We start from the raw sequence: 57,671 nt of genomic DNA, 5'->3' as shown, positions 1-57,671 counted from the left end.
GCCTTAGCAATTGGTGTAACGTTTACATCTTGTAGTAATGACGACGACAATTCTGCTCCAATTATAGATCCAGAACCGCCTGCTGCTTATGAAGATGGTATTTTAATTTCAAATGAAGGTCAGTTTAGTGGAGGTGTTGGAACTGTATCTTATATCTCTAATGATTTTTTAACAATTGAAAATAATATCTTTTCAAATGTTAATGGTAGGAGTTTAGGAACTGTAGCTCAGAGTATGGCTTTTAATGGAGACTTAGCTTATATAATCATAAATGTATCTAATCAAATAGAAGTCGTTAATAGATATACTTTTGAAGCTATAACAACAATAGACACAGGAGTTATTAATCCAAGATATATGACTATTTCTAATGGTAAAGGCTATGTGACAGCTTGGGGCGATTATACAGATACAACAGATGATTCATTGTTAGTTATTGATTTAGAAACAAATACTGTAGTAGAAACTATAGCTACAAGTTATTTGCCAGAGGAAATTACATCAATAGATAATAAAGTCTTTGTTGCGACAGGTATTTATGGAAGTGGTGATAAAGTAGATGTTATTAATACACTTACAGATGAATTGCAAGAAAGTATTACCGTTGGAAGTTCCCCTAATTCTTTGCAATTAGATTCAAATGGTGATTTATGGGTTTTATCTTCAGAAAATCTAGTAGAAATTGATGTTAATTCAAATGAAATTATTAAAACGCTAAATTTCGATAGCACTTTAATGTCTCCGTCAAAATTAAATTACGCTGATGGTGATTTCTATTTTTATGATGCAGGAGCAGTTTATAAGGTTAACGAGTCAGCAACTTCATTTCCTACAATTTCAGAATTTTCTGGAGTGAATTTTTATGATATGTCTGTGAAAAACGGTCTATTGTATGGTCTTGATGCAGGAGATTTTACTACTGATGGTACTTTGAAGATATATGATTTAGATACCAAAGTGGAAACCAGATCTATCTTTGTGGGAGTTAATCCTGGGGAGGTTTATTTTAACTAAAAAAAATTAAGAGGGTTTTAAAACAAATAAATTTCTAGAACTTTAAATAATATCGAGCGTAGTTTAGAATTTGATCATTATAATGACATTTCTATAACGCTCGATTTTATTTTATATATGTTATGTTTAGGCTTTAAATCAATTCGCAAAACCAAAATCCAGTTTTAGATACTTCTGCATTGGGAGTGTCGTATTCTCTGTAAATTTTTTCACCTATTTTAAAGGCTACAGGCTGTTTAAAAATAGGCCCATCATAACAAAAGGTGTGAAATTCTCCGTTTTCACCACAAGGGTCAACACCTGTAGGCAAACTAGCAATAAGCGCTTTGGTAAGTGTTTTTCCAACAAAATCTCTATCAAAGTATTTTGCACTTGCACAGACCACAACGGCTTTAAATCCTAAATTTAAAAAGGTCTCTATAAGAGTGGCCGTATTTTTTTTCCAAAGTGGAAAAAGTGTTTCTATGTTTAACTTTGCTAGATTTTGTTCTCTATAGGTTTTTAAATCTTCTAAAAAAATGTCTCCAAACACAGTGTGTGTAAAACCATCTTGTTTTAATGTGTTTAAAGCGTTATGCATTATTTGCTCATAGGTTTCCATACTCGGTTGTTCAGGAAGTGCTATAGAATGGGAAGGAATTCCTATCGCTTCTGTTTGTTTTAACAGCAGTTTAGTATGTAAGCCATGCATAGAAACACGATTGTAATGTGCATTTATCGTTGTTATTAGAGCGTCGATTGAATAATTAGGATCTTGTAATATATAATATAGCGCTAATGCCGAATCTTTACCTGTACTCCAGTTAAAGTAAGTTTTATGTTTTTTTTCCAAAGTAAATCTTATTTAATTGTGGTCAATATACATTTCTTTGGCAAATGGAGTTAAATCTTTAGTCTCTCCAACCTCTTCGGTGTATTTATAGGTATTAAGAGTTTGTACTTTACTAATGTTACCTGTTATATGCATTAATGCAGTAGCTAGCAAAGGTTCATTTACATCTCCTAAAATGCCTAAATTACCTATCGTTTCTGTAAGCGGTGGGAACTCAGGAGATGGAGCTATGCCATTAGGAGGTACTTGATCATTATTTTTATTTACAGAAATAGCGACTAAAGGCTGTAAAGCATAAGTATGGCTAGGGTTAGCACCAGATCTGCTAAAATTAGGAGAATCATATAAGGTTATAGAGGCTTGAGACTTACCGGTTGTATTCGTCCCTATTTGAATAACATTAATGTAGGCGCCAAGGCTATTTATAATCATTTCACTTGCAGAAGCTGTACTATTGGTGGTTAAGACATATACCGTACTTAAATTTAAACTATTAACATCTGTTTCAAAATTAAAAGTTGCATTATTGGATTGTTGCAAGTCATTATAGACTAATTTTGAAAAAACTTGTCCGCTAAACTGACCTGTAACCATGCTTCCAAGAAGTGTTGCGGTATTAACAGAACCGCCAGGGTTGTATCGTAAGTCTAAGACTAAATGTTGTACAGCATTAGATTGAAAGTTTGCGAAGGCAGCATTTAGTTGGTCGTTAAAGTTGGGGGTAAATCCATTGTACATTAAATAACCAACCTTTTCATTTTCTACGGTTAGTACCTCTGTTTTAAATACAGGGTTTTCAGTATAAGGGGCTTTGGTGAGTTCTTTAACGTCTTCTGTTGTGTCTATACTGTCATCGGCTGTGTTTGTTGTACCATTATCATTATAAGCAGCCATATTTAAGGTCAAGTTATCTTCTTCAAGTAGGCCTCTCCAGTTGTCTACTGTTAAAGGCGTGCCGTTTACAGCATAAAATAAATCTCCGCGTTTTAAGCCTTGATTCTCCGCGCTTGTATTAGGGAGTATGTAGCGTATATATCCAAATATAGCATTACTTCCTTCAGTGTACCGTCTTAACCCAAATTCCATTCCATTAGTTGTGCTAACACCTGCAAATTGCTGTTCGAGCGCTAAGTAATCATTAGTAATCCAACTAAACCTGTCTACACTCTGTCTGTCGTATATTAAACTTTCAAATAAGTTTTCAGGAGTAGAAAATCCATTTAAAAAATTGTCGTAATCAGCATTTAAACTTTTGTTTTCTACTAAATTAGGAACATTATCACGGTATAAGTAGAAGGAATGCATTGCCTTATATACAAAATCATTAACAGAGGTATTTGTAGTCGGGGTATCATCAAGGTCTTCAAAACAACCTGTAAAAAATAAGGATGTCATAAAGAATAAAGCAATTCTAGGAGCGTTTTTCATTTATAAGTTTTTTCTTTTTCAGTTTAAAAATAAGTACTTTAATTGAAATTAAAAATTATTTGTAACAAAATTAAAAGGGAGTCGTCGTAATAACATAAAGCGACAAAAAAGTTTTTATAAGCACAATCAAAGAATGACACAGTCTGAGTTTTTAAATATTGTAACCCCTTTTAAAGATAAGGTCTTTCGTTTGGCAAAACGGCTTCTTGTTTCGACAGAAGAAGCAGAAGATGCAACACAAGAGGTCTTGATAAAATTATGGAAAAACAAGAAAAAAATAAAAGAATATAAGAATATTGAAGCCTTTTCAATGACTATGACCAAAAACTTTTGTTTCGATAAGTTAAAATCCAAGCAATCGCAGAATTTAAAAATAGTACATAGTAATTATCAAGATCATAACGTTACTTTGCAGAAACAAGTAGAACTGAATGATAGTATTGATTGGGTAGATAAGATAATGAAAGATTTACCGGAACAGCAAAAATTGGTAATTCAATTAAGAGATATCGAACAATATGATTTTAAAGAGATCTCTAAAATGCTAGATATGAAGGAAACAGCAATACGCGTAACCTTATCTAGGGCAAGAAAAACAATACGAGAAAGATTAACTAAAACACATAATTATGGTGTTAAATAATATAGAAAATTTACTAGAGCAATACGAGAAAGGTGAGACATCACTAAAAGAAGAGCAGCAGTTAAAAGACTATTTTTCGCAAGAGACTGTAGCGCCACACTTAGAAATGTATAAGCCTATGTTTCGTTATTTTTTGGTAACCCAACAGGAACAGTTTACTAAAACCATACCATTAAAAACTAAAAAAGGCTTTGACTATAAATGGTTATCGGTAGCAGCGGTGGTTGTTCTTATGTTTGGATTTTACTTTAATAAGCAGTCGGAGGTCTTTTCGGAAACAGAATTGCAGTTAGCACAACAACAGGTAAGAGCTTCTTTAGAACTAGTCTCAAAACAATTAAATAAAGGGACTTCTCAAGTAAATTATCTGGGTAATATTGATAAAGCAACAAAGCAAGTGACTTACCTTGACGAAATGAAAAACCCAATGGAACGAATTTTTAAAAAGAATTAAAAGAAATTTTAAAATAAGAGATTATGAAAGCAATAAATATAAAAATGAATACTATGAAAAAAAATGTTATCCTACTAGTCTTTGCACTATTGTTAATGCCATTAACAGCGTTGGCTCAAAATAATATTTTTGAAAAATATAATGACAATGATGATGTAACATATGTTTCTATTAAACCTAAAATGTTTCAAATGTTGGCGAAAATAGATATAGATACAGATGATAAAGACGCCAAGGAGTTTTTAGAGATGGTAAATAGCATCACCAGCTTTAAAACGATGGCTACAGATAATAAAACGATAGCTGCAGATATTGCCCAATGGGTGAAATCTCGCTCCAATAGCCTAGAAGAGTTAATGGAAATTAAAGATGATGGTACAGTAGTGAAATTTTATGTAAAGGAAGGAAAAGATTCAGATCACGTTTCAGAACTTCTAATGTTTGTTAACGGATTGGATGAAAAAATGAAAGGCGCAAAGATTAATATTCAAGGGAAGGATAGGAGTATAGAAACGGTTGTTATTTCTTTTACAGGCGATATTGATTTAAATCAAATTTCGAAATTAACCAGTAAGATGAACTTACCTGGCGGTAAAGAATTGGATAAGAAAAGTAATAAATAGAACCCAATAACTTAGTAAAGATGCAACAATTAATCAAAATTATAATTTTAACCTGTTTACTTGCAATAACACTGTTAAGTTGTAAGAATGAAGGATCAATACAAACCTACATTGTAGAACACCAAGATTTACCAGACTTTAAGGCTTTTGACTTATCTGCTAAGGTTGTAGATTTTTCTAAAGTAGACCTAACAGAAGCGCAAAAAGAAACATTAAATTCTTTAGAGAAATTAAATATTTTACTTTACAAAGCAGAACAAGATAATTTAGATGCTTATAAGAAAGAACTTAGTGAGGTTAAAACCATTTTTAAAAATGAAAAGCAGAATGAATTAATGGAGTTTAGCTTTGATGGCATGAAATTTAGAGTGAATGCAATAGGTGATGATAAAACCGTAGATGAAATATTGGTACTAGCTAGTTCTAGTAAAATGGGGTTCGGTGTTGTTCGCGTTTTGGGAGATAAAATGGACCCAGAAAAGATGGTTGCATTGATTAGTAAGTTACAAAATGCAGAAGTTGATAATAATCAATTAGAAGGTATTATGAATTTCTTTAATTAAAGAATTTATAGTTTATATGTTTATAAAAAAAGGATTGTTGGCGCAATCCTTTTTTGTTTATGTAAAAAACGGTTCGTATAAATTACACGAACCGTTTTATATTATATCCCAGTGTAGTTACTAGGAGAAATAGCTTTTAGTTCTGCTTTTATACTATCACTTACAGTTAAAGTCTCTATAAAATTAGAAATAGATGTTTTTGTAATTGTTTCATTAGTTCGTGTTAAGCCTTTTAAAGCTTCATAAGGATTAGGATAGGCTTCACGACGTAAAATGGTTTGTATAGCTTCAGCTACAACGGCCCAATTGTTTTCTAAATCGGCAGCAAATTTAGCTTCGTTTAGCAATAGTTTATTTAAGCCTTTCATGGTCGATTTAAATCCAATTAAAGTATGACCAAACGGGACGCCAATATTACGTAAAACAGTGCTGTCTGTAAGGTCACGTTGTAATCGAGAGATCGGAAGTTTGGCAGATAAGTGTTCAAAAATCGCATTGGCAATTCCTAAATTACCTTCACTGTTTTCAAAATCTATAGGATTTACTTTGTGTGGCATAGCACTACTTCCAATTTCTCCGGCTTTAATTTTTTGTTTAAAATAATCCATAGAGACATAAGTCCATATATCGCGATCTAAATCAATAATTATGGTATTGATGCGTTTTAGGCAATCAAATAGTGCTGCCATATGGTCGTAATGCTCTATTTGTGTAGTAGGGAAGGAGTGGTGTAAATCTAGTCTTTCTTGTACAAATTTAGCACCAAATAATTTCCAGTCAATAGTAGGGTATGCAACTTTATGAGCATTGTAATTACCTGTAGCTCCTCCAAATTTAGCAGCATTTGGAATGCTTTTTAATAGGTTAAATTGTTCTTCCAAACGTACAACAAAAACCTCTATTTCTTTTCCTAAGCGTGTAGGGGAAGCTGGTTGTCCGTGAGTTCTTGCTAGCATAGGGACATTAGCCCAATCTTTAGCTAGCGCTTTTAAGCGTTCTAAAACCGTAAAGTATTCAGGGATATAAACGGCATTTAAAGCATCTTTAATACTTAAAGGAACAGCAGTGTTATTTATATCTTGAGAAGTTAAACCAAAATGAATAAACTCCTTGTAATCTTGTAGGTTTAAAGCATCAAATTTATCTTTAATGAAATATTCTACGGCCTTTACATCATGATTTGTTACTTTTTCAATATCTTTTATGGCTTGCGCATCTTCAGCGGTAAAGTTTTTGTAGATTGCTCTTAGTGCATTAAAAGTAGAGGTAGGAACAGTAGAAAGTTGAGGAAGCGGATGTTCACAAAGTGCAATAAAATATTCTATTTCTACCAATACGCGGTATTTTATAAGGGCTTCTTCAGAAAAATACTTGGTTAGGACATCGACCTTGTTCCTGTAACGCCCATCTATAGGTGAAATGGCATTTAATGTTGATACTGACATAGTGTTGTGTTGTGTTGTTGTTTTTTTTAAAAGCCGTAAAGATAGCTAAGTTTGTTAGAAGTTCTATTCTAGATTTTAACAAATTTTAATTTTGAGTTTTTGCTTTTATTTGTTTTAAAATTTTTCTTGCTCTGGCTTTAAAACCAGGGCTTTGAACCGGGTAGTCGCGTTCTAAAATTAATACCAATTCTGGATGAATCCATTGGTGATCTTTACCTAATAAAAACAGAGTGTTCATAGCATAAGCTTTCGGGGCTATTTTTTCATCATTGATCATCCAATCAAAACAAGTTTCAATAATACATTCACAATGCTGAGGCCGTAATTTCGATTGTATTTCGTTTTTTGTTTTCGAATAGAAGGCGGTTACTAAGTACTCGCAGATTTTGGCGACAGGTCTAACGGCAGAATCAAGATGAACCTTTGCAATGTTTTTAGTAAATTGGTCTAAGTAGGGAATAATCATTTCTAAATTTTCTCCACACATAAATTCGAAGACCCATGCGGCACGTGCAGATATTTTGTCATCTACCATGAATAAGATATCCAATACCTTAGGAATTAAACAGGGATTGTTTATAATTAAATGCGCATAGTATAGTCTTTTCTCGCGAGAATGATTAACATAATTTAATTCTTGGTATAAAGCTTCTGTAGTCAACGGAATTTGTTATTTTTAAATTCTAAAATTAAGAAAATGCGAATATTAAAAAAAATACTTTTGTTTTTACTTTTTACTTTTATAGTCGCTCAATTTTTTGGCCCAGAAAAGAATGAAGGGGATTTGGCATCTGTAGATGCATTCTTTGAAGACACCAACCCCTCAAAAGCAGTAAAAGCTATATTAGTAGAAAGTTGTTTCGATTGTCATAGCGATAACACACGTTATCCTTGGTATAATAATATTACTCCTGTTAATTATTGGATTTCAGATCATATAACACATGGAAAAAGCCACTTTAATGTTTCTAAATGGCAAGGTAATTCTGTGAAACGAAAAGATCATAAATTCGAAGAACTTATAGAAATGGTTAAAGAAAAAGAAATGCCTTTACCGTCTTATACTTGGACGCATAATGAAGCTCGTTTAACCGATGAACAAATACAAGCGGTTTTAAATTGGGCAGAACTGGTACGATTTAAGTATGCGTTAGCTCCAAAACCAGAATAAAAGTAGAGTTGTATTTCATTCAATTTGGAATGAATAAAGGTATTGCTTTTTAGAATTTATAGTTTGTTACTTGAAAAAAAACAAGTATTATTGATAAAATAACCGACCCTCATTTGAAAAAAGAATTGCTAATTATTGGTTTCGTATGGCCAGAGCCTAAGAGTTCTGCTGCAGGGAGTAGAATGATGCACCTTATCGAAATTTTTCAATCCAAGGATTACGACATTACATTTGCGACTTCTTGTGCAAAAAGCAACAATGCTTTCGATTTAAAAGCAATAGACGTAAAAACGAAACAAATAGTTTTAAATGACTCTACTTTCGATGATTTTATAAAAGACTTAAAGCCTAGTATTGTCCTTTTCGATCGCTTTATGGTAGAAGAACAGTTTGGTTGGCGTGTTGCTGAAAATTGCCCCAATGCCTTGCGATTACTTGATACAGAAGATTTGCATTGTTTACGTAAAGGGAGGAAGCAGGCCTTAAAAGACGGGAAGGTTTTTGATATTAACTACCTATATAATGATGTTGCCAAACGTGAAATTGCAAGTATTTATAGATGCGATATAAGCCTCATGATTTCACATATAGAAATAGAAATATTGAAAAAGCAATTTAAAGTAGATGAGCATTTATTGCATTATTTACCTTTTTTATTAGATTCTATTTCGTTGAAGTCACAAAAGAAATTACCAGACTTTAAAGTACGAGAACATTTTGTAACCATTGGTAATTTTTTACACGCTCCTAATGTGGATGGTTTGCTGCACTTAAAAGAAAAAATTTGGCCTGCGATACGAAAAGCACTACCTAAAGCCGAAATGCATGTTTATGGCGCTTACGAATCACAAAAAATAAGACAGCTTCATAATGCTAAAACAGGTTTTTTTATAAAAGGTTTTATTGAGAATGTAAACGATGTTATGCCCCAATATAAGGTTTGTTTGGTGCCATTGCGTTATGGAGCAGGATTAAAGGGAAAGGTGATAGATGCTATGTTAAATGGAACTCCTTGCGTAACGACTAGTATTGGGGCGGAAGGGATGTATGGTGATCTTGAACCCAACGGTTTTGTAGAAGATGAGCCAACAGAATTTATAAAAAAAGCAATAGAGCTTTATACGAATAAAATTTTCTGGAAAGGAAAACAAAAAAATGGGATAAAAATTATTAATATTCGTTTCGATAAATTACTCTTTACTGCCGATTTTCTCCATAAAATTGAACAAATACAAAACAATTTAGAAAGGCATCGTAGAAATAATTTTATGGGAAGTATGTTAATGCATCATACATTAAAAAGTACCAAGTATATGAGTAAATGGATCGAAGAAAAAAACAAGAATTGATTTAAGAGAATTTATTCTTTTAACCTAACATAAAACCTTTAGTAATTATTATGAAGACTTTTTTTACACTTTTATGTGTACTACTATTATCAAATGGTATAAGTGCGCAAATGAATTCAAAACAAATAGATTCATTGGTAAATTATGCTATGGATGCATTTAACGTAGCTGGTACTGCTGTAGCAGTGGTTAAAGACGGAAAAATAATACATAGTAAAGGTTATGGAGTGAAATCTATAAAAACACAAGCTCCTGTTAATGCGCATACACAATTTGCTATTGCGTCCAATAGTAAGGCGTTTACAACTGCAGCTTTAGCTTTATTGGTAGAAGAAGGGAAAATCAAATGGTTAGATAAAGTAAAAGACCATATTCCAGAATTTACAATGTATAATGATTATGTAGAGGAACATTTTAATATCCAAGATTTAGTAACGCACCGTAGTGGTTTAGGTTTAGGAATGGGGGATTTAATGTTTTTTCCTGACGGAGCAGATTTTACAATGCACGATTTACTAAGTAGTTTTCAGTATTTTAAGCCCGAATCGGCCTTTAGAACGAAATGGGATTATGATAACCTCTTGTATTTAGTTGCAGGGGAGCTTATAGCAAGAAAAAGCGGGATGACGTGGGAAGCGTTTATTACAACGCGAATTCTTGAACCTTTGAATATGGATCAGACATTTGCTTCTTATTCAGAAATAAAAGACAAGAGTAATTTATCTGCATCACATACGACTAAAGCAGGTGTAATACAAGTGATACCAACATTTGAAGACATGATAAATGGTGCTGCAGGAGGTATTTTTTCTAATGTCGATGATTTAGCTCAATGGATGCTTTTACAGTTGAATAAAGGAAAATATGGAGCGCAATTGGAGCAACAACTGTTTACCGAATCTAATCATAACGAAATGTGGAAAATTCATACCGTTATGGATGTAAACCGGAATCCAAGATATAATTCTCATTTTTCAGGATATGGTTTGGGATGGTTTTTATCGGACGTAAACGGAAATATGAAAGTAGAGCATACAGGCGGATTACCAGGAATGTTATCTAATACGGTTATGATTCCAGACCTTAATTTGGGCGTTGTTATACTTACCAATACTGCTAACGACGGTGCGGGGCTATTTCTATCGGTAGCAAATGCTATTGTAGATGATTATTTAGGATTAGACAATTTTGAATGGGTAGATAAGTATGCCGCTTTTTTTAAAGAAAGAGCCAAAGATAACGATACTTTTTCTAAGGCTATATGGGAAGAGGTAAAAGCCGCAGATACATCAAAAATAACGCAAGGGAATTATGTTGGAATGTATAAGGATAAATGGTTTGGAAACGTTGAGGTTTTTAAAAACAAAGGAAAACTTTATATTAAATCACATCGCTCTCCTAAGTTAAATGGGGAATTACAGTTTCATAAGGATCAAACGTTTGCTGTTAAGTGGGAATATCAAGATATGAATGCAGATGCATTTGTGACCTTTGTTTTCGAGGATAATGAAAAAGCACAAAAGATTAAAATAAAAGGGATTTCACCAAATATAGATTTTAGTTTTGATTTTCAAGATTTAGATTTACAACGCATAAAAAAATAAGGCATAATGAGCTGGATAAAAGTAATCCCTTATAGCGAAGCAGAGCCTCGCTTAAAGAAAATTTACGATAAAGTAAAAGGCCCTAATAATAATGTAGATAATGTATTGGCTATACATAGTTTAAGGCCTCATAGTTTAACAGGGCATATGGCGCTGTATAAAAATGTATTGCACAATTCTAATAATACTTTACCGAAATGGTATTTAGAAACTGCAGGCGTGTATGTAAGCTATCTTAATAAATGTAGCTATTGTGTTGAACATCATTTTTCGGGATTGAAACGTTTGTTGAATGATGAAGCGCGCGCACAGCAATTATTTGAAAATATAGAAACGGATAGTTTAAAAAATTGTTTAAATGCTAAATTGAGTGCAGGGTTAGCATATGCAAAGCAATTAACAATAGATCATACAAGTATAACAAAAGCGGCTATTGAAGCTTTAAGCTCTAATGGTTTTTCTGATGGAGAAATTTTGGAGTTAAACCAAGTCGTAAGTTACTTTAATTATGTTAATAGAACGGTATTAGGCTTAGGCGTAACGATAGATGGAGATATTTTAGGGCTTTCTCCTAATGATAGTGATGATGAAAATAATTGGACGCATTCATAAATTATAAGTAGGTAATAAAAAAAAAGCCTTGATTTTTAATGAAGAAAATCAAGGCTTTTTTTATTAATTGCAACAAGAGAACGCTAAGCTTCTTGGAGGTTCTTTTTTATTTTTCTATAAGTAAACGTATTGAAAATATTGCGTTTAGCAAAACGGGTTTGCTTGTCCGATTGAGCAAATTTTATATATAAAGCCTTGTTTACACCAAAAAACTCATAGGTGTTACCATCTAAAAAAGAGACCTCTAGTAAAAGCCCTTTATGATTCCAGTCCATAATGGGGCTGTTTATTGTTGTATTGTACTCTTCCAAATTGGCAGCAATAGTTTCTGGAGCTATACTAACCAAAAAATGATAGCCATCTATAATTTGGCGGCTTTTTAGTTCTGCTTCCTTAGCTTTTTGGTCACCTTCTTGAAATTTATCAGGATGCCATTCCTTAACTAAACCCCTGTAAGACGTTTTAAGAGTCTTAAGTGTAGAGTCTTTATCTGCATTAAATAACTTTCTGTATTCATTAATACGCTTCATATAAGGATGCCTTTTTTTTAATAAGGTGCAAAGGTACTCTTTCTTTTTACATTGTGAATGCGAATAGAGAAAAAAGAATAAGGACTACTAGCGGTTGGTGTAAATATCTCTTTTTTAATTAATGTTATTCCCAAATGTCTTCGTAAATGTTTGTATAGTTTTTTAATTCAATAATTTCGAAACCTACAGATTTAAGGAAAAATATTTTACCTTCAGCAGTACTTGAAGTTTCGTCTTTTTTTAGAACGTACCATCCTTTTTGTTGTCTTTCTGGAAATTTCCTAAAATATTTAGCTCTTTCTATGAATAACCATCTCATAAACACTTCTGTTTCATCAAGTCCAAATCCAAAGATAAAAATAGATTTATGAAATAGAATATGTAACCAAGTATTGTAACCTTTCTGTTGTTCTGGTGTTTTATTTTTAGTGCTACTATTTTTTATATACTGATGAATTAATTTTCTAGCTCTTTGAACATTTCCCATATATTGAGAAAGGCCAAGTTTAATACTTCTATGATATTTTAGCATTCCATTAGGATACCATACTCCAAACCCATCAGTTGGTGTTATGAGTACTTTGTCGCTATAATAACAAGACCAAGGGTAATAGTCTGTAAATTTAGAGTGTGTCATTTTTCTAAACTTTAAGCCTAGTGATTTAGGAATTAGCTCATCAAAATTGGTGGTTAGTACAGGGGCATTCATAGATTTAATTTTATCTAAGATTAGATTCTGTGACCTGTCCGGTTTCCATGTTATCATTTTGTTTTGTACTTCCTTTTGAAGTTTAGAGCTGAAGTTCTTTTGGTTACTATTTTGAATTTCTAAGGCATCATAGAATTCTGTAAAAGAAATCCCATCTGGAATGATGGTTTGGGTGTTAAAGGCGTGCGTATTCCATAGTTCTAGTAGTAAATCCCGCCAAGAAACATTATCGTTATTATAATGTAAGTTAATACCATTACCAATTATAAAAGCTATATTATCAGAATGTTTTGAAAATATGTGCTTTACAGCTTTTACATTCATAATATATTTGTTTTATGAGTTATATATAGGTTTAAAAATGTGTAATCTAAGTAAAATAGTATTTTTATAATTAAATTCTAATATTTTATAGCTTAGCTACCTTATAAATTGTTGAAAGGGTGTTAGGGGATTGATTTGTTCAAAAAAAAAATCTGTAATTTCAAATTACAGATTTTAAATTTAATACGTTATTTCTTTAAAGTAGTTATTTTGTATTGGATTTATGCTTATTAATTTCATCCTGTAATTGACGCCTTACTTTTTGCTCGCGTTCTAATGCCACTCTTCTGTGTTCTTCGAATTGTTCATCAATTTCAATGAGGTTTTCTTTGGCTTGCTTGGTAATGGAATTACTATTTTTAAACTTATAAATAAAAAGTAAAAGGAAAGCTAGTAGCCCGCCAATTATAGACCATAGTAATCCATTGTAATTGCTTTTGCTCATTTGTATGCCAAGTAAGGACATACTGTCTTTTTCAGTATTGGTTTTATCTAAAGTATTTTGAGTGTTTGATAAGCTCGACTTTAATTGAGTTATTTCTTCTAGTTGTTTACTTACGGTATTTCTGGTATCGCCTAAACTTTTATGAACTGCTTTAAGAGAATCTAAAACATGTGCTTTTAAACTTAATATCCAAGCTCTTTTTATAACTTCATAGTTTTGACCACGTTGATCACTCCAGTTACTGGATTTGGTGATAACATATTCAAATTGACTATCAATTGTGCCACTATCTAATGAAAGTTGCTTCCCTTCAGGTGGTGTTACTGTATTTTGAGCTTCAAGACTAAATAGAGAGAAAGCGACTAACAGTAGTGTTATATTAGATTTTATAGTATTCATATTGGGAGTTAGTTTAATTGTACTCAATATTACGAAAAAAGATTAATTTTTGAAATTTTTATAATAGAAAGCCCCACAGATGGTGAGGCTTTTATATATACGTGACGCATATAGATTTAGATGTTTTTGAAAACGTTTTTCATATGTTAAAGTGTACGAAGCTACTAGTAGTAAGTAAAACGTCTTACTTTTGCAATGTATTTTGCCAAACGAATAACTTGATGGCTATAACCGTATTCATTATCATACCAAATATATAATACGGTGTTTTTACCGTCTTTGCGAACAATTGTTGCTTTACTATCATAGATAGAAGGCGCAGAGCTGCCAACAATATCACTAGATACTAATTCATCGCTCATTTCATATTTAATTTGCTCTACTAGATCTCCTTCTAATGCATATTTTTTCATAGTTGCATTCATACTATCTACACTAGCATTAGATTCTAATTCTAAATTTAAAATAGCTAAAGATCCATTAGGAACAGGGACACGTATAGCGCTAGATGTTAATTTGCCTTCAAAACTAGGTAAGGCTTTGGAGACAGCAGCTCCTGCTCCTGTTTCTGTAATGACCATATTTAAGGCAGCAGCACGACCACGACGATATTTCTTATGGAAGTTGTCTACTAGATTTTGATCGTTTGTATAAGCATGTATTGTTTCTAAGTGTCCACTAGTTACTCCGTAAGTGTCTTCAATAGCTTTTAGAATAGGCGTTATGGCATTAGTTGTACATGATGCAGCAGAAAAGATATCTATTTCATCAGGGTTATTTTCTAAATGGTTTACACCATAAACAATGTTTGGCACTCCTTTTCCAGGAGCTGTTAATAATACTTTATCTGCTCCTTTTGAGGCTTTTAACCTTGTTAAAGCTTCTTTGTCTCTAAAAACACCTGTATTGTCAATAATTAATGCGTTATCAATACCATACAAAGTGTAGTCTATGTCTTCAGGTTGATTTGCTGAAATAACCTTAACAGTCGTACCATTAATTATTAATGCTTCTTTTTCAACATCTATAGCTACAGTTCCAGAAAACTCACCGTGTACAGAATCGTTACGTAATAAAGCAGCTCGCTTTTCTAAAACTACAGCGTCAATTTTTCCACGAGTTACAATTGCTCGCAAACGTAATTGACTTCCTTTTCCTGTTCGTGTCATTAATTCTCTTGCAACTAAACGCCCAATACGGCCAAAACCATAAAGCACAACATCTTTAGGTGTAATTGCATCGTTATCGTTGGCAGCTTTAAGCTTATTAGCAACAAAAGCCATAGCGTTGCTATATTTTTTTTCCTCTAGGTGATATTCGTAAGTTAGTTTTCCTATATCTAATTTCGCAGGAGGAACATCCAATGTTTTAATAGCTTGAGCAATCTCTACAGAATCAAACACCGAAATAGGTTTTTGCACGAATTCCCCAGCATATTCGTGTAAGTTTAAAATTTGGCTTACGTTTCTATCTATTAACTGATTTCTAAAAATGACCAGTTCAATAGATTTGTCGTACCAAAGATCGCTTACTATTTTAATAAATTCTACGGTGGCTCTACGTCTATCCGCTTGAAATGCTAATTCGCTTTCGTAAGTTTCTTTAACAGGCATTGGTTATAGTGTTTTGTGTGTTGTTTTGTTTTTTGCAAAAGTATCGATTTCAAACGTTTTCATAAAACTTTTAGACCTAAAAAAAGCACTTCGTTCGTAAACTAAAGTGCTTTTTGTGTTTATCCTTTTTTTATTACCTTAAGCCATATCTGTTTTTTTGACCGTATGAGTTTATAAGTTCAATACTGAGTGGTTGGTATGGATCTCTGTTTTTTATAATGTTTTGTACTTCTTCTACAGAGTTTACTTTAATGCCGTTAACCGAAACAATAATGTTGCCTGCTTCGACTCCTTCTTTAGCAAAATAATTAGCATAATTACCACTAATTCTAGAGATCTTAACCCCATTTTTAACCTTATATTTTTTAAGATCATTTGGTTTTGCATTTTTAATAACGCCAATTTCAGGAAGTGTGTAAGTATTGTTTTTTAATAAGGTTACCTTTATAAGTTTCTGTTCGCCGTCACGTAATAAACTTACATTTACAACATCGTTTGGCCTTTTGGTATCTAGAAAACCTCTAAGGTCAGAGAATTTTTTTATTTCAATATTGTCTATCATTTTAATAATATCTCCACTTCGTATTCCTGCTGAGTAAGCACCAGTATCTTCTTCTACGCTGTCTATATAGAATCCTTCAGTTTCGGTTACGCCCAATTTTTCAGCATAATTACTATTTAAAGATCCCCCAGTTACCCCTAAAATGCCATTCTGTACATTTCCAAATTCCATAATGTCATGAATTACTTTTTTAGCAATGTTGCTTGGTACAGCAAAGGAGTAGCCAACATAAGATCCTGTTTGTGATGATATAGCAGTATTAATACCTACGAGTTCTCCATTGGTGTTTACTAATGCGCCTCCAGAATTACCAGGATTTACAGCAGCATCGGTTTGAATAAATGATTGGCTTCTTTGTCCAGACAAATCTCTGGATTTAGCGCTAATAATACCTGCGGTAACGGTAGATGTTAAATTAAAAGGGTTTCCAACAGCTAATACCCATTCGCCAATTTTAGCAGAATCACTATCCCCGAAGGTGATATATGGTAAATCGTCATTAGATTCTATTTTTAATAAAGCAATATCGGTTTTGGGATCTGTACCAATTATCTTAGCTTCTACTGTTCTGTTATCATTTAAAGTAACACTCAATGCTTCAGAACCATCAATAACATGATTGTTTGTTACAATATAGCCATCGGGAGAAATAATAACACCACTACCTGTTCCAAGTTGCTTACGCTGTGGAATACGTCCTGTAAATAAATCCTGTAGTGTGGGTTGCCTATTATTTGTTGTTACATTTTTAACATGCACTACCGCATGTACCGTTTTTTCTGCGGCATTTGTAAAACTAATAGCTTCGATTGTCTTTAAATTTGTATTCTTAGAAGAGCTCGTAGGGACAAATACGGGCTGTGTTTGTTGTTGCCCTATAACAACTTTTTGTTCTTTTTCAATAAAGGTTTTGTATGCTCCTAGAGTAATTGCTCCTCCTAACACCGAAACTAAAACCAGCGATAAAATCTTTTTCATTTGTTAAGTGTTTATATGTTTAGGTTTATATTTTTTCAAACGGCTAATTATTAGTCGTTCTAATTTGATAACAATAAAATTAAAATATTATTGAATGTCGTTTTCAACTTTAACGCGTATTTAACAGCACAATTAAATTTCTAAAACAGTATATTTGTCGTAATTACTTTTAGTTAGATGACACATACTTTTTATAAATACCAAGGTACAGGAAACGACTTTGTGTTTATTGATAATAGACATAATATATTCAACAAAAAAGATGCCAAATACATCGCTTTCTTATGCGATAGACGTTATGGTATTGGAGCTGATGGATTAATCCTGTTGGAAGACGATGAAGAAACCGATTTTAGAATGCTGTATTTTAATGCTGATGGTAACGAGAGTAGTATGTGTGGTAACGGTGGACGTTGTATTGTCGCTTTTGCAAAGTTCTTGAAAATTATAACTAAAGACACAACATTTACAGCAATAGACGGAATACATCATGCTTATATTGAAAATGATTTTGTAGAACTTCAAATGCAAGCTGTTGAGTCTATAGAGCATTTTGAAACGCATATGTTTTTAAATACGGGATCTCCACACCATATAACAATGGTGGAAAATTTAAAAGCGATGGATGTAGCGGCAGAAGGTGCTAAAATTCGCTATGGGAATTTATACAATGCAGTAGGAGGAACTAATGTGAATTTTGTAGAAAAAATGAATCCAAAGACGTTTAAAGTACGTACCTATGAAAGAGGTGTTGAAGGCGAAACACTGTCTTGTGGTACAGGTGTAACAGCTGTAGCCCTTGCAATGCATCATAATAAGGAAACTACAGAAAATGAAATTACGTTAAATACAGAAGGAGGTGTTTTAAAAGTGTCTTTTGAAAACAATGAAAAAGGATATAAAAATATATGGCTTAAGGGATTGGCAATACAAGTTTTTAAAGGAGAAATAAAATGCCAACATTAAAAGGAGAACATATTTATTTAAGGCCTTTGGAACCAGATGATCTGGATTTTATTCATCGTATCGAAAATGATGAATCCATTTGGGAGATAAGTAATACTATAACGCCATATTCTAGGTTTTTGATAAAACAATATTTGGAACATGCACACAAGGATATTTATGAGGTGAAACAATTGCGATTGGTTATTTCTAATTATAAAGGGGGTGCACTAGGGCTGATCGATATTTTTGATTTTGATGTAAAAAACAGAAGAGCAGGGATTGGTATTTTGGTAAAGGAAACTCAAAATAGAGGAAAAGGCTATGGCCGTGAAGCGCTTCAGTTATTATCTAACTATTGTTTTTTACATTTGGATCTTCATCAATTATATTGTAATATTTCTGAAGAAAATGAAGCCAGTATTAAATTATTTACAAATCAAGGTTTTAAAAATATAGGATTAAAAAAAGACTGGAACTTCCATAATGGAGTTTTTAAAAATGAATATTTATTTCAACTCATAAATACTAATGTATATTAAAAAAATACTTCTTGCCATTGTTGCTATTGGTCTAATTATCGCTGGGTACTTTGCTTATTTTGTATATGGAGCAATGTTTAAACCCAATACAGCTTTCGATGAAACGACCGTAATAATAACCATTTCCAAAAAGGCTAATTATGATGCTGTTAGAAAAACATTGGAACCTTTGCTAGATGATATAGCGTCCTTTGATGCTCTTGCTAAACAAAAAAAATATATATCAAATATTAGGTCTGGACGTTTCGAGATTAAAAAAGGTATGAGTAATAATGATATTATTAATTCCATTAGAAGTCATAACATTCCCATAAAAGTAACGTTTAACAACCAGGAAACAATTGAGAAATTGGCCGGTAGAATAGCTTTACAAATAGATGCCGATAGCTTATCGTTACTTAAAGCCATGACCGATGTGTCCTTTCTAGAAGCGAATGGGTTTAAGCCTGAAACTTCTTTGGGGATGTATATTCCTAATAGTTATGAATTATTTTGGAATACATCTGCTGAAAAATTTAGAGACAGAATGCTTAAAGAGTATAAAACATTCTGGAATAAGTCGCGATTAGAAAAAGCAAATAAAATTGGTTTAACCGAATCGGAAGTTATCGCTTTAGCCTCGATTGTATACGAGGAATCTAAACAAGTAAGCGAGCAACCTCGTATTGCGGGAGTTTATTTAAATAGACTACGAATTGGAATGCCTTTACAAGCAGATCCTACGATTCGCTATGCGGCATATCAATTACCACAATATAAAGGCCAGATTATAAAGCGGGTTTTAAATGCTCATAAAGAGATTGCTTCACCATATAATACTTATGCAAATGCAGGATTACCACCAGGCTTAATTGCTATGCCAGACGTATCAGCCATAGATGCCGTTTTAAATAGTGAAAAGCACAACTATTTATATTTTGTAGCAGATGCTAAGCGTTTAGGCTTTCATAAGTTTGCAAAAACTTTAGCGCAGCATAATGCAAATGCAAGAGCGTATCATTCCTATTTATCATCACAAGGTATATATAAATAAATTGATCACAATATATAGATATCTCATATTATTATTAGTTCCCGTTTCAATATTTTCCCAAACGCGAACCCATAGTTTTTTTCAGCCTAGTGATTCGTTAAATAAATCTAGAAGAAATGCAATTGTAATCTCTGAAGCTGCAATAGGCGGCTTAACGCTTGTTGCTTTAAATCAGTTGTGGTATAGTGATTATGAACAATCTAAATTTCATACTATAAACGATAACAACGAATGGTTGCAAATGGATAAGTTGGGACATAGCTTTACTGCATACCAATTAGGGAAATTTGGTGCTCAAACATTAAAATGGGCGGGACTAAAAGAAAGGGATCAATTACTTTATGGTGGAACTTTAGGGTTTTCCTTCTTAACAGCAGTTGAAGTTTTAGATGGTTTTTCACAAGAGTGGGGATTTTCTTGGGGTGACTTTTTGTCAAATGCATCTGGAGCAGGCTTGTATATCGGGCAAGAACTATTGTGGCAAGAACAGCGTATTGCCTTAAAATATTCTTTTCATCAAACACATTATGCTGAATTACGGCCAGATAAGCTCGGAGCAGGCTTTTTAGAAGAAGTACTTAAGGATTATAACGGCCAGACCTATTGGTTAAGCGCCAATTTACATTCCTTTTTTAAGGGTAATAGCATTCCAAAGTGGTTAAATGTTGCCGTTGGTTATGGAGGCGAAGGGATGTTAGCGGGAACTCCAGAAACACAAGCATTGTTGTTTCCTAATAAAAAAAGAAGGAGACAATATTATATGAGTTTAGATATAGATTTATCTAAAATTAAAACTAACTCTCGGATTTTTAAGGTGTTATTAGATGTTTTTAACGCCATTAAAATTCCATTTCCAACCTTGGAGTTTAACGATGAAAATGACATAAAGTTCCACGCTATATACTTTTAATCGTAGTTAAACGATTAATTTTGCCATATTAATTTTTATTTATAATTTTGCACGCTGAAATTTTAGGCATAACTTTTGATTAAACATTGTCTAAGAAATTAAACATTATGAACAAAAAGAGTATAGCAAGTTTTTTATTACTAGCGGTTACAATTTGTGTTTTAGTTGTTGTATCGCTATCAACAGATGAAAAAGTGGATGTTAATATGCATTATTATTCCACTAAAGGATTAAATCTAGATTATACTGTTAATTTAGAGGCGGCCAATGATATTTTGATTCTTGAAACAGAGAAGCAATATACACCAGAATTAGGAAAATCTTTCTTAGGATTTAAGGAAGCATTGGGATTTAAGGAATCTCAAAACAATTATTTTTCAGTAAATACTTTAGGTTACCTCGGTAAATATCAATTTGGAAGAAGTACGCTTAAGGTGATTGGTATTAATGATACGCACGAATTCTTAAATAATCCAGAGTTACAAGAAAAGGCTTTTATAGCTAATACAGAGCGTAATAAGTGGGTATTAAGGCGAGATATCAAGCGTTTTGAAGGGAAATATATAAATGGTATAAAGGTTACCGAATCAGGAATTCTTGCAGCTGCTCATCTAGCAGGACCAGGGAGTGTAAAGAAATACCTTAGAAGCTATGGTAAAGAAGGGTTTTCAGATGCTTATGGTACCTCAATCTATTCGTATATGAAACGATTTTCAGGTTACGATACTTCAATAATAAAACCAAATAAAAAACCTAGAGTCTCTCTAAAGGCTTAGGCAAGGTTATTTTAAGTTTTATGTATAATAAATAAGGTTGGTCTTTTATGGAGATCAACCTTCGTTTTTTTCCATTGATTTGCAGTCATTGTTTTGATGTACTCGGTGGGTAATGTGATATCGCAAGCAACACATATAGCTGTATTTCCATTTAAAACTGTATGTAGGTCTTCCAACATTTTATTGTTTCGATATGGTGTTTCTATGAATAATTGTGATTGATTATGTTCAAAAGATAAACGTTCTAAACGTTTTAATTCCTGTTTACGGTCCCCTTTGTCTATAGGTAAATAGCCGTTAAAGGCAAAACTTTGTCCATTCATACCAGAACCCATTATAGCTAATAAAATAGAAGAAGGTCCTACTAAGGGAACTACTTTTATATTGTTTTCATGTGCGATTTTTACAATATCTGCACCAGGGTCGGCAACGCCAGGGCAACCAGCGTCAGAAATAATACCAACATTAAGGCCTTGCTTACAGGGATCTAAGTAACTAGGAAGCTCATTGCTGTCTGTAAATTTATTAAGCGGTAATAAGGTCAAAGATGATTGTTGCTTACCTGAACTTATTTTTTTTATAAAGCGTCTGGCCGTTTTTTCATTTTCAACAATATATATATCAATTTGTTCGATTATTTTTTTTACCGTTAAAGGGAGTACATTTAGTGGTTCCGTGTCTCCCAATGTTGTTGGTATAAGATATAATTTACCTATTTGATTTTCCATTAATTGATTATAAGTTTTTTAATCGCTTTTTTACCATTTCTAGTTAAGACTTCTACTAAGTATAATCCATTACGGATTTTGTTCGTAGAAAGGTTTAATTGCGGGTTATTATTGGGTTTAATCATTTTAATTTTTTTGCCTTGAAAAGAGTAAATTGTAATAGATTTAATAGCTTCATGCTGTAATGGAAAACTAAAGTTTACAATAACTTTTGAAGGGTTTGGGTACATCTTGAAATCGAACGTATTGTTCTTTTGGATGCTTAAATTTGGATCAGATAATTTATATACCTTTCCACTTCCTGCAATGTATAACTCACCATTCAAGTCTTCTCCAAATGTAGTCCAAAATTGTGAAATATTAGGCGTTTGGAAAGCCATATTCCAAATGCCTTCATTTTCAGTAAGAATTCCAATTTCATTACTGCAATAATCCGCAAAAAAATACTTGCCTTCAAAATCGGGATAAAGACTGCCTCTATATACATAACCACCAGTAATAGCACACCTCCCATTAGCCAAAGCATAATTTGAAACTGGGGCTATAGTATTCTCGAATAATGGGCAATTACCACTACTATTATCATATGGCGTATTGGCTTCATAGCATCTCCATCCATAATTGTCACCAGGGTTGCCAGAATTAGTTACTTGGTTGATCTCTTCAAAAGCATTCTGACCAACATCAGCAACCCATAAATCCCCAGTCATTGTATCAAACGATAGTTTCCATGGGTTTCTAAGTCCTATCGCATAAATTTCTTGAGCCCCTCCAGTATTTGCATATGGATTAGTTGCTGGAATACTGTAATTAGTACCGCTAACATCTATTCTTAATATTTTACCTAGTAAGGAGTTCGGATTCTGTGCCCTATTACCTGGGTCGCCTCCGCTACCACCATCTCCTGTAGCAATATATAAATAGCCATCTGGTCCAAAAGCTAACTTGCCACCATTGTGATTTGTAAACGGTTGATTTATAGTTAATAAAATAGTGCCATTAGTATTAGCTAGGTCTGGATTTGAGCTTACATTATATCTTGCTATTACTGTATTGCCAGAATTATTGGTGTAATTGACATAAAAACGACCAGAAACAGAATAGTCAGGAGCAAAGGCTATGCCTAGTAATCCTTGCTCTCCACCAGCAGTAATTAAAGCGCTAATATTTAAAAAAGGGGTGCTGTTAACACTACCATTTGGGTTCAATATTTTTACAATACCATTTTGTTCAACAACAAAAAGTCTAGTGTCTCCAGCATGAGTAATTTCTACAGGATTTGTAAATGTAGGGCCGAAAGCTTCTAGCGCAACCGTTTGACTATAAGTAAAAGTTGAAATAATAATAAAAATGAGAGCGATGTATTGTTTTTTCATTTTGCGTGTTTTTAGTAAAGTTAATACTAATTATACGCTGATTATCATATGGATAGTCTTTTTTTTATAATATTACAAGCGTTGTCAAGCATTTTGTATGTTTCATCAAAACCAGAATCACCACCATAATAGGGATCTGGAACATCTAAGTTTTTATTAGGATAACTTTCGTTTAATATGAGTTTTACTTTTCTTTTCTCATCTGCTGTTCTCGCTAATCTTAGAATATTTTCATAATTAGCATTATCCATTGCATAGATGTAATTAAAACGATCAAAATCAAGAGTTGTAAACTGACGTGCTCTTTGATTCCTAATATCAAGACCATATTTTTTAGCTGTATTAATGGAACGTACATCTGGTTTTTCATCAATATGATGATTACTAGTGCCAGCAGAATCAATAAAAAAGTGCTCTGTATTAGATAGTTTTGATTTTAAAATACCTTCAGCTAGCGGAGAACGACAGATGTTTCCGAGGCAAACCATTAGTATTTTAACCATAATTTTATAATGCTATTGTTATACTGAAAGCTTTTTAGTAAGATCTTCTACATATTTCTTAAACTGTTTATCTGTAGAGGAAAGGTTATCAACTGTTTTACATGCGTGTAGAACAGTTGCATGATCACGCTTGCCTATTTGAGATCCAATACTCGCTAAAGATGCTTTGGTAAACTTCTTAGCAAAAAACATAGCCAGTTGTCTAGCTTGTACAATATGACGTTTTCTTGTTTTAGATTGTAGGGTATCGACATCCATTTGGAAATAGTCTGATACTACTTTTTGTATATAATCTATAGAAACTTCTCGTTTTGTGTTTTTTACAAACTTCTCAACAACTTGTCTTGCTAAATCAATATTAACTTCCTTTTTGTTAAAAGAAGATTGTGCTATTAATGAAATAATGGCACCTTCTAATTCTCTAATATTGGATTTAATATTTTTAGCAACGTATTCTATAATCTCATTTGGCATTTCTACACCATCGCGGTAGAGTTTGTTTTTTAGTATAGATACTCGAGTTTCGAAACCAGGTGTTTGTAATTCTGCAGATAAGCCCCATTTAAAGCGAGATAGTAAGCGTTGTTCTATATCTTGCATGTCTACGGGAGCCTTGTCACTGGTTAGAATAACTTGTTTGCCATTTTGATGTAAGTGGTTAAATATATGGAAAAAAACATCTTGTGTTCCAGATTTCCCAGAAAGAAACTGAACATCATCAATAATTAAAACATCTATAAGTTGATAGAAGTGAATAAAATCATTTCTGTTATTCTTCTTTACAGAATCTATATATTGTTGCGTGAATTTTTCAGCAGAAATGTATAAAACAGTCTTTTCTGGGTATTTGTCTTTTATATTAACCCCAATAGCATGTGCTAAGTGTGTTTTTCCCAAACCAACGCCTCCAAAAATTAACAGCGGGTTAAAAGAGGTTCCTCCAGGTTTTGCAGAAACAGCTAAACCAGCACTTCTTGCCAAGCGATTAGAATCACCTTCTAGGAAATTATCGAAATTATAATTTGGATTAAGTTGAGATTCAATTTTAACATTCCGAATACCTGGGATTACAAATGGATTACGCAGCTCAGGATTCTTATTGTTTAAAGGTACATTCACATCTTGTGCCTTTACAGCGGCTCTATTAGAACTTGGAATTTTTTCGGTAAAAGGTTGTTTATTACCATAAGTATTTTCCATCTTAATAATATAAACCAATTTTGCCGTTTCACCGAGCTCTTTAGTAAGCGCTACTTTTAGTATTTTAACGTAATGCTCTTCAAGCCATTCGTAAAAAAACTTACTCGGAACTTGTATGCTCAAAGCATTGTCCGAAAGCTTAACTGCAATGATTGGTTCAAACCATGTTTTATAAGCTTGTGGTTGGATGTTATCCTTTATGAAATTCAAACAGTTATTCCATACCGGTTGCGCAGTTACACTCATTTGTTAATTGAAAACTTTTAGATAATTAGTTGAATAACAGGACAGAATCGGATTAAAGACTGTACTGCTTTATAGCAATACAAATATGTGAACAAATTACTAGAAAAAAAAATCATTCACTATTGATTTTGTTGTTTTTTTTTACTATGTTAAAGACTAGTTAAAACGAAAAAAAAAATAATAAAATTTGAGCGTGTGGTAAACGATGAAATTAAAATAAGAGTGCGATATGGTGAAACGGACCAAATGGGTGTAGTTCATCACGGAAATTACGCATTATATCTAGAAATGGGGCGAATTGAGTGGTTGAGAAAATTAGGCGTTTCGTATAAAATAATGGAAAGAGAGGGCGTTGCACTTCCTGTGATTTCTTTGCAATTAAATTTTAAAAAACCGGCGTATTATGATGATGTCATTACGGTAAAAACACGGTTGAAAAAAACACCTTCTGCAACTATAGCATTTGACTATGAAATAGTGAATGAATCTAATGATATTTTATCGACAGCAAGCACTGTTTTGGCTTTTGTCGATTTGAAAACAAATAGGCCGATTAGACCTCCAAAATATATTTTAGAGGCATTGCCTTAACTGTCAAGTGTTTTGATGTCGACCTTGTAAAGCGTTTTAAAAATGGCTTCAATTTCTGAAGCCTTTTTTTTGCGTACAGAAATGGTGATTTCACAGTTTAATTCCATTTTTTGATGGGTTATGTTAAGCGTTTTTTCTTTAATAATTCTCATAACCTTATTCATATTGGCGTACTCAAAAGTGATTAAAAAGTTTATATTGATAGTACGTTCTATAATTTCTGAAGCCTCTAAAGCCAGTTGAGCTCCTGTGCGATAGGCGTTAATGAGTCCTCCTACGCCTAATTTAACGCCTCCAAAATATCTAACCACTACAATTAATAGGTTGGTGACATCATGGGATTGTATTTGGCCATAGATTGGCATTCCTGCGCTATTACTTGGTTCGCCGTCATCATTAGCTCTGTATTTTAGAGTTTCTGTGCCTAGTTGGTAGGCGTAGCACCAATGTCTTGCCGAATGGTGTTGTTTTTTTAGGGTATCTATATGGGGTTTAACCTCTTCTTCTGTAGATATAGGAAAGGCATAGCCGAAAAATTTACTATTCCTGTCTTTAAAAAGCGTTTCTTCTGAAGCTTTCAAAATTGTTTTATAGGTGTCTTTTTCTTTCAAAATTAATTACTTGCTACTAAAATGATACTTATAATGGCTAAGCCTATGCCGAACCAATTTTTTTGGATTAATTTTTCATTGAATATAAGAATTCCTGCTATTGTAGAGAACATTACAATAGAAACATTGTTTATGGTAAACACAATGGAACTGTTTAAATTGGGGTATTGTAATGCTTTGAATAAATAGACTATCGAAAAATAATTAGGAACTCCTAGTATAATGCCAGCGATAATGTTTTGCCATTTAAAGTTAAAGTCTTTTTTTATTATTAAGCTTATAATGCCTATTGCGCCCGCAATACAGAAAACGGTTGCTGAAAAATAAGGAATCTCTTGCGTGGATAAATAATTGATTTCAATGTGTTTTATAAAAGTATCTAAAATTCCAGAGCCAATAAATAATAAGATAGGGTAGATTAAGGTTTTTTTATTCATTGCTACAGTATGATCTTTACGTTTTACAGACGTGAAATAAACGGCTAATAAAGCAATTAGGATACCTGTGATTTTTAAAGCACTTAATTGCTCTTCGTATACTATAATTGCAAATACGATAGGGATAACTACAGACATTTTTCCAGAGACAGAAGCGACAGAAAGACCATTTTTTTGTGAGGTTAATGCCATTATGTTAAAAATAAAAATGAACATAAACCCTAGTATAATGGCTTCTGTAAACCATTGTTCATCTGGGATTTTTCTAAAAGTAACACGGCCATCATAAAAGAGAAAACCACAGGTTCCAGCAACGATGTAATTTACAACAATAGCATGTAAAGTATTAATATTGTACTTTTCAAAGTATTTAAAAATAACATAGAGTGCACTGGAAAATAATATGCTAAGAATTAGATTGATCAAAACAGGTTGCGTTTAATTGAAAATAAATCAATAACATCTTCTTTTTCAGGGATGTTATTCCATACGTTTATACCAAGTTTAGCGGCTGCGTCTGTATTTTCTTTGGTGTCATCTATAAATAAGCACTCTTTAGAGTTGAGGTTGTTTTCATTTAATACAAATTCATAAATACCAGCGTTTGGCTTTCTAAGTCCAATTTCATGAGACAGGTAAAAGGCATCAAAACAACGCTTAAACTCTTCATAAAATGAAAGGTGTTTTTTTATGCTCTCTATATGGAGCGCATTTGTGTTACTTAATAAGATAAGTTTGTATTTTTTGTCTGCCGATAATTGCTTTATAAAATTTAATCTATACAGCGGAAAGTCGCATAAAATATAGTTCCAAGAGTCTATAATGTCTTTTTTTGATAATTTTGGAAAGTTATCGCAGTAGAAATCTAGAAATTCATCGGTAGACATAAAGCCTTGTTCATACAATGCATTTACGGCAAGCATATCTTCAGGGAGTTCCTTTATTTTAAATAAATCTAATGCGTTTTTCATAGCGCCTTCTTTATCAAGGTTAATGAACACGTCTCCAAAATCGAATATTATGGTTTTAATCATATTAATTTTCGTTAAAACGAAAGTTTTTTAAGTTAATGGTTTGTATACTCTAAGGGTATCTCCTAGCAAATTTTCTTCAGCGATTAAATGCCCTGAAAATTCGGGGTGTTTTATCCCTTCTTTAAACGCGACGGAACCTGTAAATATTCGCGCTTCATCCCAAAGCGCTTCATTTATAAATGATTGAAGTGTTTTTGAACCGCCTTCAATAATAACAGAAGAGATATTGTTGGCGTGCAGAACGTCACAGATTTGAGACGCTATGGTGTTGGTAGCGTTAAAGTCTATGGTGTTATGACTCTGTTTTAAGTTTGATGGTATTGCTTTAGAGGTGATTACTATGGTTTTAGCTCTAGAGTTAAAAACAGAAGCTTTTTTACTTAATTTTAAAGTTTTATCTAAAACAACTCTAATAGGGTTTTGTCCGCTCCAATCACGTACAGTAAGACTGGGGTTATCTTGTAAAACGGTATTGGTTCCCACAAGTATGGCTTGCTCCTCTGCTCTCCATTTATGAACGAGTTGTCTAGATAAATCATTGCTAATCCATACAGGTTTAGTTTCTTCTTTTGTTTTAGGAGCAATAAAGCCATCCCTAGTTTCTGCCCATTTAAGTATAATATAAGGGCGTTGCTTGTTGTGAAAGGTAAAAAAGCGTTTGTGGTGTTCTTTGCATTCGTCTTCTAAAACGCCAACAATAACATTGCAGCCTTTATTTCGAAGCATAGCAATCCCTTTTCCTGCAACTTTACTATAGGTGTCAATAGTACCAATAACAATATTGGGAATATTATGTTCTATAATTAAATTAGCACAAGGTGGCGTTTTTCCGTAGTGTGAACAGGGTTCTAAAGTGACATATAATGTCGCATTAAGTAAAAGGGTTTTGTCTTTTACGGCATTGATGGCGTTCACCTCTGCATGGTTGCCACCATAATGGCTAGTGTAACCTTCCCCTATAATTTTATTGTTATGTACAATAACACTACCTACCATGGGGTTTGGTCTAGCGCTTCCCATAGCTTTTTTTGCAATTTCAATACAACGTTTTATATAAACCTCGTGCATTATTTAGAGTTTAATTTTTACACTTTCAGTTTTGTCTACTTGATATGTATGAGAGAATCCTAAAATTTTATATTTAATAATGCCTTTGTATCGTACTTCAACTTTTTTGCTAAAAAGACTATTAAGTAAACCACCAAGATGGCTAGAGTTGAAAATTTTTTTTGTAGGGATTTTAGCTTTTAAAGGAATTGAAAACTCTTTTCTGGCAGGGACTTTTACAGGGTTAGAGGAAATGGTTCCCATTTCTACATTGTTTATGAATACTTTGATACCTTCCGATTTTAGCTCTCCACCAATGTGATTAGAGTTTAAGAAAAAAGCTTCAGCACTTAATGTTATGTAATCTGAGGAGGATTCTAAAACACTAATGTTTTCAACTCTTAGAAATTCTGGTTTTTCATTTACAGAACAGCTAAAAGTGGTTATTATAATTGTTGATAACATTATAAGTTTCTTCATCATAGTTTTTTTATAATTGGTGTATCTTCACTTGCGTAAAAATAGTATATTAAAGTGAGTAAAAATAATATTGTAATAAGAGAAATTCAGCCCAACGATAATGCGAAAATTGAGGCTATTATTCGTGCTTGTTTTCCTGAGTTTAATTTGCCTTTGGTAGGAACGGCATATGCCGATAGTGAAACGCCTAATATGTATGAATCTTATCAAAATGCAAATGATGTTTATTATGTTGTAGAAGTAGATGGAGTGGTTCTTGGTGGTGGAGGTGTAAAGGCCTTAAGTGGGGCTGAAACGGGTATTTGCGAGATTCAAAAAATGTATTCATCTCCCAAAATGAGAGGGAAAGGCTATGGTAAATTGTTGTTTGAAAAATGTCTGGAATCTGCAAAAATATTAGGCTATAAACACTGCTATTTGGAGTCGGCTTCTCAATTAAAAACGGCGATTCATATTTATGAAAAATATGGCTTTATACACTTAGAAAAACCTTTGGGAGATACAGGGCATTATTCCTGTGGTGTATGGATGTTAAAAAAATTATAGACTGATAATTTAAAATAATAAAGGTGTTACTAAAAAACGTGAAAGCAGTATTTCATTTAGAGTTAGATTCTATTTATGGAAAAGAAGAGGTGTCTAGTTTTTTTTATATATGTATAAAAACTTTCTTTGATATTTCGCGATTAGAGCTGGCGTTGGATGTTAATTTATCGATTACTAAAGAGGAGCAGGATTTAGTTTTTAATGCTTTAAATCGATTAAAGAAAGCGGAGCCTATTCAGTATATTGTAGGTGAGACTATGTTTTATAATTTGCCATTTAAAGTCAATGAACACACATTAATACCTAGACCAGAAACAGAGGAGTTGGTGGCTTGGGTTATTGCTGCAGTTAAGCAAATGAAAGCTGTAAATACTCTCAATATATTAGATATAGGAACAGGAACAGGATGTATTGCTATAACATTAGATAAAATGCTATCGAATGCAACTGTTACAGCGTTGGATGTAAGCAAGCAAGCATTACTTGTAGCGAAAGAAAACAATATATTAAATGCAGCAGCAGTAACTTTTCAAGAAGCAGATATCTTAGATCCTTTGTTGCATATAGAAAAACAAAGCGATGTTATTGTTTCTAACCCTCCCTATGTTCGCAATATGGAAAAGCAAGAAATGAAGGCCAATGTTTTAAATAACGAGCCGCACTTGGCATTATTTGTAGAGAATGAGGATCCATTACAATTTTATAGAGTAATTACTGGATTTGCAGAAAAAAACTTAATTAGTGAAGGGGTATTATTTTTTGAAATTAATGAATATTTAGCAAAGGAAATGATTGATTTAGTGAAATCTTATAGCTTTAAAGCGGTTGAGATTAAAAAGGATATGTATGGAAAAAATAGAATGTTAAAAGCAATAAAGATATAAATGAAAAGTATAGCAGTATTTTGTGGGGCAAGTGAAGGGAATGATCTTATTATAAAAGATACAGCATACCAATTAGGGGCGATTTTTGCTATGAAAGGGATTACTTTGGTCTATGGCGCTGCTAAAATTGGAATTATGGGGCAGGTCGCTAAAGGGCTTATTGATAATAATGGTAATTGCCTAGGGGTGATTCCAGAATTTTTAAAAACAAAGGAGATTGTTAGTCAAGATTTATCAGAACTTATTGTAACCAAAAATATGCATGATAGAAAAGTTATTATGTATGAAAAATCTGAAGGATTTATGGTTATTCCTGGTGGGTTTGGTACTATGGATGAGTTTTTTGAAATTGCGACTTGGGGGCAATTAGGGTTACACATAAAACCTATAGGTATTTTGAATGTTAATGGGTATTATGATGCTTTAGTAGCACAATGTAAAACGATGGTAGCACGTGGATTTTTAAAGCAAGAACATTGGAATGCTATTGTTGTAGATGATACTATTGAAGGGCTTATAATAAAGATGAATGAATTCGTGCCCTTGCCAAAACCAGAATGGTTAAATATAGAGCGATTGTAGTTTTTAGTACTAGGAAAAGAGAATATTATGAGTAGTGTAAAAGAAAAAATAGAAACCCTTCGTAAAGTGCTTAGAGAGCATAATTATAATTATTATACTTTAGATAATGCAACAATTAGCGATTACGATTTTGATATAAAGTTAAAAGAATTACAAGCTCTAGAAGATTTGCATCCGGAGTTTTACGATGCTAATTCGCCAACATTAAGAGTTGGTGGAGAAGTTACAAAGAACTTTAATACTATAGTTCATAATCATAGAATGTATTCTTTAGATAATTCATATTCTTTAGACGATTTGAAAGATTGGGAAAAGCGAATTAAAAAATTGGTAGATGGAGACTTGCAATATACATGTGAACTTAAATATGATGGCGCTTCAATAAGTTTGACTTATGAAGAGGGGCGTTTGATTAGGGCAGTTACTAGAGGGGATGGCTTTCAGGGAGATGAGGTTACAGCAAATATAAAAACGATAAAAACGGTACCTTTAAAGCTTAAAGGGGATTACCCTTCAAAATTTGATATTAGGGGAGAAATTATTTTGCCTTTTGAAGGGTTTGAGAAGATGAATGAAGCGCGTGTAGCTAATGGGGAGGAACCTTATCGAAACCCTAGAAACACAGCTTCAGGCAGTTTAAAACTACAGGATAGTTCTGAAGTTGCAAAACGGCCTTTGGAATGCTTGTTGTATAATTTAACAGGAGAGAACTTAGGGGTAAGCTCTCAATATAATAGTCTTGAGAAAGCAAGAGCAATGGGGTTTAAGGTGCCAGAGACAGCAAAATTAGTAGATTCCATAGAAGCGGTTTTCGAGTTTATTAACTTTTGGGATACTGCACGGCATAATTTACCTTACGAAACAGATGGTGTTGTCGTAAAGGTCAACAGTTTGTTTCAGCAAGAAGAATTGGGCTATACTTCTAAAGCACCACGTTGGGCAATGGCCTATAAGTTTAAGGCAGAGCAAGTCTCAACAGTATTAAATTCAATTTCCTATCAAGTAGGACGTACAGGTGCGATTACCCCAGTGGCAAATCTTGAGCCAGTAGAATTGGCGGGAACCACTGTGAAAAGGGCGTCTTTACATAATGCAGATCAAATTGCAAAGTTAGATATAAGAGTAAACGATACTGTTTTTGTAGAAAAAGGAGGGGAGATTATTCCTAAAATTATAGCTGTTGATTTAGCTAATCGGCCAGAGCATGCTATGGCTACAGAGTATATATCGAACTGTCCTGATCCAGAATGTAATACCGTATTGGTTAGGATCGAAGGGGAGGCTAAGCACTATTGTCCTAATTATAATGGCTGTAAAACTCAGGTTATAGGGCGTATTCAGCATTATATCTCTAGAAAAGCTATGGATATTGAAGGCTTAGGTGGAGAGACTGTTGCGCTTTTGGTAAAAGAAGGTTTAATAGCTAATTATTCCGATTTGTATGAGTTAACAGTAGCAGAATTAATGCCATTAGATCGGATGGCAGAGAAAAGTGCAGAGAACTTGGTAAAAGGGGTAGCTGCTTCTAAAAAAATTCCTTTTGAGAGTGTGTTATTTGCTTTAGGGATTCGTTTTGTAGGGGAAACGGTGGCAAAAAAATTAGCGAAGCACTATAAAACTATAGATGCTTTAGCAGAAGCATCTATAGAGCATTTAGAACAAGTAGATGAAATAGGTGTGAAAATAGCCAAAAGTGTAGTGGCCTTTTTTGCTAACGCGGCTAATATTGAAACGATTCAAAGGTTAAAAATGTTCGGTGTGCAATTAGAAGTTTCAGCAGATGAATTAGCATATCAAACCAATAAATTAAAAGGGCTGTCTTTTGTTGTTTCTGGCGTTTTTGAAAGCGTATCGCGTACAGAGTTAAAAAAAATAATTGAAGATAACGGTGGTAAAAATGCGTCTTCCATTTCATCTAAAACGTCTTATGTTATAGCAGGTGATAAAATGGGGCCGAGTAAAAAGGAAAAGGCTGAAAAATTAGGTGTGCCTTTAATGTCTGAAAAGCAATTTTTTGATAAGTTTTTGATTTAGAGTAAGATAAAACAATGGCTTTTTAAGCTTTTTTGGAGATGAAACAATGAATTTATGCTCTTTTATGAGTAGTGTTATTTGTGTTTTATGAGTGTTGTTTTTGGAATAACATAGTGTTTGCTGTTCTTTTAACGATGTATTTAAAGAAAAAAACGTTAAAAAATTAAGATTTATGTAAAATCAAATAAATGGTTAAGAGGTAATCTTTTTTTCAATACATTTGGGATCCTCCCCAAATGTGTGAAATGAGTATTGATAGATTTAAGTTGATTAAAGGAGCTGTAATTTTTCTAGTGACTTTGTTTGTTGTGAGTGTTTTGCTAGATTATCCCTTAATTTCTGGTATTTCCAAAGCAATTATATTTCCTGTTTTTTTGTATTTGTATTTTACAGAAGTAGAAATTAAGAGTAAGTTTTTTATAGGGTTTTTGTTGGTGTTTTCTATTGAAGGCGTTTATGCTGTAATAAAGATATTACAATCTATAGTATACTCATGTGTAGGAAGTATGCCATATGTAATCGCCTACTTATGTCTTATCACTTATATGATTAGAGATCTGAATTTAAAAAAGCTATTAAGGCGTTTTAAGTATTATCTATTGATTTTAGGGGTGTTTAATATTTATATTGTTTTTACGCTTAATCAAATGATTTTAGATGGGGATTCTTTAAAAGTCTACTCTTTAGGCTTTCTATTTGAAAGTATTTACAATTTATCTGTACTATTATTACTTTCATTTTCTTTGCTCAATTATTTGTATCATGATGCAAGAGCAGACTTTTTGCTGTTTTTAGCGAGTATGTGTATTGTTTTTTCAGAAATGGTACAAGTTGCTTATATTTTTATTTCTGCAGATTATGTTTTTAATGTCGTTTATTCTTTACTATTAATTGCAGGGTTTTATTTTGTTTATATGTATATAGAAACTAAAATACACCAATGTAAAAATAAACAAACCTTATCTACTTAATCTATAATTTTAAAAAAGGAATATCCTTTCTATATAAAAACAGAGTTATACCAGATAAGATAAAAGTTACTACAGCGGTTATAAATAAAACACCACCATCATTTTTTACGACAATGCCTAGTTGGGTAAGGTGCATTATAATAGCACCACTCATAATTCCTAAAGTTAAAATAGCGCCACTCCAAACCGTTTTTGGAATTAAGAGTAGAATACCAGCAATAAGTTCTAAAACACCAATGCCAATACGACCAAAAGGTTCTAAGTTTACTTGTTCAAAAATATAAACACTGTCAGGGTGTGCTGTAAATTTAAAACGCAATGTCTGTATTAATATTATAGCTATAATTAAGCGTAAAATAAATAATAATTTGGATTTCATAAATGTGAGTATCTTATTTTTATAACTATATAGTAGCTATAAAAAAGAATACCTTACACCATGATAGAAGCTCCATTAGCAGTTTTGTTTTTATCATTATCAAAATAAAAATCTATTCGGCCCAGATTAATACCATAGCAGCCCACTTGGTTTACAAGAACATTCTTACCTTCAATATTTTGAGCAATAGTTGGTTTTGGTAAAAAAGTATGTGTATGGCCACCAATAATTAAATCGATATCTTTGGTCGCTTTGGCTAAGTTGAGATCCGAAATTTTATCTGGATTCTTTTTATAATAATACCCTAAATGAGATAAGCAAATCACAAGATCACAAGATTCATTCTCTTTAAGAATACGTGTCATTTCTTGAGCTGTTTCAATAGGATCTAAGTACACTGTTTCTTTATATAATTTTTTTTCGACCAAACCATGTAGTTGCACCCCTAATCCAAAGACCCCAATTTTAAGTCCGTCTTTAATGAATGTTTTATATGGTTTTACATGCGTATCCATAATGGTATTCTTAAAGTCATAATTCGCAGAGATAAATTGAAATTTAGCATGGGGTAGTTGTGCGAATAAACCATCTATGCCATTATCGAAATCATGATTTCCTATGGTTGCAGCATCATATTTCATTTTAGACATTAATGTGAATTCTAATTCTCCGCCAAAATAATTAAAATAAGGCGTGCCTTGAAAAATATCTCCAGCATCCAAAAGTAAGGTGTTCGGATTTTCCTTACGAATAGACTCTACTAAGCTGGCCCTTCTAGATACCCCTCCTTGATTTGCGTTTCTAGAGGCGTCTGCAGGGAAAGGATCTATATGACTATGGACATCGTTAGTATGAAGGATTGTTATTTTTTTTAGTTTAGAAGCTGTCGCAAAAGATTGTAATCCAAATCCGCCTATGGTTACCATAGCTGTAGCAGCTGTCGATTGTTTTAAGAATGTTCTACGTTTCATAATTATTTGGTTTGGATAAATCTGTCGTCTATAACTGGGTTAATGGTATCTACTTTTTTAAAGTAGTCTATCATGGCATTACGAATTTTATAATCTAAGACATATAAACTGTCATTAGGGTGGAAAAAACGCATTCTATCTCCTCCGTTATATAAGTAATCGTTTGTAGCGATGTAATATGTTTTGTTTCTATCAATAGGCTTATCTTTAATTAAGGCTTTCGAGATATTAAAGTTTTTGTCTAGAGTAAGGTTTATGCCACTTACAGGGTGTGCTGTTTTTGAATGACTCAAATAATGCATCATACTATCAACTTGAGCGCCTTTTAATGCCACAACAACAATACTATTTTCAAAAGGCATAATTTGAAAAGCGGTTCTAGTTGTTATGTTACCCTTAGAAATAATAGAACGAATACCACCATAATTTAATATTGTAGCATCAATATTTTTTCCAGTCCGCTTGTTAAAAATAATGTTTCCTTGTTCAGAAACAATATCGGCCATAAGGTTTCCTATGGCTGTGTTTAAATGGCCATTACTTTTAGAATAAGTTTCTAAAGCATACGAAATAACACCATTCATATCGTCATTTATTTTCTTGCGATAGGGTGTTATTATTTTTTCGAAATCTGGATTAGCCTTAATGGTATCGGAAATAAGTATTCGCTTACCTTCAATTTTACTAAGGTTATAGGGATCTTCTTTACATGCATAAAAAGTAATAGCGATTAAGAAGATAAAAAAAACTTTATTTTTCATAAGATTAAACTTGTTGCGTTTAGGTTAACTATTTAACCGTCTTTTGCTATTTTTGTAGCAAAGCGATAAATATAAATGATTTTAAAAGGATTTAAGGAGAAATCTAATAAAAAGTATATTAATAAAACATTAAAGCAACGGGTTGTTGAAGTTTCAAGCGATAAGGTTGAGCGCCTTGGTGTACTTGTAAGTAGCGCAGAACCAGTAGATTGTGATTTGTTTAAAACTCTGGCGCAGGAATTAAATATAAATGCAAATAAAATTGAAGTTATTGCATTTACAAATGAAAAAAAGGAACAAGCAGTAGATGATGCAGTTCCTTTATTTGACATAAATGATTTGGGGTGGAATGGCTCCGTAAAAAATGAAACATTAAAAAAGTTTTTAAATACAAAATTTGATCTTTTAATTAGCTATTATACAAGCGATAGTATGCCTTTGAAATTATTAACGGTCGCATCAAAATCAACATTTAAAGTAGGGATTTTGCAAATGGATGAACGGTTAAATGATCTTATTTTAAAAACAGCAGTAAACGACTTTAGAACATTTAGACTAGAATTAGTGAAGTATCTTAATATTTTAAATAAAATATAAAAATGAAAACCTCTTTAGTAAATATGAAGAATTCTTTTGTAGGAACAGGAATAGCAATAGTGACCCCTTTTAATAAAGACGCGAGTATAGATCACAAAGCATTAATTGATATTGTAGAATTTAATATCGAAAATGGTATTAATTATATTGTGATTAGTGGTACAACAGGCGAAAGCGCTACCGTAACAAAAGCAGAAAAGGATGCGATTGTTGAAACGGTACAAAAGACAAATAAAGGAAGAGTGCCATTGGTTTTAGGGATAGGCGGAAATAACACAGCGTCTATTATAGCAGAAATTCAAGCAACAGATTTAACACCTTTTGAAGGAATATTATCTGTGTCTCCCTACTATAGTAAACCAACGCAAGAAGGCGTTTATCAACACTTTAAAGCTATTTCAGAGGTGTGTCCAATACCAATTATATTATATAATGTCCCAGGAAGAACAGCTTCAAATATGACACCAGAAACGATATTTCGATTGGCTAGGGACTTCGGAAATATTGTTGCTGTTAAGGAAGCTGGAGGCAATATGAATCAATATTTACAATTATTAAAAGGAAAACCAGACGGTTTTGGAATTATTTCAGGGGACGATGATTTGGCTCTAGGTGTAGCGTTAGCAGGAGGAGATGGTGTTATCTCTGTTATAGGGCAAGCTTTACCAAAACCATTTTCTGAAATGATTCAACTAGGAAGACAAGGTGAAGCCAAAGCAGCTTATGCAATTTATTTTGAATTAATGGAAGCTATAAATCTTATCTTTTCAGAAAATAATCCAGCAGGAATAAAGGCTGTATTAGAAGCGCTGAAACTCTGTAATGATACCGTAAGATTACCTTTGGTGCCTGCGAGCAAAGACTTAAAAGAGAAAGTAAATCAATTTTTAAAAAAGTAACGATTAAATTTAGTTTCTTAAAGACTCATTATTTAAATTAAACCGACACAGGTTCTATTTTTAATAAGAAGCCGTCTAGACGAGAATAATAAGAGACAAAAACGATCAGGCTTTTATCTTTTGAAGATATTAAAACAGTTAAAAGTTAAATATTACTTAATCTCAATCCTAAAGGGCGATGCAAACATTAATTTAGCATAGAAATTATATTTTTAAAATCCATATTAATAGCGTATTTTTGCATCTTGTTGAAAAATTTATGAAAAACAGTTTTTACATCTTATTGCTAATCTTAGTATTTAGTTCATGTAGTCAATATCAAAGAGTCCTTAAATCTGAGGATGTCGGAGAGAAATTTAAAATGGGGGAAGCTCTTTACAATGAAGGAAAGTTTAGCAAAGCCAATAGATTATTCGAACAAATTATACCAAGATATAGAGGGAAGCCTCAAGCAGAAAAATTAATGTTTTTAAATGCAAACGCATCTTATGAAATGGGCGATTACTACATTTCGGGGTATCATTTCGAACGGTTTGTATCAGCTTACCCCAAAAGTGATAAGGTTGAAGAAGCGATGTTTAAAAGTGCTCAAAGTTATTATGAGTTATCTCCTGTATTTTCTAAAGATCAAGAATATACTATTGAAGCTTTAGAAAAGTTACAAGAATTTGTGAATATATATCCAGACTCTAAGTATTTAAACCAAGTTAATACTTTGGTAAAGGAGCTAGAATTTAAATTGGAAAAGAAAGCTTATAGAATTGCTAAGCAATATAACTTAATATCGGATTATAAGGCTTCTATAGCGTCTTTTGATAATTTTATTATAGATTTCCCAGGCTCATCGTTTAGAGAAAAAGCCTTGTTTTATAGATTTGATTCTGCCTACCAATTAGCAATTAAGAGTGTAGAATACAAAAAACAAACACGATTGCAAACCGCAAAATCATACTATAATTCATTTATGAAGACTTATGTGAATTCAGAGTTTTCTGAAGAAGCTAAAGAAATGTATGATAACATTGAACTGCAGTTAGAAAAATACAATACAAAAAGTTAATATAACTATTATGGATTTAAAAAAGATTGATGCTCCTTTAAGTACAACAACGTACAACAGAAATGCAGTAGATGCTCCTACAGATAATATCTACGAAGCTATTTCTGTTATTTCTAGAAGAGCAGAGCAAATCAATTCAGAAATTAAAAAAGAACTTATTGAAAAGTTGGAAGAATTTGCGACTTACAATGATAGTTTGGAAGAAATTTTTGAAAATAAAGAACAGATAGAAGTGTCTAAATTCTACGAGAAATTGCCTAAGCCACATGCTTTGGCTGTTCAAGAATGGTTAGACGATAAAATCTACCACAGAAACACTGAAGCAGATAACTAAGACTAAAATATACTATGTCTATACTAAGTGGCAAGAATATACTGCTAGGTATTAGTGCGGGTATTGCTGCTTATAAAACAGCTTCATTAGTAAGAGAATATATAAAAGCAGGTGCAAACGTAAAAGTTGTTATGACACCTGCTTCTAAAGATTTTGTAACGCCTCTTACGTTATCCACACTATCCAAAAATCCAGTAGAATCTCGTTTTTATAACCAAGAGGATGAGAATGCGATATGGAATAACCATGTAGAGCTCGGGCTTTGGGCAGATTATTTTATAATAGCGCCAGCAACAGCAAATACATTGTCTAAAATGGCAAATGGTATTTGCGATAATTTATTGTTAGCGACCTATCTTTCAGCAAAATGCCCTGTGTATTTTGCTCCTGCAATGGATTTGGATATGTATAAGCACCCTTCAACATTAAAAACATTTAAAACACTAGAAACCTTTGGGAACATTATGATTCCTGCAACCTCAGGAGAATTAGCAAGTGGTTTGGTAGGGCAAGGGCGCTTAGCAGAACCAGAAGATATTGTGTCCTTTATGGAAAAGGATATTTTAGATAAGTTGCCATTTCGAGGAAAGAAAGTAATGATAACAGCAGGCCCTACTTATGAAGCCATAGATCCTGTGCGTTTTATAGGCAATCATTCTAGCGGAAAAATGGGATTTGAAATCGCTAAAGCAGCAGCAAATTTAGGCGCAGAAGTTATTTTAATAACAGGACCAACACATCAAAAAGTAACACACCGTTTAATACAGGTAAAACCTGTAGTAAGTGCTCAAGAGATGTACGAAGTAGCACACGAACATTTTAATAGTGTTCATATCGCTATTCTTTCTGCGGCTGTAGCAGATTATAAACCCAAAGAAGTGTCTCATCATAAAATAAAAAAGAAGGATACAACGTTAACATTAGAGTTAGAAAAAACAAAAGATATCTTAGCCTCTTTAGGCGCTATTAAAAATCAGCAGTTATTGGTTGGTTTTGCCTTAGAAACAAATAACGAATTGGAATTTGCAAAAGGAAAACTAAAAAAGAAGAATTTAGATTTAATTGTCTTAAATTCGTTACAAGATAAAGGAGCTGGTTTTAAAGGTGAAACTAATAAGGTCACTATTATCGATAATAATGATAACGTAACAGCTTATACATTAAAATCTAAAGTTGAAGTTGCTAAGGATTTAATGGGCGAAATAATAACAAAATTAAATGCGTAATATTCTAATTCTTTTTGTGTTGTGCTTTTGCACACTTGGCTTTTCTCAAGAGTTAAATTGTAATGTTATTGTTAATGCGCAATTAACAGGGAATGAAAATAATCAGGTCTTTAAAACATTAGAGAATCAATTAAAGGAATTCATTAATAAGACAAAATGGACTCAGAAAAAAGTCGAACTACAAGAAAGAATAGCATGTAATATCGCAATTAATATACAAGAATATTCAGGAGAGAATTTTAAGGCCTCAATACAAGTACAATCTTCAAGACCGGTATATGGTTCTACATATAGCACTCCAATTTATAATGTTAACGATGAAAATTTCAATTTTAAATACTTAGAGTTTCAAAATCTAGTGTATAATGAAAATCAATTTGAATCTAATTTAATATCAGTATTAGCCTTTCACATCTATATGATATTAGGCTTAGATGCCGAATCTTTTACCGAAAATGGAGGAACACCATATTTTGTTCAAGCACAAAAAATAGCCAATTACTCGCAGCAAGAGAGTTATAAAGGCTGGCAGTTTGAAAATGGTACGCAAAGCAGATTTGAATTGATAGATAATGTATTGTCTCCAACATACAGAGAGTTTAGAACAATAATGTATAAGTACCATAGACTAGGTTTAGATATAATGAGTGATGATGTTAAGAACGGGAAGAATGAAATAGCTAAAGCTCTAATAGCCTTTAAGAAAATGAATGATAGAAGACCAAATTCATATTTATCGCGAGTATTTTTTGATGCCAAAGCCGATGAGATTGAAAGTGTATTTTCTGGAGGGCCTAGTGTAGATATATCTAAGTTAGTAGATGTTTTAAATAGAGTCGCTCCAACTTATTCTAGTAAATGGAGAACGATCAAATTTTAAAAATTACCAGACTAATAAATCTTTAAAAAAAGAAGTAAAACCGATAACCTTCAATAAAAAGATGCTAAGCTCACTATCCATAAAAAATTATGCATTAATAGATTCCCTTCAAGTAAACTTTAATACAGGTTTTACTATTATAACAGGGGAAACTGGAGCAGGAAAATCTATTTTATTAGGAGGACTATCCTTAATATTAGGAAAAAGAGCCGATTTAAGTAGTTTGCGTGATAAGGATGCTAAATGTATTATAGAAGCAACGTTTGATGTTACAAATTATAATCTAGAGGCACTCTATAATGAGAATGATCTTGATTTTGACTCGCAAACAATCATACGACGCGAGATTTTACCTTCAGGAAAGTCTAGAGCATTCATTAACGATACTCCAGTAACTTTAAGTAGTTTGCAACTATTAGGGAAACACTTAATAGATATACATTCGCAGCACGAGACCTTACAACTGGTAGACGATGCTTTTCAATTTCAAGTAATAGACGCATTAGCAGAGAATAAAAAAGGACTTGAGCAATATGCAACAAAGCTTTCATCATACAAAAACCTAAATAAGGAATTAAAAGCTTTAAAGACATTTCAAGCAGAAGCAATAAAAGAACATGATTATAATACTTTTTTGCTTAAAGAGCTTGTAGAAGTTAATTTAAAAGAAAATGAGCTTGAAGACTTGGAGCGTGAGTATGAAATATTAAATAATGTAGAGATGCTTCAAGAAAAATTAACTGAAGCAATACAGTTGATGGGAGAAGAACAAATAGGCATCTTAAATACATTAACAGCATTGAAGAATACACTTCAAAATGCTTCAAATCTATCTATAAATTATAAAGACGTTTTTAGTCGAGTAAATAGTAGTTTAATAGAGTTAGACGATGTTTATGGGGAACTGGAAGGGCTTCAAAGTAATTTAGAGGTAAACCCTAAACGGTTATTGGAAGTCAGTGGAAAGTTGACCAAGCTTAATGATTTAATGCAAAAGCATGTTGTAAGTGACATCTCTGATTTAATTAAAATAAGAGAGCAACTTATGCAAAAAGTGTCTGAAACAGAAGGTGTAGATACTAAAATTCAGGAGAAAGAGGCCGCCATAGCAATAGTGAAATCTAAGTTAGATGTCCTAGCAGATAAAATACATAAAAAGCGATTAACAGCTATACCTAGGTTAAAAAATAAGCTTGAAAAAATATTGTCTAATTTAGGGATGCAAAATGCACGTTTTGATATTAGTTTAGAGCCAAAAGAAGTTTATTTCAATAATGGAAAAGCGGAATTATCCTTTCTGTTTTCTGCAAATAAAGGCGGGCAATTTAATCCCTTAAAAAAAGCAGCCTCTGGAGGGGAGTTATCTCGAATAATGCTCGCTATAAAATCTATTTTAACGCAATATATTAACTTACCAACCATAATGTTTGATGAAATAGACACAGGAGTTTCTGGCGAAATTTCTAATAAAATGGGAGATATTATGGCGCAAATGAGCAGTACTACGCAAGTGTTTAGTATAACACATTTGCCGCAAATAGCAGCCAAAGGGCATACACATTTTAAAGTGTATAAAGAAGATGTAAAGAACATAACAGTTACAAATTTAGTAAAACTGAATCAAGAAGAACGTGTGATGGAAATTGCAAAAATGCTGGGAGGAACCGATTTATCTAGTTCAGCTATAGCACATGCTAAACAGTTACTAAACTAGAAAAACAAAGTTTAAACTAAAAAAAGAGAAAGTTTTATAACTTTGGAAACAAAAAATAATAAAACAAACCATATACTTATCAATTAAATATAACATAATATGTCATATAATTTACTGAAAGGAAAGAAGGGAATTATTTTTGGAGCACTGGATTCTAATTCTATTGCTTGGAAGACAGCAGAGCGTGTTCACGAAGAAGGCGGTGAATTTGTATTAACAAATGCACCTATAGCTATGAGAATGGGTCAAATTAATGAACTTGCAGAAAAAACAGGATCTCAAATTATTCCTGCAGACGCAACTTCTGAAGCGGATTTAAACAATCTTGTAGAAAAAGCTATGGAAATCTTAGGAGGTAAAATCGATTTTGTATTGCACTCTATAGGAATGTCTGTAAACGTGCGTAAAGGGAGAGCATATACCGATCAAAAATACGATTGGACACAAAAAGGAACAGATGTTTCTGCAATGTCTTTTCATAAGGTAATGCAAACACTTTATAAGGCAGATGCAATGAATGAATGGGGGAGTGTAGTGGCTTTAACCTATATGGCTGCCCAACGCGTGTTTCCAGATTATAATGATATGGCAGACAATAAAGCTTACCTAGAAAGTGTAGCACGTAGCTTCGGTTATTTCTTTGGAAGAGATAAAAAAGTACGTGTAAATACAATTTCTCAATCTCCAACACCAACTACCGCAGGGCAAGGAGTAAAAGGTTTTGACGGTTTTATTTCTTATGCAGATAAAATGTCTCCATTAGGAAATGCAACAGCATTAGATTGCGCAAACTATACCGTAACTTTATTTAGTGATTTAACAAAACGCGTTACATTACAAAATTTATATAATGATGGTGGTTTTAGCAATATGGGAGTTAGCGATGCTGTGATGGATGCCTTTGTAGCGGCTCAAGAATAATAAAACTTAAGAATTTAAATATAAAAAAAGCCTCAAAACGGTTACCGTTTTGAGGCTTTTTTTACACAAAAAAAATAATAAATTATTGCTGTTTTAACGTTTTTTTTTATTCTTTATCGAATTTTAAATAGGTATTCTGTAATGATGAATTAATGTTATATATTGTTAAATAATATTAATATCTGTTTTAAATGTTTTATAAAGCTACTGTATTTGTATTTTTTGTGTTAATTTTCAATTCGTTAAAAGCTCAGGTTAGTTTTGCAGAAGCATCTACTTCTTTAGGTTTAGGAACTTCTTGTGGAGACACTCCAATTGGAAATGGAATTACTTTTTTTGATTATAATGGCGATGGGTGGGATGATATAACATTACCAACCGAGTCAGGACAGCCATTACGTTTTTTTAAAAATGTAAATGGTAGTTTTGTTGAAGAAGTACTTAATATACCGAGTAACAATTTTCAGAACAAACAAGTAAATTGGGTTGATTTTGATAATGACGGCGATCAAGATTTATATGTTACTAGCAATATTAGTGGCAATAGACTTTATCAAAACGACGGGAATCTTAATTTTACAGATATTACAGTTGTGTCTCAATTACCAATAGCGAATATCGCAACGTATGGCGCTTCATGGGGCGATTATAATAGAGATGGCTTTTTAGATGTATTCTTAAGTAATAGAGATGTTAACGAGTCTATTCCAAACTATTTGTATAAAAATAATGGCGATGGTACCTTTGAAAATGTTAGTGAGGAAGCAGGGCTTTTAACTGTAAGTGATTTGTCTTTTTGTGCTGCTTTTTTTGATTTTAATAATGATGGATGGCAAGACATTTACGTCTCTAATGATAGAATAGAAAATAAAAATGTACTCTATAAAAATAATGGCGATGGAACGTTTATAGATGTTAGCCTTTCTTCTAATACAGACTTGGCAATAGATGCTATGTCTGTAACCGTAGACGACTATAATAATGATGGTTGGTTAGATATTTATGTTACTAATACGCCATCAGGCAATGTCTTTTTAAAAAACAATGGTAATGAAACTTTTAGTAATGTGGCAATTAGTAATGGAACCACATTTAATAGTGTTGCTTGGGGAGCTGTTTTTTTAGATGCAGAAAATGATATGGATTTAGACTTATATGTAAGCGGTTTATTTACGGGGTCCAATCCAAATTTATTATCCGCTGCATTCTATGAAAATGATGGTTCAGGAACATTTTCGTTACTCAATTCTAGTTTTAATAACGATACAAGAGAAAGTTATTCTAATGCTATTGGCGATATTAATAATGATGGTTTGCCAGAAATAATAGTTAGTAATGCCAATGATGAAAATGTGTTTATTTGGAAGAATGAAACAGTCACAACCAACAATTGGCTTAAAGTGAAATTGCAAGGGGTACACAGTAATAGAGATGGGATAGGGTCTTTTATAGAAATCTCAATTAATGGGAGTAAGCAATATCGGTATACTTTATGTGGCGAAGGCTATTTAGGTCAAAACTCAGGGACAGAGATTTTTGGCTTAGGGAGTAATGACAATGTAGATTATATAAAAGTAAACTGGTTAAGTGGTATTGAAGATGTTTTTTATAATGTAACAGGGAATCAAGTGTTAAATATAGTAGAAGGTACAGGAACTTTAGGGGTTTATCAATTTACTCAAGAGAATACAGTTGCTATATTTCCAAATCCAGTAGCAGATATATTGTTTCTTAACTTAAATACTAAAATAAACAATGCTGTAATATATAATTCATTAGGAGTAGAAATTATAAATAGCCTTTCTAATGCGTCTTTATCTTATGGTATAAATGTTTCAAAACTACCTCAAGGTGTGTATTATATTAAATTATTTAAGGAGCAGGAAGACGATAGTATTCATAAGTTTATAAAAAAATGAGACATTATAAACCCTAAAAAACCTCTAAATAACTTTATTTTAGAGGTTTTTTTAGGGTTTATATTAACTATTACAATGAAGGAGTTGTAGTATTAGACCTAATAAAATCTGTTATAAGATAACTAATAAGTTTACCTATTTGGGAGGCGTTTTTTTTTGAAGGAGCAGCTTCGCATATATGTAAATAACAAGCGTTATGTTGGTTTCCGAAAAAGTGAACGAATTGTCTAGCCTTATTTACAGAAAAACCGCTGGGTGTTTTAGCACTGCTTTTTATATTCTCAATAGCATCACAATCTATTTCTATACCAAAAGGTTTATGTGAGATGTGTTTTAAAGCACGTTTCATCTCTGCTTTGAATTTTAATTCTTTTCTTACTTCTATAGCTTCATAGCTGTTATAATCTAAAGATTTTTCAGAGGCAAAGGTATTGAGTATCGCTTGGGAAGTATAGTTTTCATGTAAACCAAAAACAAAATACTTGGCTAAAAACCCTTCTGTATGTGCATAGGAAAAGCCATTTCCGCTATGTCTGCCTTCTGTTGCTCTAAAATCGGTATGTGCATCAAAATTTATAGCATTAATGGGGCGTTTTAATGCTAAAGAGGCTCCCTTTAAGTTTCCATAAGCATTATTATGACCGCCTCCAATTATTATAGGGGTTTTTCCAGAACTAACAATTTTAAAGACAAGATCACTAACTTCTTTGTCAATAAGTTCAACGAGTTTTCTGGCTTTTTGTATGTCTTTAATGTTATTTTGATCTAGTTTAGATAAAATATTTAGGGATTCTTCAAAATCTAAATGCCCTAAAATTAAGACTTCATTTGCATGTGTAAAGGCATTACTTTGTAGGTTTAACAAAATTTTAATTGTAGCATTCCAAGCACCTAAAGTTCCTGAATTACCGTGGTTTGCGAACACTCCGATGTCTTCAGGTAGGCCGAAAATAACATACTTGACGTCTAAATTTTTAACAGTTTCGTATATGTTAATGGTTGATTCTAATAAGTGAATATGTTCACCAAATTTGGATTCTCCTTTACGTTTGTGAAGTATTTTTTTTACTTTCGGGCGGTCAAGTAAAACAAGTTTATCCATATTGAGTTTTAAAGTTGGTTTAAATTTGAATAAAATTACAGTTTTATTTATTTAAAACATTAAAAAATAATTTAAAATAATAACAATAAAAATATAGGATAAATCAGATTCTATAAAAACAAAAAATTATGACAAATAAGACAAAGGGTATTGGTTTAAAAGTAGCTTTAGGTATTGCAGTTGTACTATTTATTGGTGCAGCAATTTTTTCTACATCTTTCTATAGGTTATATAAAGAAAAACAAGAGTCGGAAAAACAACTTACTGAAGAGAAAGCCTCTCTTATGAAAGACCTTACAAATATAAATGCTAAATACACAGAAGCATTAGACGAAAACGCTATCGTAAATCAGGATTTGGTAGATGCTCAAACGCGTATTCAAGGATTGATTGATTCTTTAAGTATATCAGAATCAAACATAAAAAGTTTATGGAGATACAAAAAGAAATATTTATCTCTTCAAAAAGAAATGGGCATTTTATTAGCCGAAAATGAGAAGCTTAGAATTGAAAAGGATTCGTTAGCAATATCTTTAGATAGTACACAAATACAATTGGAAGAGCGTACAATGTTTACAGATTCTCTTTTAGTACAAAATACAGCTTTAGCAACTGTAGTAGAAAATGCATCTGTATTAAGTACAGTGAACTTAAAAGGATTTGGAGTTATAGAACGTACTTCAGGAAAATTAATTCCTACCGAAAGAGCAAAACGTAGTGATAAGATTAGAATATGCTATACCGTAGCTAAAAATAAATTAGTAAAAGCTGGTGATCAAGAATTATATGTACAGGTTGTAGATCCCAAAGGCGATATATTAGGTGCTAATGATCAAATAATTTATGGAGGTGAAAGACTTAGTTATAGTATAATAAGTAAGTTTAATTATGAAAATAGTAATCTAGACGTTTGTGAATTCATTAATAAAAAAGGGAAAAAAGAATTTGAGAAAGGAAACTATAAAATAAATGTATATAACGGTAAAGAATTAGTTTCTACCACTCAGTTTACTCTAAAATAATAGCGCGCATAGATTTTATGTAGTGTTAATTAATTATCCATTTATAAAAAACCTAAAAGTAAGTGCTATTACTTTTGGGTTTTTTTATTGACGCGAAATCCTACATAAAGTCATCTAATATTTCATATAGCCTTTTGGATTCATTGTTTTAAAACGATACTTACAGAAACAGCTGCTTTGGCTTTCTTTTAAAACTAATAGAATTTTTTTATTTGAATTGCTGCCATAAAACAACTTTCTTAATATAATTACAAAGGCGATTAGTAGCTTTATTTATAAAGCGATACTGTATTGAAAGGGGACTTAAATTAAAGTTAGAGACATGCTCCGTTTATAATAACTTGATCGATGTGATTATCTCCAAAAGCATACGGTAAGTAATTATAACTAGGGCTCTTTTTTGTAATGATAAGGTTCGCTTTTTTACCTTTAGTAATACTACCATACTCATTTGAAATACCCATAGCATAAGCACCGTTAAGAGTTGCGGCGTTTATGGCTTCTTCAGGCGTTAATTTCATTTTTATGCAAGCAGTACTTACTACAAAATTCATATTGCCAGAAGGCGTAGAGCCCGGGTTGTAGTCTGTTGCTAAAGCTAAAGGAAGCCCTGCATTTATAATTTGTCTTCCAGGAGTATAAGGAATACTAAGAAAAAAGGAGCATGAAGGGAGTGCTACAGGCATAGTATCGCTATTTTTTAGCGCATCAATATCTTCAGTATTCAGTTCTTCTAAATGGTCTACACTTAATGCGTTGTGTTTTACCGCTAGAGCAATACCTCCAAACGCATTAAATTGATTAACATGTATTTTAGGAATTAAATGATACTGCTTGGCAGCAGACAATATTTGCTCGGTGTCTTCAAGAGAAAAATAGCCTTTTTCACAAAAAATATCTATATAATCTGCTAATTGGTGTTTTGCTATATGCGGTAGCATATCTTTTATTATAAGATCCAGATACCCTTGTTTATTGTCTTTAAAAATTTTAGGTAAAGCATGTGCGCCCAAAAATGTAGCTTTTACTTTTAAAGGAAATTCCTGTTGTATCCTTTTTATAACACGAAGCATTTTTAGTTCAGCTTCTGTTGTTAAGCCATAGCCAGATTTTATTTCGATGGCTCCTGTACCCAATTGCATTACATTTTTAACACGTTTTATAGATTGTTCGTATAGTTTGTCTTCACTCGTGTTTTGCAAAGTTTCTGCACTATTTAAAATGCCTCCTCCTCGTTTTGCGATTTCTTCATAGCTTAAACCATTAATACGGTCAACGAATTCTTGTTCTCTATTACCAGCATATACTATGTGAGTATGTGAATCACACCATGCGGGTAAAACTATTTTTCCTGTAGCATCAATAACTTTATCTGCGGTAATCCCTTTACAAGCATCCATTGCCCCAAAATCTACAATTGTATCCTGCTCTATTAAAAGGTATGCATTTTTAAGACTAGGAAGCGTTTTCATAGCATTTCCAGAAACTTTTAAAATTCCAGAGTCTCTAATTTGTAGTAATTCTTTTATGTTGGTTATTAATATAGACATGTTAAGTTCTGTAAAACGTGATTAAGGGTATAAATTTAGGAACAAAAATTTAGAAAAAAGAAGTAACTAACAATAATAAAAAAGGGGGTGATATAAACTTAAGTCAAAACAAGTCGCTTTTTAGAAGTAAAAGCCATCTTGAGAAAAGTCAGTATTGTAAATGTTTATTGCAACAAAAAGCATTGTTAGGATACCAATTAAGCTAATTACCCAATTGAATTTTCTTATAATTAATCTGGAAACTAAGTAAGCAAACAAGGTGGTAATTCCAATAATAGCGGGTATCCATTTTATAATAACCGAGGCCATTCCGGCTCCAGAATAATCTGCGCTAAAAGAAATGCTACACGTTACAATTTCAAAAAGTATTATAATGGCGATATTGAATTTTGGAGCGTTTAAAGTCTGAATCATAAGTACAAGAAATAATAGGGTTACTAGAGTAAAGTGAAAAAGAAAGCTATTCTATTAATTTATTAAAATAATTAAGACTGTTGTTTGTCTATTAAGGTTCGTAATTTTTTTTCGAAAAGCACATAAAACATATTAGCTTTAGGGTCCACAATTTCTTGTTTTCTATTTACTAAAAATACTTTAACTAGCGGGCGTACAAATAAAGTTTCTTTGGATTCTTTAGGGAATTTGAATCGGTATTCGTTATTGTTAGCTAGTCCATAACGTTTTAATATATTCGATTGTTTTTTATTAGAAATAGAATCGATGTTAATTGCTAAAAAATCAATTTTAGGATATTTTAGTTCGAGTTCTTTTATTTTTTTATGAGAAGTGATAATATGATTTCGATTTTGTTCCGTCCAAAAATAAATAACTGTAGGTTTTTTTATTAAGGTTGCAAGATCTATTTCTTCATTATTTATATTCAATAAAGGTATTGAAGGAATTTTCTGACCAGGCTTTAGGTTTTTATAAGAATTTATAACATTATTTGCCTTAGTAATAAGTTCTTGATTTGAACATTTTTCTTTAAAAGATTTAAATAGTTCATCATAACCCTTGGTATCTTTTGAAACATCAATAAATTTTATAATGGTATGATACAATAAATTGTTTTTGATATCTTCTTCACTATTAAAATAGTTATCAATAGCGGTTAATTTATCCATATTATAATCTATAGAGTGTTTATTGTAATTGCCATCTATAGAATGTTTAAGATGCTCTTCATACCCGATGTTATCTATATGGCATTTTAAAAAAATGCTATAGGGTTCATAGCCTTTTAACATGTCATCACAATAATTAATGTTCTTTCTATAATCATAAAAATTGTCTGACAAATTATTGAATATTTCCATTTTAGTCTTGCTGTAATGCGCAAAAGGGTAAAATTCTTTATAGGTATAGTATTTATAATTAATATTAGCCTTTGCTATTTTAAAAAATAACGCTGACGTTTTATTTTTTTGTATAAACTTTTTTAATTTGCGAAGGCTTTCATTTCGTATGGCGTTGATTTTCTTTTCAAAAGGAACCGGGTCTAATTGACAAGTTTTCAACATCTTTTTATTTAAATCTTCTTTTTCATTTTCAAGAAACATATCCATTAGATAATTGTTTTCTTTAGCACCTCTTTTTCCTGTATAAACAAGCGATTCGTCAAAATCTAAGGTGTTTAATCGTAAGAGTAAACTATCATTAGGTTGTAAAAGAATGAATTGGTATTCTTTACCGTAAAAGAACTTATATAAACCAGCTTTTACATTTGTAAATTTATAAGAAAAGCTATCGTTATGATCTAAAGGAATAGAATCAAGGGTTGCGTTATTTTTTTTTAATACTATGAAATTTGAATCTGGATTTGGATTAATTATTTTGCCACCTATATACGCATGATTGTTTTTATTTTCTTTAATAGGCTTCTTACACGTAATAAGTGATAACGAGACTATTAACAATATGTAAAATGATTTAAAATTCATTTCGTATTCTATAGGATAAATGTGAGTTAGTAAAACAAAAATATGTTTTGAATCTTTGGGTTGATGTTAATGCGTTGTTAAATTGAATAAAAACTTTAATAAATTGATTAAAACACTATATAAAAGTAAGCTACGTTATAGTTTAAGTTGTTTTTTGCTGTTTATTTGAGGTATTATTATAAAGCCGATTTGTATCGGCTTTTTGGAAGTAATTTTTTACTTTTGCAAAAAAATAAAACAGCAGTAATGTTATCAGTTTCAAACCTATCAGTACAATTCGGTAAACGTGTACTTTTTGACGAAGTAAATACAACGTTCAACAATGGCAATTGTTATGGAATAATAGGTGCCAATGGTGCCGGAAAATCCACATTCTTAAAAATAATATCTGGTAAGATGGATCCTACCTCAGGACACGTACATTTGGAGGCAGGAAAACGGATGTCTGTATTAGAGCAGAATCACAATAAACACGATGAGGATACGGTATTAGAAACGGTAATAAAAGGCAATCAACCTTTGTTTAAGATTAAATCTGAAATTGATGCACTTTATGCAGATTATACCGATGAGAATGCAGAGAAAATAGGGGAACTTCAAGTACAGTTTGAAGAAATGAATGGTTGGAATGCAGATAGTGATGCTGCAGCAATGTTATCTAACTTAGGGATAAAGGAAGAATTGCATTATACCTTAATGGCCGATTTAGATGGTAAACAAAAAGTACGTGTTTTATTAGCACAAGCCCTTTTTGGAAATCCAGATGTTTTAATTATGGATGAGCCTACCAATGATTTGGATTATGAAACTATAGGTTGGTTAGAGCATTTTTTAGCCAATTATGATAATTGTGTTATAGTAGTATCTCACGATAGACATTTTTTAGATGCCGTTTGTACACATATTAGTGATATAGATTTTGGGAAAATTAATCATTTTTCTGGGAATTACACATTCTGGTATGAATCTTCTCAATTGGCAGCAAGACAACGTTCTCAACAAAATAAGAAAGCCGAAGAAAAGAAAAAGGAACTCGAAGAGTTTATCCGTCGTTTTTCAGCAAATGTTGCAAAAAGTAAGCAGGCAACAAGTAGAAAAAAAATGATAGATAAGTTAAATATAGATGAAATTAAACCCACATCACGTCGTTATCCAGCGATTATATTTGAACGCGATAGAGAAGCAGGAGATCAAATATTAAATGTGGAAGGTTTAACGGCGTCTATAGAAGGAGAGGTACTGTTTAAAGACATAGATTTGAACTTAAACAAAGGCGATAAAGTGGTCTTGTTCTCAAGAGATTCTAGAGCGACAACAGCTTTTTATCAAATCTTGAATAGTAAAGAGAAAGCAGATGCTGGTAAATTTGCTTGGGGAGTTACAACTACACAGTCATATTTGCCTTTAGATAACAGTGAGTTTTTCGATAATGATCTGACTTTAATCGATTGGTTACGTCAATGGGCTAAGACAGAAGAAGAGCGTGAAGAAGTAAATATTCGCGGGTTTTTGGGGAAAATGATTTTTAGTGGAGAAGAGGCATTTAAAAAATCTACAGTATTATCTGGAGGAGAAAAAGTACGTTGTATGTTATCACGTATGATGATGACTAGAGCCAATGTACTTCAGTTAGACGAGCCAACAAATCACCTAGATTTAGAGAGTATTACAGCTTTTAATAATTCGCTAAAGAATTTTAAAGGAACGGTGTTGTTTTCTACCCACGATCATGAGTTTGCACAAACTGTAGCTAATAGAGTCGTAGAGTTAACGCCTAATGGTGTTATAGATAGGTTTACTACTTTTGATGATTATATGCAAGATCCAAAGATTAAAGCATTAAGAGAAAAAATGTATACCATATAAAGCGTTGTATATTTATCATTTAGGCTAATAGAATTAAAAATTTAAAAAAGGATCAGAATTTAAATTCTGATCCTTTTTTTTAATTAAAGTGTTTAGAAATTATATACCTCATTCATTGACTTCCATTTCAGAGCGTACATGCTCAACAATAACTGTAGCCTTGTCTGCTTCATTTTTGTGAACATAAATTTCTGGTAAGCCTGGTAATGTAGCACCAAAACCAGCAAGTCTCCCAGATTCAGTTTCATCTTTTACTACAGGATTTATGCCAATCTCTTCCAAGCGTTGTATTATTAACTGAACAACAATAGAATTACCTGTATATACTTTTATATAATTAGAATCTGTCATCTGTTATTTGTATTAAAGGTTACTCTTAAATATACGAAAAAAATAGTGAAAAATTACAGTTTATAGAACGGTTTAATGCGTTAAAGTTATGTGAATAAGGGGCTTTGAAACTGCTTTTTGTACTATAAAAATGAGATAAATTTATAATATTATAACGTGTGCTAATATTAAAAAAGAGAAACTTATTAGAATAGAAAAGCCTCTTTGAAAACTCAAAAAGGCTTACTTTTATTATGCTTAAATAATTATTTGTTATGCTGATTAATAGTGTTTATTTGAAGTATTTATACAAGCTATTAATGCCAAATCCAATAAGTGCAATAGAGAGGATTAGTCTTAGGTTACTATAATTGGCCTCAGTAAAAAAATGACTGTAAAGTCTATATGCTCCAAACCCTATAAATACAAAACCTAATACTAAGCTTAAGGTGTTTTTATGCTTTTGTGCTGCTTCGTCCATAGTTATTACCTTAATTCAGCTCCAAGTTTATTTTCAAAGTTAGCTTGTAATTTGTTCATGATTTTATCAACGACTTTGTCTGTTAATGTTTTACGTTCGTCTTGAAATGTAAAACTTACAGCATAACTTTTCTTTCCTTTAGGAAGGTTTTTGCCTTGATAGACATCAAATAAACTAATGTTTTTAAGCAATTGTTTTTCTGTTTGTTTTGCAATAAGATGTATTTGTTCAAAAGTAACCTGATCATCCAATAATAACGCAAAATCACGCCTTACCTCGGGATATTTAGGGATTGCTTTGAATGTAATGCTATTATGTTTAGCAACCTCTATAATATTATCCCAGTTAAAATCGGCATAACAGACCTCTTGAGTTATTCCAAAGTGTTTTAAAATAGAGTTTTTTACCATACCAAAAGCAACAAGTGATCTTTTACCTTGCTCAAATTGTTGCCCTTCACTAAAAATATCATTTTTAATAGGAGCTGCTTTGTAGCGGCTAATGCCTAAACGTTCTAAAAGGGCTATAATCGTTCCTTTTAAAAAGAAGAAATCACTTTTAGAAGGTGTCATACTCCAGCTTTCTTTCGTTTTGTTTCCTGTAGTAAAAAGTGTTAAGTGTTTGTATTCTTCTCGTGTATCGTTATAATTATGATAGGTTTTACCAAATTCGAAGAACTTTAAATCACTATTTCTTCTATTAATATTGTGTACTACAGCTTCTAAACCAGAAAATAATAAGGACTGTCTCATAACGGAGAGGTCGTTACTTAAAGGGTTTAGCATCGTAATATTATGTTCGTCTTTTAGCTGCTTACTAAGGTTAATATAATTAGGAGTTGTTAATGAGTTACTCATAATTTCATAAAACCCTTGAGAGGCTAATTGATTGCCTACAATGTTTTGCAATTTATAATCTTCAAATCTTGAAGAGTTTGAAATAGAAGCATTTAATTTCGTTGTGGTTTTTATATTATTATATCCGTAAACACGTAATATTTCCTCAATAACATCAGCTTCTCGTTGTACATCATTTCTATAGGCAGGAACTGTTAATCCTAAGCCTGTTTCTGTAACGTTGTTAACTTTAATATCAAGAGAGGATAAAATACTTTTTATAGTTTCCCTTGGGATTTCTTGTCCGATCAATTTATTTACTTTTTCGAAAGTAATATGTACTTGAAAGTCTTTTATTTTATTTGAATAATCATCAGAAATATCACTTGTAATCTCACCACCAGCAACTTCTTGAATTAAAAGTGCAGCACGTTTTAAAGCATATTCTGTAATATTAGGGTCTATTCCGCGTTCAAACCTAAAAGAAGCGTCGGTATTTAAGGCATGACGTTTAGCCGTTTTACGAATACTCACAGGGTTAAAAAAAGCACTTTCTAAAAAGATATTAGTTGTGTGCTCTGAAACGCCAGAATTTAAACCTCCCAAAACGCCAGCGATACAAAGTGGTTTTTGCGCATCACAAATCATTAAGTCGTCCTCATGTAATTCACGCTCAATACCATCTAAAGTTGTAAATTTTGTACCAGCATCTACTGTTTTTACTTCAATCTTATTTCCGGAGATTTTATTAGCATCAAAGGCGTGTAATGGTTGTCCTAACTCATGTAATACGTAGTTTGTTGCATCTACTACATTGTTTACAGGCGTTAATCCAATAGATTTTAAACGGTGTTGTATCCATGTCGGTGATTCTTCAACTTTTATTCCCGAAATAGAAACGCCACAATAACGTGGGGCTAATTTTTTATTTAAAACGTCTACATCAATCTTTAAGGTTCTGCTGTCTACATGAAATGCACTCACTGAAGGTGTGATTAATTCTAAGGTAATATCCTTGTGCTGTAAACCTGCTTTTAAATCACGAGCTGTACCAAAATGACTCATTGCATCGGCTCTATTTGGTGTTAGACCAATTTCAAAAACCTGATCGTTTTCAATATCAAATAATGTAGCGGCAGCAGTACCAACCATAAGGTCTTCAGGGAGTACCATAATCCCATCATGCGATTTTCCTAAACCCAATTCGTCTTCGGCACAAATCATCCCATGACTTTCTTCTCCACGAATCTTACCTTTCTTTATAGTCCAAGCTTCACCTTCTTCAGTGTACAATGTTGTTCCTATTGTGGCAACAGGCACTTTTTGGCCAGCAGCTACATTTGGTGCGCCGCAAACGATTTGTACAGGCGTTTCTTTTCCAATATTAACAGTGGTAACTTTTAAGCGGTCTGCATTTGGGTGCTGTATACAGGTTAATACTTCGCCTACAACAACGCCTTCTAATCCTCCTTTTACACTTTGGTAGGTGTCCAAGCCTTCAACTTCAAGACCAAGATCGGTAAGTAATTCACTTGTTTGTTCTGGTGACCAATCTGTTTTGATAAATTGTTTTAACCAGTTATATGAAATTTTCATCGATAGATGTTTAAGTGTTTTTAAATTGTTAAATACCATCGCCTTATTTTAAGGTATCGGTATTTAAAGACCGCAAATATAAGAATAGTTGAGAGTTCTTGAAATTGAAAAAAGCCTTTTGTTTCAAAAATAGTTGTTAACAGTTTCTTGACCTTTAATTAACCTAAAGATAGCATGTTATCGTTTAATACGAATTAGTTTAGAATCTAAACTGAAAAAGACGGAGTTCTTTTTGAAAATAGGAACTAAATTGCTCGAAAAAATAAAATATAACTAAAAAAACGAAAAATGAAAAACAAATTACTTATTGCGTTGTTGTTATTGTCTGCGATGGGCTTCTCTCAAGTGCCTGCGTATTATAATGATATCGATTTAACGCAAACCGGAGAGGTTTTAAAAAATGATCTTGCCACTAAGGTTATTAGCACGCATACAACCTTTATAAATTATACTCCAGGAGTTTGGAATGCTTTACAACAGGCAGATTTAGACCCCGGTAATGCAAATAAGGTG

General features: G+C 32.4%; 60 protein-coding genes (2 of these 60 running past the window's edge). 32 read left to right on the top strand and 28 right to left on the bottom strand.

From position 1 onward, the window contains the following. Positions 1-1,014: the 3' portion of a DUF5074 domain-containing protein gene (locus tag AC2D8I_RS02205; RefSeq protein WP_484704356.1), read on the top strand. Its footprint begins 27 nt before the window's first position; the window shows 1,014 of its 1,041 coding nt (coding positions 28-1,041); the start codon falls outside the window, past its left edge; its stop codon occupies positions 1,012-1,014. Between the two features lie 133 nt (positions 1,015-1,147). Here AC2D8I_RS02205 and AC2D8I_RS02200 read toward each other — a convergent pair whose 3' ends face one another. Next, positions 1,148-1,846 (bottom strand): Dph6-related ATP pyrophosphatase, encoded by a 699-nt coding sequence (locus tag AC2D8I_RS02200; protein ID WP_484704355.1) that lies wholly within the window; start codon positions 1,844-1,846, stop codon positions 1,148-1,150. Positions 1,847-1,858: 12 nt separating this feature from the next. Continuing rightward, positions 1,859-3,274 carry a S41 family peptidase gene (locus AC2D8I_RS02195; protein WP_484704354.1) on the bottom strand — a complete coding sequence of 472 codons (1,416 nt, stop codon included), beginning with the start codon at positions 3,272-3,274 and terminating at the stop codon, positions 1,859-1,861. A gap of 133 nt (positions 3,275-3,407) precedes the next feature. On the opposite strand from AC2D8I_RS02195, the gene AC2D8I_RS02190 reads away from it, so the two are divergent. Genes AC2D8I_RS02190 through AC2D8I_RS02175 form a run of 4 tightly spaced genes read left to right on the top strand, consistent with a single transcriptional unit; the run spans position 3,408 to position 5,557 of the window. Beyond that, entirely contained in the window at positions 3,408-3,917 is a 510-nt protein-coding gene (locus tag AC2D8I_RS02190) for an RNA polymerase sigma factor (protein WP_484704353.1), read from the top strand. Continuing rightward, positions 3,904-4,371 carry a hypothetical protein gene (locus tag AC2D8I_RS02185; RefSeq protein WP_484704352.1) on the top strand — a complete coding sequence of 156 codons (468 nt, stop codon included), beginning with the start codon at positions 3,904-3,906 and terminating at the stop codon, positions 4,369-4,371. The genes AC2D8I_RS02190 and AC2D8I_RS02185 overlap by 14 nt, the downstream gene beginning before the upstream one ends. 23 nt (positions 4,372-4,394) lie before the next feature. Next, the gene (locus AC2D8I_RS02180; RefSeq protein ID WP_484704351.1) at positions 4,395-4,994 is read left to right on the top strand and encodes a DUF4252 domain-containing protein; all 600 of its coding nucleotides are present in this window, start codon (positions 4,395-4,397) and stop codon (positions 4,992-4,994) included. Between the two features lie 20 nt (positions 4,995-5,014). Then, a complete protein-coding gene (locus AC2D8I_RS02175; RefSeq protein ID WP_484704350.1) occupies positions 5,015-5,557 on the top strand; it encodes a DUF4252 domain-containing protein in 543 nt (180 codons plus the stop codon). A gap of 101 nt (positions 5,558-5,658) precedes the next feature. Here AC2D8I_RS02175 and purB read toward each other — a convergent pair whose 3' ends face one another. Together purB and AC2D8I_RS02165 are read right to left on the bottom strand one after the other, a co-directional pair. Next, on the bottom strand, positions 5,659-7,002 hold the full coding sequence (purB, locus tag AC2D8I_RS02170; protein ID WP_484704349.1) for an adenylosuccinate lyase: 1,344 nt from the start codon (positions 7,000-7,002) through the stop codon (positions 5,659-5,661). A gap of 85 nt (positions 7,003-7,087) precedes the next feature. Beyond that, the gene (locus tag AC2D8I_RS02165; protein ID WP_484704348.1) at positions 7,088-7,663 is read right to left on the bottom strand and encodes an adenylosuccinate lyase; all 576 of its coding nucleotides are present in this window, start codon (positions 7,661-7,663) and stop codon (positions 7,088-7,090) included. Between the two features lie 36 nt (positions 7,664-7,699). On the opposite strand from AC2D8I_RS02165, the gene AC2D8I_RS02160 reads away from it, so the two are divergent. The 4 genes from AC2D8I_RS02160 to AC2D8I_RS02145 all read left to right on the top strand — a co-directional run bounded on the left by AC2D8I_RS02160 (position 7,700) and on the right by AC2D8I_RS02145 (position 11,738). Further along, a complete protein-coding gene (locus AC2D8I_RS02160; RefSeq protein WP_484704347.1) occupies positions 7,700-8,173 on the top strand; it encodes a heme-binding domain-containing protein in 474 nt (157 codons plus the stop codon). Between the two features lie 113 nt (positions 8,174-8,286). After that, positions 8,287-9,522 (top strand): glycosyltransferase, encoded by a 1,236-nt coding sequence (locus AC2D8I_RS02155; protein WP_484704346.1) that lies wholly within the window; start codon positions 8,287-8,289, stop codon positions 9,520-9,522. 50 nt (positions 9,523-9,572) lie between these two features. Then, positions 9,573-11,126, top strand: a complete 1,554-nt coding sequence (locus tag AC2D8I_RS02150) for a serine hydrolase (RefSeq protein ID WP_484704345.1) — start codon at positions 9,573-9,575, stop codon at positions 11,124-11,126. Positions 11,127-11,132: 6 nt separating this feature from the next. Next, positions 11,133-11,738, top strand: coding sequence for a carboxymuconolactone decarboxylase family protein (locus AC2D8I_RS02145; protein ID WP_484704344.1), 606 nt, complete (start codon positions 11,133-11,135; stop codon positions 11,736-11,738). Positions 11,739-11,821: 83 nt separating this feature from the next. Here the strand turns inward: AC2D8I_RS02145 and AC2D8I_RS02140 are convergent, their stop codons facing one another. The 5 genes from AC2D8I_RS02140 to AC2D8I_RS02120 all read right to left on the bottom strand — a co-directional run bounded on the left by AC2D8I_RS02140 (position 11,822) and on the right by AC2D8I_RS02120 (position 17,298). Continuing rightward, entirely contained in the window at positions 11,822-12,268 is a 447-nt protein-coding gene (locus tag AC2D8I_RS02140; RefSeq protein WP_484704343.1) for a KTSC domain-containing protein, read from the bottom strand. Between the two features lie 124 nt (positions 12,269-12,392). Beyond that, positions 12,393-13,301 carry an SIR2 family protein gene (locus AC2D8I_RS02135; protein WP_484704342.1) on the bottom strand — a complete coding sequence of 303 codons (909 nt, stop codon included), beginning with the start codon at positions 13,299-13,301 and terminating at the stop codon, positions 12,393-12,395. 205 nt (positions 13,302-13,506) lie between these two features. After that, a complete protein-coding gene (locus AC2D8I_RS02130) occupies positions 13,507-14,145 on the bottom strand; it encodes a tRNA (guanine-N1)-methyltransferase (protein ID WP_484704341.1) in 639 nt (212 codons plus the stop codon). Positions 14,146-14,309: 164 nt separating this feature from the next. Further along, the gene (locus tag AC2D8I_RS02125) at positions 14,310-15,758 is read right to left on the bottom strand and encodes a glyceraldehyde-3-phosphate dehydrogenase (RefSeq protein ID WP_484704340.1); all 1,449 of its coding nucleotides are present in this window, start codon (positions 15,756-15,758) and stop codon (positions 14,310-14,312) included. Between the two features lie 133 nt (positions 15,759-15,891). Then, positions 15,892-17,298 (bottom strand): trypsin-like peptidase domain-containing protein, encoded by a 1,407-nt coding sequence (locus tag AC2D8I_RS02120; protein ID WP_484704339.1) that lies wholly within the window; start codon positions 17,296-17,298, stop codon positions 15,892-15,894. Positions 17,299-17,475: 177 nt separating this feature from the next. On the opposite strand from AC2D8I_RS02120, the gene dapF reads away from it, so the two are divergent. From dapF to AC2D8I_RS02095, 5 genes are all read left to right on the top strand, one after another. Then, on the top strand, positions 17,476-18,264 hold the full coding sequence (gene dapF, locus AC2D8I_RS02115; protein ID WP_484704338.1) for a diaminopimelate epimerase: 789 nt from the start codon (positions 17,476-17,478) through the stop codon (positions 18,262-18,264). After that, a complete protein-coding gene (locus tag AC2D8I_RS02110; RefSeq protein ID WP_484704337.1) occupies positions 18,252-18,785 on the top strand; it encodes a GNAT family N-acetyltransferase in 534 nt (177 codons plus the stop codon). Before dapF ends, AC2D8I_RS02110 begins: the two co-directional genes overlap by 13 nt. Continuing rightward, positions 18,775-19,818: an endolytic transglycosylase MltG gene (mltG, locus tag AC2D8I_RS02105; RefSeq protein WP_484704336.1), complete on the top strand. Its 1,044-nt coding sequence runs from the start codon at positions 18,775-18,777 to the stop codon at positions 19,816-19,818. Before AC2D8I_RS02110 ends, mltG begins: the two co-directional genes overlap by 11 nt. Beyond that, positions 19,763-20,728: a DUF2279 domain-containing protein gene (locus AC2D8I_RS02100; protein WP_484704335.1), complete on the top strand. Its 966-nt coding sequence runs from the start codon at positions 19,763-19,765 to the stop codon at positions 20,726-20,728. The genes mltG and AC2D8I_RS02100 overlap by 56 nt, the downstream gene beginning before the upstream one ends. Positions 20,729-20,835: 107 nt before the next feature. Further along, the gene (locus AC2D8I_RS02095; RefSeq protein ID WP_484704334.1) at positions 20,836-21,504 is read left to right on the top strand and encodes a peptidoglycan-binding protein LysM; all 669 of its coding nucleotides are present in this window, start codon (positions 20,836-20,838) and stop codon (positions 21,502-21,504) included. 11 nt (positions 21,505-21,515) lie between these two features. Here AC2D8I_RS02095 and AC2D8I_RS02090 read toward each other — a convergent pair whose 3' ends face one another. From AC2D8I_RS02090 to dnaA, 4 genes are read right to left on the bottom strand one after another with little or no spacing between them, the layout of a single operon-like run. Then, positions 21,516-22,232, bottom strand: a complete 717-nt coding sequence (locus tag AC2D8I_RS02090; RefSeq protein ID WP_484704333.1) for an SAM-dependent methyltransferase — start codon at positions 22,230-22,232, stop codon at positions 21,516-21,518. Continuing rightward, positions 22,232-23,608, bottom strand: coding sequence for a PQQ-dependent sugar dehydrogenase (locus tag AC2D8I_RS02085; protein ID WP_484704332.1), 1,377 nt, complete (start codon positions 23,606-23,608; stop codon positions 22,232-22,234). Before AC2D8I_RS02085 ends, AC2D8I_RS02090 begins: the two co-directional genes overlap by 1 nt. A gap of 44 nt (positions 23,609-23,652) precedes the next feature. Then, positions 23,653-24,111 carry a low molecular weight protein-tyrosine-phosphatase gene (locus tag AC2D8I_RS02080; protein ID WP_484704331.1) on the bottom strand — a complete coding sequence of 153 codons (459 nt, stop codon included), beginning with the start codon at positions 24,109-24,111 and terminating at the stop codon, positions 23,653-23,655. 18 nt (positions 24,112-24,129) lie between these two features. Continuing rightward, positions 24,130-25,557 (bottom strand): chromosomal replication initiator protein DnaA, encoded by a 1,428-nt coding sequence (gene dnaA / locus AC2D8I_RS02075; RefSeq protein ID WP_484704330.1) that lies wholly within the window; start codon positions 25,555-25,557, stop codon positions 24,130-24,132. Positions 25,558-25,752: 195 nt separating this feature from the next. Between dnaA and AC2D8I_RS02070 the strand changes: the two genes are divergently transcribed. Then, entirely contained in the window at positions 25,753-26,148 is a 396-nt protein-coding gene (locus tag AC2D8I_RS02070; RefSeq protein ID WP_484704329.1) for an acyl-CoA thioesterase, read from the top strand. Here the strand turns inward: AC2D8I_RS02070 and AC2D8I_RS02065 are convergent. Genes AC2D8I_RS02065 through AC2D8I_RS02045 form a run of 5 tightly spaced genes read right to left on the bottom strand, consistent with a single transcriptional unit; the run spans position 26,145 to position 29,760 of the window. Beyond that, positions 26,145-26,759 (bottom strand): IMPACT family protein, encoded by a 615-nt coding sequence (locus AC2D8I_RS02065; protein ID WP_484704328.1) that lies wholly within the window; start codon positions 26,757-26,759, stop codon positions 26,145-26,147. The genes AC2D8I_RS02070 and AC2D8I_RS02065 overlap by 4 nt on opposite strands. Before the next feature lie 2 nt (positions 26,760-26,761). Then, positions 26,762-27,622, bottom strand: a complete 861-nt coding sequence (locus AC2D8I_RS02060; protein WP_484704327.1) for an EamA family transporter — start codon at positions 27,620-27,622, stop codon at positions 26,762-26,764. Beyond that, a complete protein-coding gene (locus AC2D8I_RS02055; RefSeq protein ID WP_484704326.1) occupies positions 27,619-28,230 on the bottom strand; it encodes an HAD family hydrolase in 612 nt (203 codons plus the stop codon). The genes AC2D8I_RS02060 and AC2D8I_RS02055 overlap by 4 nt, the downstream gene beginning before the upstream one ends. Positions 28,231-28,257: 27 nt before the next feature. Then, positions 28,258-29,298: a bifunctional diaminohydroxyphosphoribosylaminopyrimidine deaminase/5-amino-6-(5-phosphoribosylamino)uracil reductase RibD gene (ribD, locus tag AC2D8I_RS02050; RefSeq protein WP_484704325.1), complete on the bottom strand. Its 1,041-nt coding sequence runs from the start codon at positions 29,296-29,298 to the stop codon at positions 28,258-28,260. A gap of 3 nt (positions 29,299-29,301) precedes the next feature. Continuing rightward, positions 29,302-29,760, bottom strand: a complete 459-nt coding sequence (locus tag AC2D8I_RS02045; RefSeq protein WP_484704324.1) for an LEA type 2 family protein — start codon at positions 29,758-29,760, stop codon at positions 29,302-29,304. Positions 29,761-29,811: 51 nt separating this feature from the next. Between AC2D8I_RS02045 and AC2D8I_RS02040 the strand changes: the two genes are divergently transcribed. The 5 genes from AC2D8I_RS02040 to AC2D8I_RS02020 all read left to right on the top strand — a co-directional run bounded on the left by AC2D8I_RS02040 (position 29,812) and on the right by AC2D8I_RS02020 (position 34,774). After that, the gene (locus tag AC2D8I_RS02040; RefSeq protein ID WP_484704323.1) at positions 29,812-30,303 is read left to right on the top strand and encodes a GNAT family N-acetyltransferase; all 492 of its coding nucleotides are present in this window, start codon (positions 29,812-29,814) and stop codon (positions 30,301-30,303) included. Positions 30,304-30,341: 38 nt separating this feature from the next. Further along, positions 30,342-31,187, top strand: coding sequence for a peptide chain release factor N(5)-glutamine methyltransferase (gene prmC, locus AC2D8I_RS02035; RefSeq protein ID WP_484704322.1), 846 nt, complete (start codon positions 30,342-30,344; stop codon positions 31,185-31,187). Beyond that, complete coding sequence (locus tag AC2D8I_RS02030; RefSeq protein WP_484704321.1) at positions 31,188-31,769, top strand: LOG family protein; 582 nt, start codon at positions 31,188-31,190, stop codon at positions 31,767-31,769. 27 nt (positions 31,770-31,796) lie between these two features. Continuing rightward, positions 31,797-33,803 carry an NAD-dependent DNA ligase LigA gene (gene ligA, locus AC2D8I_RS02025; protein ID WP_484704320.1) on the top strand — a complete coding sequence of 669 codons (2,007 nt, stop codon included), beginning with the start codon at positions 31,797-31,799 and terminating at the stop codon, positions 33,801-33,803. A 245-nt stretch (positions 33,804-34,048) separates the two neighbouring features. Continuing rightward, complete coding sequence (locus AC2D8I_RS02020) at positions 34,049-34,774, top strand: hypothetical protein (protein WP_484704319.1); 726 nt, start codon at positions 34,049-34,051, stop codon at positions 34,772-34,774. A 1-nt stretch (position 34,775) separates the two neighbouring features. On the opposite strand, the gene AC2D8I_RS02015 is transcribed toward AC2D8I_RS02020, so the two are convergent. Genes AC2D8I_RS02015 through AC2D8I_RS02005 form a run of 3 tightly spaced genes read right to left on the bottom strand, consistent with a single transcriptional unit; the run spans position 34,776 to position 36,885 of the window. Continuing rightward, complete coding sequence (locus AC2D8I_RS02015; RefSeq protein ID WP_484704318.1) at positions 34,776-35,153, bottom strand: DoxX family membrane protein; 378 nt, start codon at positions 35,151-35,153, stop codon at positions 34,776-34,778. Positions 35,154-35,206: 53 nt separating this feature from the next. Continuing rightward, positions 35,207-36,124 carry a metallophosphoesterase gene (locus tag AC2D8I_RS02010; protein WP_484704317.1) on the bottom strand — a complete coding sequence of 306 codons (918 nt, stop codon included), beginning with the start codon at positions 36,122-36,124 and terminating at the stop codon, positions 35,207-35,209. 2 nt (positions 36,125-36,126) lie between these two features. Then, positions 36,127-36,885, bottom strand: a complete 759-nt coding sequence (locus AC2D8I_RS02005; protein ID WP_484704316.1) for a 5'-nucleotidase C-terminal domain-containing protein — start codon at positions 36,883-36,885, stop codon at positions 36,127-36,129. Positions 36,886-36,960: 75 nt separating this feature from the next. On the opposite strand from AC2D8I_RS02005, the gene AC2D8I_RS02000 reads away from it, so the two are divergent. The 9 genes from AC2D8I_RS02000 to AC2D8I_RS01960 all read left to right on the top strand — a co-directional run bounded on the left by AC2D8I_RS02000 (position 36,961) and on the right by AC2D8I_RS01960 (position 46,435). Next, a complete protein-coding gene (locus AC2D8I_RS02000; RefSeq protein WP_484704315.1) occupies positions 36,961-37,482 on the top strand; it encodes a DUF6913 domain-containing protein in 522 nt (173 codons plus the stop codon). Positions 37,483-37,505: 23 nt separating this feature from the next. Further along, entirely contained in the window at positions 37,506-38,381 is an 876-nt protein-coding gene (gene dapA / locus AC2D8I_RS01995) for a 4-hydroxy-tetrahydrodipicolinate synthase (RefSeq protein WP_484704407.1), read from the top strand. A 259-nt stretch (positions 38,382-38,640) separates the two neighbouring features. Then, positions 38,641-39,441, top strand: a complete 801-nt coding sequence (locus AC2D8I_RS01990; RefSeq protein ID WP_484704314.1) for an outer membrane protein assembly factor BamD — start codon at positions 38,641-38,643, stop codon at positions 39,439-39,441. A 10-nt stretch (positions 39,442-39,451) separates the two neighbouring features. Continuing rightward, positions 39,452-39,775 carry a DNA-directed RNA polymerase subunit omega gene (locus AC2D8I_RS01985; RefSeq protein ID WP_484704313.1) on the top strand — a complete coding sequence of 108 codons (324 nt, stop codon included), beginning with the start codon at positions 39,452-39,454 and terminating at the stop codon, positions 39,773-39,775. Between the two features lie 14 nt (positions 39,776-39,789). Next, complete coding sequence (gene coaBC / locus AC2D8I_RS01980) at positions 39,790-41,001, top strand: bifunctional phosphopantothenoylcysteine decarboxylase/phosphopantothenate--cysteine ligase CoaBC (RefSeq protein ID WP_484704312.1); 1,212 nt, start codon at positions 39,790-39,792, stop codon at positions 40,999-41,001. Then, complete coding sequence (gene porD, locus AC2D8I_RS01975; RefSeq protein WP_484704311.1) at positions 40,994-41,881, top strand: type IX secretion system protein PorD; 888 nt, start codon at positions 40,994-40,996, stop codon at positions 41,879-41,881. Before coaBC ends, porD begins: the two co-directional genes overlap by 8 nt. Positions 41,882-41,942: 61 nt before the next feature. Continuing rightward, on the top strand, positions 41,943-43,595 hold the full coding sequence (gene recN / locus AC2D8I_RS01970; protein ID WP_484704310.1) for a DNA repair protein RecN: 1,653 nt from the start codon (positions 41,943-41,945) through the stop codon (positions 43,593-43,595). Between the two features lie 99 nt (positions 43,596-43,694). After that, positions 43,695-44,516 (top strand): enoyl-ACP reductase FabI, encoded by an 822-nt coding sequence (locus AC2D8I_RS01965; protein ID WP_484704309.1) that lies wholly within the window; start codon positions 43,695-43,697, stop codon positions 44,514-44,516. A 191-nt stretch (positions 44,517-44,707) separates the two neighbouring features. Beyond that, positions 44,708-46,435 (top strand): FG-GAP-like repeat-containing protein, encoded by a 1,728-nt coding sequence (locus tag AC2D8I_RS01960; protein ID WP_484704308.1) that lies wholly within the window; start codon positions 44,708-44,710, stop codon positions 46,433-46,435. A gap of 70 nt (positions 46,436-46,505) precedes the next feature. On the opposite strand, the gene AC2D8I_RS01955 is transcribed toward AC2D8I_RS01960, so the two are convergent. Continuing rightward, positions 46,506-47,537, bottom strand: a complete 1,032-nt coding sequence (locus tag AC2D8I_RS01955) for a formimidoylglutamase (RefSeq protein ID WP_484704307.1) — start codon at positions 47,535-47,537, stop codon at positions 46,506-46,508. A 128-nt stretch (positions 47,538-47,665) separates the two neighbouring features. Between AC2D8I_RS01955 and AC2D8I_RS01950 the strand changes: the two genes are divergently transcribed. Continuing rightward, positions 47,666-48,559, top strand: a complete 894-nt coding sequence (locus AC2D8I_RS01950) for a chromosome partitioning protein ParA (protein ID WP_484704306.1) — start codon at positions 47,666-47,668, stop codon at positions 48,557-48,559. Positions 48,560-48,873: 314 nt separating this feature from the next. Here the strand turns inward: AC2D8I_RS01950 and hutI are convergent, their stop codons facing one another. The 3 genes from hutI to AC2D8I_RS01935 all read right to left on the bottom strand — a co-directional run bounded on the left by hutI (position 48,874) and on the right by AC2D8I_RS01935 (position 52,049). Continuing rightward, positions 48,874-50,109, bottom strand: coding sequence for an imidazolonepropionase (gene hutI, locus AC2D8I_RS01945; RefSeq protein ID WP_484704305.1), 1,236 nt, complete (start codon positions 50,107-50,109; stop codon positions 48,874-48,876). Between the two features lie 120 nt (positions 50,110-50,229). Then, positions 50,230-50,523 carry a hypothetical protein gene (locus AC2D8I_RS01940; protein WP_484704304.1) on the bottom strand — a complete coding sequence of 98 codons (294 nt, stop codon included), beginning with the start codon at positions 50,521-50,523 and terminating at the stop codon, positions 50,230-50,232. A 71-nt stretch (positions 50,524-50,594) separates the two neighbouring features. Further along, positions 50,595-52,049: a TlpA family protein disulfide reductase gene (locus AC2D8I_RS01935; protein ID WP_484704303.1), complete on the bottom strand. Its 1,455-nt coding sequence runs from the start codon at positions 52,047-52,049 to the stop codon at positions 50,595-50,597. 246 nt (positions 52,050-52,295) lie between these two features. Here AC2D8I_RS01935 and AC2D8I_RS01930 point away from each other — a divergent pair, with 246 nt between their 5' ends. Next, positions 52,296-53,915 (top strand): ABC-F family ATP-binding cassette domain-containing protein, encoded by a 1,620-nt coding sequence (locus AC2D8I_RS01930; RefSeq protein WP_484704302.1) that lies wholly within the window; start codon positions 52,296-52,298, stop codon positions 53,913-53,915. Positions 53,916-54,023: 108 nt separating this feature from the next. Here the strand turns inward: AC2D8I_RS01930 and AC2D8I_RS01925 are convergent, their stop codons facing one another. From AC2D8I_RS01925 to pheT, 3 genes are all read right to left on the bottom strand, one after another. Beyond that, on the bottom strand, positions 54,024-54,266 hold the full coding sequence (locus tag AC2D8I_RS01925; protein WP_484704301.1) for a putative signal transducing protein: 243 nt from the start codon (positions 54,264-54,266) through the stop codon (positions 54,024-54,026). A gap of 271 nt (positions 54,267-54,537) precedes the next feature. Then, a complete protein-coding gene (locus AC2D8I_RS01920; protein ID WP_484704300.1) occupies positions 54,538-54,726 on the bottom strand; it encodes a hypothetical protein in 189 nt (62 codons plus the stop codon). A 5-nt stretch (positions 54,727-54,731) separates the two neighbouring features. Continuing rightward, positions 54,732-57,158 carry a phenylalanine--tRNA ligase subunit beta gene (gene pheT / locus AC2D8I_RS01915; RefSeq protein WP_484704299.1) on the bottom strand — a complete coding sequence of 809 codons (2,427 nt, stop codon included), beginning with the start codon at positions 57,156-57,158 and terminating at the stop codon, positions 54,732-54,734. Positions 57,159-57,446: 288 nt separating this feature from the next. Here pheT and AC2D8I_RS01910 point away from each other — a divergent pair, with 288 nt between their 5' ends. After that, positions 57,447-57,671 carry the start of an endonuclease gene (locus tag AC2D8I_RS01910; protein ID WP_484704298.1) on the top strand. Its footprint extends 1,800 nt past the window's final position, so only the first 225 of its 2,025 coding nucleotides appear in the window; its start codon is at positions 57,447-57,449; the stop codon falls past the right edge of the window.

The organism is Lacinutrix sp. YIN62 (assembly GCF_057219185.1).
This window is presented reverse-complemented; position numbering and strand designations above follow the sequence as displayed.

Excerpts from the sequence above, each read along its gene's own strand:
- AC2D8I_RS02085 (WP_484704332.1), bottom strand. The coding sequence starts at position 23,608 with ATGAAAAAACAATACATCGCTCTCATTTTTATTATTATTTCAACTTTT.
- AC2D8I_RS01935 (WP_484704303.1), bottom strand. The coding sequence starts at position 52,049 with ATGAATTTTAAATCATTTTACATATTGTTAATAGTCTCGTTATCACTT.
- AC2D8I_RS02130 (WP_484704341.1), bottom strand. The coding sequence starts at position 14,145 with ATGAATACTATAAAATCTAATATAACACTACTGTTAGTCGCTTTCTCT.
- AC2D8I_RS02100 (WP_484704335.1), top strand. The coding sequence starts at position 19,763 with ATGCAAATGCAAGAGCGTATCATTCCTATTTATCATCACAAGGTATAT.
- AC2D8I_RS02185 (WP_484704352.1), top strand. The coding sequence starts at position 3,904 with ATGGTGTTAAATAATATAGAAAATTTACTAGAGCAATACGAGAAAGGT.
- recN (WP_484704310.1), top strand. The coding sequence starts at position 41,943 with ATGCTAAGCTCACTATCCATAAAAAATTATGCATTAATAGATTCCCTT.
- hutI (WP_484704305.1), bottom strand. The coding sequence starts at position 50,109 with ATGTCTATATTAATAACCAACATAAAAGAATTACTACAAATTAGAGAC.
- AC2D8I_RS02195 (WP_484704354.1), bottom strand. The coding sequence starts at position 3,274 with ATGAAAAACGCTCCTAGAATTGCTTTATTCTTTATGACATCCTTATTT.
- AC2D8I_RS01950 (WP_484704306.1), top strand. The coding sequence starts at position 47,666 with ATGACAAATAAGACAAAGGGTATTGGTTTAAAAGTAGCTTTAGGTATT.
- AC2D8I_RS02175 (WP_484704350.1), top strand. The coding sequence starts at position 5,015 with ATGCAACAATTAATCAAAATTATAATTTTAACCTGTTTACTTGCAATA.
- AC2D8I_RS02015 (WP_484704318.1), bottom strand. The coding sequence starts at position 35,153 with ATGAAATCCAAATTATTATTTATTTTACGCTTAATTATAGCTATAATA.
- AC2D8I_RS02000 (WP_484704315.1), top strand. The coding sequence starts at position 36,961 with ATGATTTTAAAAGGATTTAAGGAGAAATCTAATAAAAAGTATATTAAT.
- AC2D8I_RS02140 (WP_484704343.1), bottom strand. The coding sequence starts at position 12,268 with ATGAAGCGTATTAATGAATACAGAAAGTTATTTAATGCAGATAAAGAC.
- AC2D8I_RS02120 (WP_484704339.1), bottom strand. The coding sequence starts at position 17,298 with ATGAAAAAGATTTTATCGCTGGTTTTAGTTTCGGTGTTAGGAGGAGCA.
- coaBC (WP_484704312.1), top strand. The coding sequence starts at position 39,790 with ATGTCTATACTAAGTGGCAAGAATATACTGCTAGGTATTAGTGCGGGT.
- AC2D8I_RS02045 (WP_484704324.1), bottom strand. The coding sequence starts at position 29,760 with ATGATGAAGAAACTTATAATGTTATCAACAATTATAATAACCACTTTT.
- AC2D8I_RS02020 (WP_484704319.1), top strand. The coding sequence starts at position 34,049 with ATGAGTATTGATAGATTTAAGTTGATTAAAGGAGCTGTAATTTTTCTA.
- dapF (WP_484704338.1), top strand. The coding sequence starts at position 17,476 with ATGACACATACTTTTTATAAATACCAAGGTACAGGAAACGACTTTGTG.
- AC2D8I_RS02030 (WP_484704321.1), top strand. The coding sequence starts at position 31,188 with ATGAAAAGTATAGCAGTATTTTGTGGGGCAAGTGAAGGGAATGATCTT.
- AC2D8I_RS02110 (WP_484704337.1), top strand. The coding sequence starts at position 18,252 with ATGCCAACATTAAAAGGAGAACATATTTATTTAAGGCCTTTGGAACCA.
- AC2D8I_RS01940 (WP_484704304.1), bottom strand. The coding sequence starts at position 50,523 with ATGATTCAGACTTTAAACGCTCCAAAATTCAATATCGCCATTATAATA.
- AC2D8I_RS02010 (WP_484704317.1), bottom strand. The coding sequence starts at position 36,124 with ATGAAACGTAGAACATTCTTAAAACAATCGACAGCTGCTACAGCTATG.
- dnaA (WP_484704330.1), bottom strand. The coding sequence starts at position 25,557 with ATGAGTGTAACTGCGCAACCGGTATGGAATAACTGTTTGAATTTCATA.
- AC2D8I_RS02160 (WP_484704347.1), top strand. The coding sequence starts at position 7,700 with ATGCGAATATTAAAAAAAATACTTTTGTTTTTACTTTTTACTTTTATA.
- AC2D8I_RS01960 (WP_484704308.1), top strand. The coding sequence starts at position 44,708 with ATGTTTTATAAAGCTACTGTATTTGTATTTTTTGTGTTAATTTTCAAT.
- AC2D8I_RS02090 (WP_484704333.1), bottom strand. The coding sequence starts at position 22,232 with ATGGAAAATCAAATAGGTAAATTATATCTTATACCAACAACATTGGGA.
- AC2D8I_RS01985 (WP_484704313.1), top strand. The coding sequence starts at position 39,452 with ATGGATTTAAAAAAGATTGATGCTCCTTTAAGTACAACAACGTACAAC.
- AC2D8I_RS02135 (WP_484704342.1), bottom strand. The coding sequence starts at position 13,301 with ATGAATGTAAAAGCTGTAAAGCACATATTTTCAAAACATTCTGATAAT.
- mltG (WP_484704336.1), top strand. The coding sequence starts at position 18,775 with ATGTATATTAAAAAAATACTTCTTGCCATTGTTGCTATTGGTCTAATT.
- porD (WP_484704311.1), top strand. The coding sequence starts at position 40,994 with ATGCGTAATATTCTAATTCTTTTTGTGTTGTGCTTTTGCACACTTGGC.
- AC2D8I_RS01920 (WP_484704300.1), bottom strand. The coding sequence starts at position 54,726 with ATGGACGAAGCAGCACAAAAGCATAAAAACACCTTAAGCTTAGTATTA.
- AC2D8I_RS02145 (WP_484704344.1), top strand. The coding sequence starts at position 11,133 with ATGAGCTGGATAAAAGTAATCCCTTATAGCGAAGCAGAGCCTCGCTTA.
- pheT (WP_484704299.1), bottom strand. The coding sequence starts at position 57,158 with ATGAAAATTTCATATAACTGGTTAAAACAATTTATCAAAACAGATTGG.
- AC2D8I_RS02080 (WP_484704331.1), bottom strand. The coding sequence starts at position 24,111 with ATGGTTAAAATACTAATGGTTTGCCTCGGAAACATCTGTCGTTCTCCG.
- ribD (WP_484704325.1), bottom strand. The coding sequence starts at position 29,298 with ATGCACGAGGTTTATATAAAACGTTGTATTGAAATTGCAAAAAAAGCT.
- ligA (WP_484704320.1), top strand. The coding sequence starts at position 31,797 with ATGAGTAGTGTAAAAGAAAAAATAGAAACCCTTCGTAAAGTGCTTAGA.
- purB (WP_484704349.1), bottom strand. The coding sequence starts at position 7,002 with ATGTCAGTATCAACATTAAATGCCATTTCACCTATAGATGGGCGTTAC.
- AC2D8I_RS02095 (WP_484704334.1), top strand. The coding sequence starts at position 20,836 with ATGAACAAAAAGAGTATAGCAAGTTTTTTATTACTAGCGGTTACAATT.
- AC2D8I_RS01955 (WP_484704307.1), bottom strand. The coding sequence starts at position 47,537 with ATGGATAAACTTGTTTTACTTGACCGCCCGAAAGTAAAAAAAATACTT.
- AC2D8I_RS01930 (WP_484704302.1), top strand. The coding sequence starts at position 52,296 with ATGTTATCAGTTTCAAACCTATCAGTACAATTCGGTAAACGTGTACTT.
- AC2D8I_RS02180 (WP_484704351.1), top strand. The coding sequence starts at position 4,395 with ATGAAAGCAATAAATATAAAAATGAATACTATGAAAAAAAATGTTATC.
- AC2D8I_RS01965 (WP_484704309.1), top strand. The coding sequence starts at position 43,695 with ATGTCATATAATTTACTGAAAGGAAAGAAGGGAATTATTTTTGGAGCA.
- AC2D8I_RS02005 (WP_484704316.1), bottom strand. The coding sequence starts at position 36,885 with ATGAAAAATAAAGTTTTTTTTATCTTCTTAATCGCTATTACTTTTTAT.
- AC2D8I_RS02190 (WP_484704353.1), top strand. The coding sequence starts at position 3,408 with ATGACACAGTCTGAGTTTTTAAATATTGTAACCCCTTTTAAAGATAAG.
- AC2D8I_RS02055 (WP_484704326.1), bottom strand. The coding sequence starts at position 28,230 with ATGATTAAAACCATAATATTCGATTTTGGAGACGTGTTCATTAACCTT.
- AC2D8I_RS02150 (WP_484704345.1), top strand. The coding sequence starts at position 9,573 with ATGAAGACTTTTTTTACACTTTTATGTGTACTACTATTATCAAATGGT.
- AC2D8I_RS01925 (WP_484704301.1), bottom strand. The coding sequence starts at position 54,266 with ATGACAGATTCTAATTATATAAAAGTATATACAGGTAATTCTATTGTT.
- dapA (WP_484704407.1), top strand. The coding sequence starts at position 37,506 with ATGAAGAATTCTTTTGTAGGAACAGGAATAGCAATAGTGACCCCTTTT.
- AC2D8I_RS02125 (WP_484704340.1), bottom strand. The coding sequence starts at position 15,758 with ATGCCTGTTAAAGAAACTTACGAAAGCGAATTAGCATTTCAAGCGGAT.
- AC2D8I_RS01990 (WP_484704314.1), top strand. The coding sequence starts at position 38,641 with ATGAAAAACAGTTTTTACATCTTATTGCTAATCTTAGTATTTAGTTCA.